The following is a 57,671-nucleotide window of genomic DNA, read 5'->3' as shown; positions in this document are numbered from 1 at the left end:
CACCAGGCGCTCAGGCTGGCGAAGGCGAGCGGGGACCGGGGGCTGGGCGCCTATGTGATAGCGCTGCTGGTCAACCAGGCGCTGTTCATGAGGGAGCACCGGCAGGCCGTCGCCTTCGCGGAGGCGGCGCTGCGGGCCGCGGGCAAGCACATCACGCCGGCCCTCGCCTCCGATCTGTACGCGATGCAGGCCAAGGCGTACGCGCACCTCGGCGACGGGACGAGCGCGCTGTCCTGCATCCGGCGTGCCGAGCAGGCCGCCGAACGCATCCGGCGCGGATACGAGCCGGACGAGACGGGCTATGTCCAGCCGGGACTCGTCAACGTCCAGGTGGCGGAGGCCCTGTTGAGCCTCGGCGAGCTGGTGGCGGCGGGGGAGCACGCCGCGGCGGCCGTGGACAACCCGGCGCACGACCGGGGCCGGGTGCACCGGCTGGCGATGCTCAGCACGATCGAACTGCGCCGGGGCAACGCCGACAAGGCGGTCGCCACCGCGGTGCAGATGGCCGAGCAGGCGCGCGGAATGGAGTCCCAGCGGCTGCGCGACAGACTCCGGGCGGTGCGCGAACACCTGGTGCGCAGCGGCTGCGCGGGCACGGCCGAGGCGGCCGAACTCATCGACGGGGCACTGCGCGTACCGCTCTAGACCTCACGGGCCCCACCCGCACGACACTGCGCCGCCGCTGTGAGTGAGCTCTCTGCGCCTGCTGCCGAGCCACGCCTGCTGCGATATTGCCACTTACTCGGCGGAAGGTGGCAGAACCGTGCAGTGGACGAAACAAAGCGAACAAACTGTATATGAAAACCGCTGGTTCAGCGTCAACCTGGCGGATGTCGAATTGCCGGACGGCCGGCACCTCGACCACTTCCTGATCCGGCTGCGGCCCGTCGCCGTGGCCACGGTGGTCAACCGGGCGGGCGAGGTCCTCCTCCTGTGGCGCCACCGTTTCATCACCGACAGCTGGGGGTGGGAACTGGCCGCGGGAGTCGTCGAGGACGGCGAGGACATCGCGTTCGCGGCGGCGAGGGAACTGGAGGAGGAGACCGGCTGGCGGCCGGGACCGCTCCAGCACCTGATGAGCGTGGAGCCCTCCAACGGGCTCACCGACGCCCGGCACCACATCTACTGGGCCGACGAGGGCGAGTACGTCGGGCCCCCCGTGGACGACTTCGAGTCCGACCGCCGGGAATGGGTTCCCCTCAAACTCGTTCCCGACATGGTCGCCCGTGGGGAGGTCCCGGCCGCCAACATGGCGGCCGCGTTACTTCTCCTGCACCACCTCAGGCTCGGACAGGACACTCTGCCCTGAGCCGCCCCCCCACCCCAGGCGTCCTAGTGTCCGACGGCCTGCCAGATCGTCACCACGAGCGCGCCCAGTGCCGTGAGGGCCGCGACGGCCGGCAGCGGCCAGCGGGTGTGTTCCAGGGCGACCATCCGGGTGCTCAGATCGTCCAGTTGTTTGTCCGTCTCCTCCGTGCGATGGCTGAGCAGAGCCAGCCCGCCCTCGACCCTCGCGTACGCGACATCGAGGCGGCGTCGTAACTCTGCGAGTTCTCCATGGACCACGGGATGCTCCGGGTCGGCGGTCACGAGTCCGCTCCTTTCCGTAGTCAGCACATCCCTTGCATGCGCATGAAGAGTCAACTCGCCTGGTGGGCGTGTGGGGAGAGTGTGCGAAGGGCATATGCGAGCCCGGCGCGCACACGGTGTGTGAATGCGGCGGGCCCGGCGCTCCGAAGAGTGCCGGGCCCGTGTTCGTCGCACTGTGTCATCAGCACCCTGGAACGGACACTGTGTCAGCTTTTGCCGTGCCGGAGGCCGGGGGACGCGACCGCCGTCAGCCGTAGGTGTAGAAGCCCGAGCCGCTCTTGCGGCCCAGCCGGCCCGCGTCCACCATGCGCTGGAGCAGCGGGGGAGCGGCGTACAGGGGCTCCTTGTACTCGGAGTACATGGAGTCGGCGATGGAGACGATCGTGTCGAGGCCGATCAGGTCTGAGAGCTTCAGCGGGCCCATGGGGTGGGCGCAGCCGTACTCCATGCCGTTGTCGATGTCCTCGCGGCTCGCGATGCCCGACTCGAACATCCGGATCGCGGAGAGCAGATACGGGACGAGGAGCGCGTTGACGACGAACCCCGAGCGGTCCTGGGCACGGATCGCGTGCTTGCCGAGCAGCTTCTCGGCGAAGGCCTGGGCGCGGGCGATCGTGCCCTCGGAGGTGGTGAGCGCCGGGATCAGCTCGACGAGCTTCTGCACCGGGGCCGGGTTGAAGAAGTGGATGCCGACGACATGGTCGGGCCGCGAGGTGGCGACGGCCAGCTTCACCAGCGGGATGGAGGAGGTGTTGGAGGCGAGGATCGCGTCCGGCCGGGTCACGACCTGGTCGAGGACCTGGAAGATCTCGGTCTTGACCTGCTCGTTCTCCACGACCGCCTCGATCACGAGGTCACGGTCGGCGAACTCCCCGAGGTCGGTGGTGAAGGACAGCCGGGCCAGCGCGGCGTCGCGCTCCTCCTCACTGAGCTTGCCGCGCTCGGCGGCCTTGGCGAGCGAGTTGTACAGCCGGGTGCGGCCGATCTCCAGGGCCTCGCCGGTGGTCTCGGCGACCTTCACGTCCAGTCCGGCGCGGGCGCACACCTCGGCGATGCCCGCTCCCATCTGGCCGCAGCCCACCACTCCGACGCGCGAGATGTCTCCCGCGGGGAAGTCCGTCACTTCGTCCCCTTCGCTGGTCTACGAAGTCGCTGGTCCACGAATTCGCTGGTCTACGAATGAGCAAGGACCCGCGTGGTTCGCCGCCTGCTCCGACCCTGCACGTTACCTTCGGCGATCGTTGATCGATCACCGGGGTGGCGCACGGCACACCGCCGCTCCACGGACCGTCCACGGAGGTACGAGTGAGGATCCATCGCAAGTCACTGCTGTCGCGGCGGGCGTTCACGGTGTCCGCGCTGTCGGCGTTCACCGCCGCGGCGGGAGCGCTGACGGCAGGGGCCGCCCCCTCCGGCCGGAGCGGCTCCCCCCGCCGCAGACGCGCGGGCGAGCTGCGGGGCGTGTGGGTGGCGACCGTCGCCAACCGGGACTGGCCCTCGCGGGCGGGGCTGAGCGCCGCCGAGCAGCGGTCCGAGCTGCTCGCGCTGCTCGACCGGGCCGTGGAGCGCCGGCTGAACACGGTCATCCTCCAGGTACGGCCGGCCGCCGACGCGCTGTGGGACTCGCCGTACGAGCCCTGGTCGCAGGTCCTCACCGGCACCCAGGGCGCCGACCCGGGCTGGGACCCGCTGGGCACGGCGGTGACCGAGGCCCACGCGCGCGGCCTGGAGCTGCACGCCTGGTTCAACCCCTACCGGGTCGCGAACCACGCCGACCCGTCGAAGCTCGTCCCCTCGCACCCCGCGCGCAGACACCCCGACTGGGTGGTGACCTACGGCGGCAGGATGTACTACAACCCCGGGCTGCCCAGGGTCCGCGCGTTCGTGCAGCGGGCGATCCTGGACGCGGTGAGGAAGTACCCGCTCGACGCGGTCCACTTCGACGACTACTTCTACCCGTACCCGGTGGCGGGCCAGACCTTCGACGACGACGCGGCCTTCGACCTGTTCGGCGGCGGGTTCGCGACCCGCGGCGACTGGCGCCGGGACAACGTCGACAAGCTGGTCCAGGAGATCGCGACGCGGATCAAGCTGGTCCGGCCGGGCACCGAGTTCGGCATCAGCCCCTTCGGCGTGTGGCGCAACGCCACGACCGACCCGCTCGGCTCCCCGACCCGGGCGATGCAGGCGTACGACGACGTGTTCGCGGACACCCGCAAGTGGGTCCGCGAGAGCTGGATCGACTACGTCGTGCCGCAGCTCTACTGGAACATCGGGTTCACCGTCGCCGACTACGCGAAGCTGGTGCCCTGGTGGGCGGGTGTCGCGCAGGGCAGCAGCACCCGGCTGTACCTGGGCGAGGCGCTGTACAAGGCCGGTGACCCGGCCCAGCCCGCCGCCTGGCAGGACCCCGCCGAACTCTCCGCGCACCTCACGCTCGCCAAGGACCACCCCGAGGTGCGCGGGCACGTGTTCTTCGCGGCCCGGGAGGTCGTGGCGGATCCGATCGGCGCGATGACGCGGGTGGTCGCCGACCACTACGGGGAGCGGGCCCGGACACCGCGCTGACGACGTCCGGGTACCGCGCCGGACGCCGGGCTAACGGGTTCCCCGGCCGTGCCGGATCTCGGTGTCGGGACCGGGGGAGCACACACCCTCGTGCCCGTCCTCGAAGCGGACGCGGTACGGGGGGTTGCCCGAGGGGCCCATGACTTCGACGATCTCGCCGACCTTGTCGTGCTGTCCGACCACCCTGCCGTGCTGGACAAGCTGGTCGCCCACGCTGGCATGCATCTGGAGGGCCTCCTCACCGGGAGCGGGAGCAACGGTCCGTGCTGTCGAGTCTACGGACCGGGGCGCCGGTGGGAAGCGGTTCGCGGGTCCGCCTGCCAGCGGCTCGCGGGTCCGCTCAGCCGCGCGCCCGTTGGGTGACGGCGATGCAGACCAGCACCGCCGCTGCCGTGAGCGGAGCGGCCACCGGCAGATGCTCGCCGAGCAGCAGCACCGACCACACCAGTGTGAGCAGCGGCTGGGCCAGCTGCAACTGGCTGGCCTTGGGAATCCCGATGGCCGCCATGCCCCGGTACCAGACGACCAGCCCGAGGAACTGCGACCCCGCCGCCACCCACAGCAGCCCCGCCACACTGCGCGCGGTCAGCTCGACCGGCTCGTACGACAGCGCCAGCGCGGTCGCGGGGACGCTGAGCGGCAGACACAGCACCAGGGCCCAGGCGATGACCTGCCAGCCGGGCATGACCCGGGCGAGCCGCCCGCCCTCGGTGTAGCCGGCCGCGCACACCAGCAGCGCGCCGAAGAGATACAGATCGGCCGAGGTCAGCGCGCCGCCGCTCTGCTGCACCGTGAACGCGACGACCGCGGCGGCACCGGCGAGCGCGGCGGTCCAGAAGGTGCGGGACGGCCGGGTGCCCATGCGCAGCGCGGACATCAGCGCGGTGGTGAGCGGGAGCAGCCCCACCACGACGGCCGCGTGCGCGGTGGTGGACGTCCGGAGCGCGAGCGTCGTCAGCAGCGGGAACCCGACCACGACCCCGCCCGCGACGACCGCGAGCCCGGCCCAGTGACGCCGCTCGGGCACGGGTACCCGCAGCACCAGCAGCGAGCCGCCGGCGATCAGCGCGGCGAGGACGGACCGCACACCGACGAGGGACCAGGGCCCGAACCCCTCCAGGCCCCAGGCGGTCGCGGGGAAGGTGAGCGAGAAGGCGACCACCCCGAGGGCGGCGAGCAGCGTGCCGGTCGCCCGGGTGGGAGGGGCCGTCGGGGCGGGTCGGTCGGTCGAGGTGAGCGGGCCGTCGACCGCTATCGCGGTGGAGGCGGTAGCGCTACTCTGTGCTCTCATGCATGAGCGTAGCAGTGTGGGTGAACTGGCGGAACGCCTGCGGCAGGAAGTCAACCGCTACTCACCGGGTGGAAAGCTCCCGTCGAGCCGGGCCCTCGTCGAGCGGTACCGGGTGAGCCCGGTGACCGTCTCGCGGGCCCTCGCCCAGCTGGCCGCCGAGGGTCTGGTCGTCACCCGGCCCGGCGCCGGGGCGTTCCGCGCCGAGCCGCGCAGGACGCCCGCTCCCGCCGGGGACACCTCCTGGCAGGAGGTCGCGCTGAGCGCCGGCGACACCGCCGATCTCGTGCCGCGCTCGGTCGACGCGAGCGGGGTCCTCGTCTCGCTCGACGTGCCGCCGCCCGGCGTCATCGAGTTCACCGGCGGCTATCTGCACCCCTCCCTCCAGCCCGAACAGCCCCTGGCCGCGGCGCTGGCCCGGGCCGCCCGCCGCCCCGGCGCCTGGGGCCGGCCGCCCATGGCGGGACTGCCGGAGCTGCGCGAGTGGTTCGCGCGGAGCATCGGCGGGGCCGTCGGCGCGGCCGAGGTGCTGATCGCGGCGGGCGGCCAGTCGGCGCTGACCATCGCCCTGCGCGCGCTGGCCCCGCCCGGGGCGCCGGTGCTGGTCGAGTCGCCCACCTACCCCGGCATGCTGGCCATCGCACGGGCCGCGGGGCTGCGTCCCGTACCGGTGCCGGTCGACGCCGACGGGGTCAAGCCGGACCTGCTCGCCGACGCCTTCCGGGCCACCGGCGCCCGGGTGTTCGTCTGCCAGCCGCTGTTCCAGAACCCCACCGGCGCGGTGCTCGCCCCCGGACGCCGAGGGGAGGTGCTGCGCATCGCCCGGGAGGCCGGCGCGTTCGTCGTCGAGGACGACTTCGTACGGCGGCTCGTGCACGAGGACGCGGGGGAGCTGCCGCGCCCGCTGGCCGCCGAGGACCCCGACGGGGTGGTGGTCCATGTCGGTTCGCTCACCAAGGCGACCTCGCCCAGCTTCCGGGTCTGCGCGCTCGCCGCCCGCGGGCCGGTGCTGGAACGGCTGCGGGCCATCCAGGTCGTCGACACCTTCTTCGTGCCCCGGCCGCTCCAGGAGGCCGCGCTGGAGCTGGTCGGCTCACCGGCCTGGCCACGCCATCTGCGGTCGCTGTCCACGGACCTGAGGACCCGGCGCGCGACCATGACGGCCGCCCTCGCCCGAGACCTGCCCGAACTCGCTCTCCCGCACATCCCGTCCGGCGGCTACCACCTCTGGCTCCGCCTCCCGCACGGCACGTCCGAAGCCGCCCTCACCGCCGCCGCCCTGCGCGCGGGCGTCGCCGTCACCCCCGGCCGCCCGTACTTCAGCGCGGAACCCCCGGCGGGCCATCTCCGCCTGAGCTTCGCGGCGGTCGCGGGCGCGGAGGAGATCGCGGAGGGGGTCCGCCGACTGCGCACGGCGTGCGACGAGGTGCTCTAGCCAGGCCGGCTCGCGGGGTGGAATTCGCTCGCCCGTGGGCGGGGTGGCCTGCGAGGATCCCGGCATGAGCGACCTTGCCGACGGATACGAGATCTCCAGCGACCCCGCCCGCCTCGATGCCGGGAAGGTGCACCGATGGCTGTCCGACGACGCGTACTGGGCGCTGGGCCGGACGCGCGAGAAGCAGGACGCGGCGATCGCCGGGTCGCTCAACTTCGGGGTGTACGGGACGGCTTCGGGGGAGCAGGTCGCCTACGCCAGGGTCGTCACCGACCGGGCCACCTTCGCGTGGCTCTGCGATGTGTACGTCGATCCGTCCGTGCGCGGCAAGGGGATCGGCACCGCGCTGGTGGCGGCGGTGCGCGAGCATCTGCGGCCGTACGGACTGCGGCGCCTGCTCCTCGCGACGCAGGACGCGCACGGGGTGTACGAGAAGGTGGGCTTCGCGCCGCTCGCGGAACCCGACCGGTGGATGGTGCACCTCTACTAGTCACCTGGTCACCTGGTCACCGGGGGCGCCTCGGCGGATCATGCCGGGGGCATGCGCGTGGGGGACTTGTCGGATCTGTCATGGACTCGGTCGTAAGGTTTGGTCAACCCTGCGTGACTCCGGGACAACATCCCTTGACCTGCCTACTTTCTCGATTCACCATCACGGCATGGCACTCCGGGTCACGTTTGTCGCCGCGGCGCGCAGCTCCTCGCTGCTCGCCGAGCGCTTCGAGGACGACCGGCCGCTGGACCAGGCCGGCTGGGAAGAGGTGCTGCGGGCCGCGCAGCAGCTGCTGCCCCTGTCGGCGGCCGAGATGCGCTACTGCTCGCCGACCCCGCGCAGCCGGGCCACCGGTGACGCGCTCGGTTACGCCCCTCTCGTGCAACTCGCGCTGCGGGACTGCGACATGGGCCGCTGGCGCGGGCTGACGCTGGGCGAGGCCATGGCGCGGGAGCCGGGCGCGGTGGACGCCTGGCTCGCGGACCCGCGCAGCACCCCGCACGGCGGTGAGTCGCTGCTCGACTTCGTCTCGCGGGTGGGCGGCTGGCTGGACACCCGGCCCGTGGAGGACGGCGGCCGGATCGTCGCCGTCGCCGAACCCGCGGTGGTACGGGCGGCGCTGGTCTACGCCCTGAAGGCGCCCCCGGCGACGTACTGGAGTTTCGACGTGCGCTCCCTGTCGATGGTCACCCTCTCCGGCCGTGGCGGGCGCTGGAACCTGCGCTTCGAGGGGGCGGCGGCCCAGTCCTCGCCGCGTGTCTAGCCGGTGATACGCGTGTAGTCGGTGACCAGTACGAGGTCCTTCGCGGGACCGCCCACCCGCCACACCGTCCGCCAGCGCCCCGCGTCCAGGACGCTGAACTCGCCGCGGTAGAGGTCCGCCGAGCAGGGGTGGTCGGTGACGTGCCGGCCGGTGCTCAGGTCGAGGTCGTGGAAGGGCCGTCCGTCGGCGAAGCGGACGTCCGCCGTGCCCGGCGCGGGCCCCGGCAGGAAGCGCAGCGTGCGCTCGGCGGGCCGCGCGACGCCCTGCCAGCGGAACGTCCCGGACTCCTCGTGCAGCAGTCCGCCACCGTCCAGCCGGCCGAAGTCCGTGGTGCCGGAGAACTCGCCCTCGGCCCCGCTCGCGAGGTCCCGCACGGTCCGCGCGACCCGCCAGCTCCCGGCCAGATAGGCCAGCGCGTCCCGAACCGGCCAGAACTCGCTCATCCGTTCCTCGCTTCCGCGCTTCCGACACTTTCGGTGGTGCGCGACCCGTTGACGCTCTCCGATGCTCCTCCCTATCTTGCCGTTCGAATTACTGATCAGTGTCTGATATTTCGAACATCGAGCCGCGGAGTATCCATGTCACGCACCCGCTGGAGATACGGGCTGATCTCCACCGCCCTCCTGATGGCGGCCGGCCTCGTCCCCGCCACCGCGCACGCCGAGGACGTCACCGACTACGCGATCACCGTCGACCCCACCGCCCGGGGCGCGAAGATCGACGACACCATGTACGGGGTCTTCTTCGAGGACATCAACCGGGCGGCCGACGGCGGGCTGTACGCCGAGCTCGTCCAGAACCGGTCCTTCGAGTACTCCACCGCCGACAACCGCTCGTACACCCCGCTGACGTCCTGGACGGTGGACGGCACCGGCCAGGTCGTCGACGACGCCGGACGGCTCAACGAACGCAACCGCAACTACCTCTCCCTGGGAGCCGGTTCGTCCGTCACCAACGCGGGCTACAACACCGGTATCAGCGTCGAGGAGGGCGAGAAGTACGACTTCTCGGTCTGGGCCCGCTCCACCTCGGGCACGACCCTGACGGTCACGCTCCAGGACGCCGACGGCGGCCTCGCCACCGCCCGCCGGGTCACCGCGGCCAGGAACGGCTGGGCCAAGTACACCGCCGCGTTCACCGCGACCCGCACGAGCGCCGACGGCCGCCTCACCGTGGGCTCCTCGGCCGCCGCCGCGCTGGACATGGTGTCCCTCTTCCCGCGCGACACCTACCGGCACGAGAAGAACGGCCTGCGCAAGGACCTCGCCGAGAAGGTCGAGGCCCTGAACCCCGGCTTCCTGCGCTTCCCCGGCGGCTGCCTGGTCAACACCGGCTCGATGGACGACTACAGCGCCGACTCCGGCTACCAGCGCCAGCGGTCCTACCAGTGGAAGGACACCGTCGGCCCGGTCGAGGAGCGGGCGGCGAACGCCAACTTCTGGGGCTACAACCAGAGTTACGGCCTCGGCTACTACGAATACTTCCGCTTCGCCGAGGACATCGGCGCGATGCCGCTGCCCGTCGTACCGGCCCTGGTGACCGGTTGCGGCCAGAACCAGGCGGTCGTCGACGACGCGCTGCTCCAGCGGCACGTCCAGGACACCCTGGACCTCATCGAGTTCGCCAACGGCCCCGTCACCTCCGAGTGGGGCAGGCTGCGGGCGCGGATGGGCCACCCCGAGCCCTTCCACCTCACCCACATCGAGGTCGGCAACGAGGAGAACCTGCCGAACGAGTTCTTCGAGCGGTTCACCCGGTTCCGCGCCGCGATCGAGGCGAAGTACCCGGGCATCACGGTGATCTCCAACTCCGGCCCCGACGACTCCGGTTCGACCTTCGACACGGCATGGCAGCTCAACCGGGACGCCGGCGTCGACATGGTCGACGAGCACTACTACAACAGCACCCAGTGGTTCCTCCAGAACAACGACCGCTACGACTCCTACGACCGGGGCGGCCCCAAGGTCTTCCTGGGCGAGTACGCCTCCTGGGGCAACGCCTTCAAGAACGGCCTCGCCGAAGCCGCGTTCATGACCGGCCTGGAACGCAACGCGGACGTCGTGAAACTCGCCTCCTACGCACCGCTGTTCGCCAACGAGGACTACGTCCAGTGGAGCCCGGACCTGGTCTGGTTCAACAACCACGCCTCCTGGAACTCGGCCAACTACGAGGTCCAGAAGCTGTTCATGACCAACGTCGGCGACCGGGTCGTCCCCTCCACCGCGACCGGCACCCCGTCCGTCACGGGCCCCATCACCGGCGCCGTGGGCCTGTCCACCTGGGCCACCACCGCCGCCTACGACGACGTCCGGGTCACGGACGCCGACGGCACCTCCCTGCTGAGCGACGACTTCTCCGGTGACGCCTCGCAGTGGACGCACACCGGCGGCGGCAGCTGGGCGGTCCAGGACGGACAGTACGTGCAGACCGACGTGGCCGCCGAGAACACCATGGTGAGCGCCGGCGACACGGGCTGGCACGACTACGACCTGAAGGTGAAGGCCACCAAGAAGTCCGGCAAGGAGGGCTTCCTCGTCGCCTTCGGCGTCAAGGACACCGGCAACTACTACTGGTGGAACCTGGGCGGCTGGAACAACACCCTCTCCGCCGTCGAACAGGCCGTGGACGGCGGCAAGTCCACGCTGGTCTCCAAGGCCGGGTCGATCGAGACGGGCCGCACCTACGACATCGACATCAAGGTGCGCGGCCGGCAGGTCACCCTGTACCTCGACGGCGAGGAGTGGGGCAGCTTCACCGACGACAAGCCCGCCGAGCCGTTCCGCCAGGTCGTCACCAGGGACCAGCGGACCGGTGACCTGATCGTCAAGGTCGTCAACGCCCAGTCCACCGCGGCCCGTACGGCCCTCGACCTGGGCGGCGCGAAGGTCGCGGCCAGGGCCCGGGTGACCACCCTGACCGCCGACCCGAACGCCGTGAACTCGGAGACGCAGACCCCGGTCGCCCCGGTGACCTCGACCTTCGACGGAGTCGCCGGCACGTTCACCTACACCTTCCCGGCGAACTCGGTGACGTTCCTGAGGATCAAGCGGAGGTAGCGGGAGGGGGCTGCTGTCCGACGGGCAGCAGCCCCCGTTCCGCGAACACCTTCTTCGCCACGGCCGTCGCGTTCAGCGCCCGTGGGAAGCCGCAGTACCCGGCCGACTGGAGCAGCGCCTCGACGATCTGCTCGGCGGTGAGCCCCACGTTCAGCGCCGTGTGGACGTGCACCTCCAGCTGGGGCTCGCAGCCGCCGAGCGCGGTCAGCATCCCCAGGGTGACCAGCTGGCGGTCACGCGGCTGGAGCTGCGGGCGGGAGTAGATCTCGCCGAACCCCCAGGCGATCATCTGGTGGCCCAGCTCCGGACTGACGTCGGAGAGCCCCTCCAGGACCCACTCCCCGACCTCGTCGTTCACCCCGCGCAACACCTCGAAGCCCTGCGCGAACCTCTCCTCACGGGTGGTGCTCTCGCTCATGTCCGCTCCCTGATGGTCGGCCGTGCGTACAGAGATCACCTTCGTGCGGCGATCACCTTTGTGCGGCGATCACCTTTGTGCGGCGCCGCCGCGACGCCGCGCCGGCCACTGAAGTAGTACAGGTGCCGGTCCGGCACGGGAACCCCACGCGCCCCGTCCGTCGGCGGTGCGCGCACATGCCGTCCGCCGGTCCACGGGTCCGCAGGTGTGGGGCACGTCCCATCCGCCGGCCGCGTCGGGGCCGTCTTTGCTGGGCAGGACCTCTCCGGTGTGACCGAGATTTTTAGTTGGCACATGGAGAGTGCTAGTTGGCAAATCTTGGACCCGTAACGCTGCGTTGCGGTCAGTACCGAAGAAGCGCCCCCATCGTCGGCCGAGTGGTGCTGCTCTGAGCGAGTGGGCGAGGCAACGTTTGCGAAGATCCCGTCGGATTCAAGTCATCTGGACCAGCTTGTCACGGCGTACGACGGGGACGCCGGGCTGCGGGATCGGTTGCGGCTCGGCGATGACTGGGTACGTCGGTGGAGTTCGACATGGCAGGTGGGCGACGGCAAGGTCTGCTGGCCGATCCGGGATATGACTCACGTACCGGTGCTGTCGTCCCGCCCGATGCGAGGGTTCACGTGGCGGGCGAAGCAGCGGCATCGTCCCGGGCTTGAGGTAATGGCCTCAACGGGCCGGAAGCACGGCTTCGAGTCGTTGGAGGAGATGCGCCTGCTGGTCGCGCTGGACTTCTTGAGGGCATCGGAGGTGCTGTCGCAGCCGTTTCGGATGGACTTCGAGCATGCGGGCGGGCAGGCCTGGCACATCCCGGACTTTCTGGCCGTGATCGGCGGCGGGATGTGGCTACTGGACGTCCGCCCGATGAAGCTGATCAAGGAAGAGGATGCGCTGAAGTTCGCGGCGGCGAGGGAGGTGGCGGCCGCCAGCGGCTGGCGGTACTCGGTGGTCGCGGGCTGGCGCCCGCATGTTTGGAGCGTCCTTGATCACCTGTCCTCGCGTCGGCGGCCCACGAGGGACCTGCTCGGCATGCGCGACCAGCTGCTCACCATTATCGGCGGGCAGCAGGGGCAGGTGATGGCGTTCTCCGACCTGGCGGACGCGACCAGCGTGCCTGCCGTTGGCCGGGCAAACATCGTCCGACTGCTCTGGCAACGCGAACTCGGCGTTGACCTGGGCAGTCCTCTGCGGGACAGCTCGCTGATCTGGGCCGTGTGATGGCAGCGAGGGGATTCTTGAAGATCGCGCCGGGCAGGCGGGTCGCTCTCAATGGCGTCGAGTGGACGGTTGAAGACGTCCACGGCCAACTCGGCCGACTCAGCCTGGTGGATGACGACGGGCGCGCGGAGACCCGCTCGTTCCGCTGGCTCATCAACCATGCTGACCTGCGACTTCTTCCGACGGTCGAAGCGTCGGGGCGCCCGTCGCCGGTCGCCCGGCAGCCGAGGACACTGGCCGATCTGACCAAGGACCAGTTGGATCGGGCGCGGCTGCGGGCTGCGCACGTGCTGGAAGCTGAGACGGGGTTCCGGGAGGGCCATCCGGCTCGGGCCCTGCCGGGTGAGCCCCGGCCGGCGTACGACCCGGACCGCACGACGTTGACCCAGCGTCGGTACGCGAAGGCGGCGGAGATGGAGGCGATGCCCCGTCCGGAGGCGGTCCGGTGCGGTCTGCAGCACCTCAGCTACCGGACGCTGGTGCGTCTGTCGGGACTGGCGGGCGACAGTCTCCTGTTGACCTGCGCGGACGGGCGCTGGACACGGCGACGCAGTGGCCGCCGCTGCATCACCGAGGAGGTCCGGGAGGCGATCTTCGCAGTCAAGGCCGAGTGCGGCGAACGCGCCCGCGTGAGTCTGGCCGCCAGGCACCGGCTGATGCACCAGTACATGCGTGAGCGGTTCCCGACGTTTCCCACCAAGAAGATCCCTTCCCGCTGGACGTTCGCGGACGTCTGGGAGGAGTGGTTCGGGCCCGGCGGAGCCCGGCCGCGTTACGGGCGGACGGCCGAGGCCGCCGCGGAGGCCAGCGTCTCCAGCCGGGTGGTGGTCCACCGGCCAGGCCAAGTTCTGGTGCTGGACTCGACCCCGATGCCGGTGAAGCTACGTGAGGCCGTGTTCGGCGACGCGATCACCGCGACGCTGACCCTCGCACTCGATCTCTACACGCACGGGCTGCCGGCCTTCCGGCTCACGCTCCAGTCCGACACCTCGGTCGACATCGCGATGCTGCTGCGGGACGTGATGCTGCCGCTCCCGATGCGGGAGGGCTGGGGCGAGGACATGGAATGGCCCTACGCCGGGGTCCCGGCCGAGGTGATCGCCGAGTTCACCGGTCACCGTGTCGCCGCTCTGCCGTTCTTCGCTCCGGAGACGGTCACCACCGACCACGGCGGCTCCTACAAGAATCACGACCTGGTGGAAGCCGAAGGGGAGATCGGTTGCCGGATCCTTCCTGCCCGCGTCCTGCGGCAGACCGACAAGTTCGCAGTTGAGCGCCAATTTCTCACCATCCAGACCATGCTCTTCGAGCACCTTCTGGGCTTCACCGGCGGTGACGTCGCGGACCGCGGGGCCGACCCTGAACGAGATGCGAGCCTCACGCTCACACAGGCCGAACACATCATCGCGACCTGGATCGTCCAGATCTGGCAGAACCGCAAACTAGGCGAATACGCCCCGAGTTGGGCTCCCGGTGAGGGCCACAGCCCCAACACGCTGTTCGCCGCGGCGATGGAACAGGGCGGCTTCGATCTGGACTTCCCCGAACCGGGCTTCTACTACAAGGTCCTGCGCAAGCACCACGTGAAGATCCATCCGCGGCGCGGGGTGAAGATCCTCGGACTTTGGTATCACCATCCGGTTCTCGACGAGCCTCGCTTCCAGCAGCCCTCTGCCCGAGGCGGCAAGCACACACGCCAGTGGGTGGTCCGCAGTGACCGAAGGGACCGGCGGCAGGTGTTCTTCCAGGACGATGCCGATCATGAGACTTGGCACGTCCTGCGCTGGCGGGGGCTGCCGCCCGAAGGCGAGGTGCCCGCCTTCTCGGACAAGACCGCTGGCGCCCTTCTGGCACACGTGAAGGCCAACAACATCAGGATCCACTCCGAGAGCGAGCTCCTGGAACATCTGCTGGGGATCCTCGGCTCGGTCACCCCGGTCGACCAGTGGCCCAGCCAGGCCAAGAAGAAGGCCGGGAAGAAGCGGCGCGTCGCCAAGGCCCGCGAGATCACCCGAGCACAGGCCGCGGCGGCCGACCGCCCCGCAGCCCCGGCTCCCGCAGACGAGCAGGTCCCGGCCGAGACGCCCGTGGCCTGGGCCGAGCACGCTCGCACGATCGACCGCGCGGTCGACGCCGACCGCCGCCGACGACGCGAGGAAGCACTAGCCGACGCCAAGCCCATCGCCCCGGCAACGCTTCACGAAGCCCTGAAGCGGCGCCCCATGTTCCGGCTTCCGCCCCCCGATGGCTCGGAAGCCGATACAGCTGTCCGAGAGGACGACACGTGACCCGAGCTCTCTCTCACGGTGATCCGCTGGAGGGCCTGCCTTCACGAGCCAGGATCGCCGAGTTGATCCTGAGCAGCCGCCCACCCCTCGACACCTACGTCGGCTGGCAGCACTACCGCACCCACTGCGGACTGCTCGTCCCCGCTCCGACGATCTCGCCGCAGCAATGGTCAATGCTCCCCGAGAGCCGCCAGTACGACTACGACCTCTACCGAGAGCTGACGAACGCGAACCTCCCACTGCAGGACACCCCCATGCACGACAAGGTCGGGAAACTGATCCGGCGCCGGTTGAGCAGCAATACGAGGAAGAAGGACGACCCGACGCGCGCCGGCGTCATGATCAGCGGCTGGGGCAACTACGGAAAGACCGCGTCTGTCTGCTCAGCCGGGGCCGTCTTCGAAGAGCAATGGCTGGCACTGCACAGCTGCCTCAACCCCGCAGCTCTTCCAGGCGCACGGGATCTTCACGCGCCGGTTGTCTACGTCTCAACCCCAGTGACAGCGACCCCGAAGAGCCTTTGCGCATCGATCCTGGGGTTCTTCCGTGCCCCAACCCGCAAGTCGGCCACACTGCCGGAACTGGTCCGGCTGGTCGCCGACTCCCTTCACGACCACGGCGTCAAAGCGCTGATCCTGGACGACATCAGCCGCCTACGGATGCACCGAGCCGACGACCAGGACGTCCTCGACCTGATGCGCGCCTTCATGAGTCTTGACGTCACCCTGATCCTGACCGGCGTCAACATCCCCGGCATCGGGCTGCTGCGGGAGGCCATGTGGAACAAGACGACCCGGCAGTGGGAGCTGCCGCCGCTCGAGTCGACTCGCATCCACGGTTTGGAGATCACCCAGACCGAGCACCGCTTCGAGCTCATCGAGATCGACCGCTTCCGCTACGTCACCCCGAAGCAGATCGGGGCCTTCGTCGACCACCTGACGGGAATCGAGCAGCACCTGCGGCTGCTGAACGCGAAGGTGGGGATGCTCACCGGCGGCACCATGCCGGAGTACCTGATGCGTCGCACCGGCGGCGTCATCGGCCTGCTGGGACGCCTCCTCGAGGACGGAGCCCACGAGGCTATAGGCGGGAAGGAACTGATCGACGAGAGCCTTCTGGACGAGATCGTGCTCCGGCGGGACGGGCCTGAACAGGCGCCGGACGAGCCCGTAATCCCGGCCGACCCAGGGAGCGCCGACAAACCGTCCCCGCAGACGGAATCGGCACGGCCCCGGAACACCACTTTCGATGACCACGGCCCTGCCGGCGCAACCGGAAGTTGAAACAAGCTATGCACCCGTTGCCCCGAAGCTTGGATCCGATCGCCGGCGAGTCTCTCGTCAGTTACCTTCAGCGCCTGGCCTACAGGATCGACGTTTCGCCGCTGCACCTAGCCCGAATAGCCGGATTGCACGGCTGGTTGAACAACTCTCCACCCGCGCGAGCTATCTCACTGGAACTCGGCAGGGAGCAGCTTTCCAACCTTGCAAGACTTACTCGAGTCACCCTCAAGGAAGCCGAAGAGCTAACTTTTTCATCCTGGAAGAGTCACTATCCGCCAATCAAGAATATTATTGCAGATAACGGATCACGGTCCGACTCATGGCTATTTGCCGGCACCCCGAGGTTCTGTCCGCGATGCCTCGACCGGGGCGCATGGAAAAAGGAATGGAGTCTTCCTGTCGTTTTCGCATGCAGTGAGCATCAGATTTTCCTCCACGCAGTCTGTCCACAGTGCGCTCGCCTGAGCGAGCGCCCTTGGCAGTTACTGCAGCGTCCGAATGATCACACACTCCACCCCGCCCAATGCAGACAAACGACACCCGACCTCGCCGACCGCAAGAGGAAGTCGACAGCTTGTGGCTATCGACTCGACAGAGCAGACATTTCAGGACTGGGAATTGATCCCGTTCTTCTCGATTTCCAAATCGCAATCACGCGTCGATTAAACCCGCAGAGTGCACCAGAGGAATCAGGCGCCTATTTTACCGATCTCCGACTTATCATGGCTTTGATCAACTCCGCCTGGCCGCATACCAGCACCCTAATTCATGCCGAGCTCGTCAAAGATGTGGATGCCTACATTCAGTCGGAAACGAAAACACGAAGCGGGCCACTCGGCAGCCCCCAACGTTATCGCATACTATCTGACCCACCACGAGATGCACGCACATGTGCTGCTCTCATGCAGGCCGCGGACGCCCTCTTGCTATCCGACGACCTCCCCGAATCCCTCCCTCGCTTCATTGACTCACCCTCCGCGGAAAGCCTGGGCTAATGTATTCGAGAAACACAGGGACTCCTGCTCCGAGAAACTGCGCGCAGCGGCTACCCCCGCCGCTCACAGATACCGAAGAGTCAGAATGAGCGGCCCGCGGGCTCCTCTACGAGACGACTATCAACCACAGCACATTCCGGCATACCTCGAGCAGAAATGGTTCGACTCGCACTTCGTCCACATCACTGGGATCCGCATCAGGGCTCTACGTCGGACTGCCGCAGTCCAACTAGTCCAGTGGGTGAACGGTGGCTCAATGGGTGATGCCGCCCAGTTCTTGGGCGTCAACCACGCCGGGGTTCAGTACGCCCCCATCACCGACCTTCGCTACTGGGCGGGTACCCGACGCAAGCTCGCAGAGTTCGAGACGGCTCTTCATGAATTGGCCGCAGAACTTCGAACATCTTCGGTTCCCCCGATTGACTACCGGCGGCGCAGGGCCGTACTCCAGGATTGGGTGCTCCCACCTGAAACCTGGAGACGCATCTCCAATGAGCTGCCACCCAACAGGGGTGGAGCCCCCATCATGGACGACCGGAAGCGTCAGGTTGCATCCGTCTTCGTCTGGACTTATGTCACACAAGGCGAGCACCTTTTCGCTCCCCGCCCGCTCGAACGCGAGCAGCCACCGGACACCCAACGGATCTGGGCACTTCGCCGAAACACAACCTGGTTCCAGATGACCAGGCGCGACGCTTATCCCCACTTTGCCGACCTACGGAAGGCCCTTGCCGAGTGCGCAGCCCAGCTGGCCCTGAGTATCGACAACGGGGAATCAATTACCTAACTTCGATCGTTCATGAGGTTCGTCAGCTTGCTGACGGACCCTTTGTCGGCGAATCTTCTGTTGTGTGCCTGCGCCGCGTTCCACCACCGCCTCTTGCGCCCCGGCTGTAGACGGTACCGAGCCTGCGTGGGCGATGCCCGCCGCGCCCAGCCAACATGGGGGTCGGGAACACCCGCGACGCGGCCGGCCTATCCCTCACTGGCCTTACGGATCAGGTCCCGCAGGGCTCGAGCACTGCTGATGGCATGGGCGTCGGCATCGGAGCCCATGGCGACGAACTCATCAAGATCAGGCCAATCGACCACGCGCTCCAACAGGCGCAGAGCGCCGACGTCGCCTTCATTGAGCGCCGCGGCGCAAGCAACGCAGACGTTCCGGATCAGGTCCACGATGGCGTGCCGAAAGAGCCGTGGAGCCGTGGCGTCCTGCTGCCAGTGAGTAACCTCTCCGATCGCCGCGTCCCACTCTGCCTGCCCGGCCAGGGCTTCGACGAGGCGGCGGCGGGTTTCCACTTCGACTGGCCCGGACACTCCCGACTCCAGCAGCCCTCGACAGTGCGCTTCCGCTTCGGCGTAACGACGGTTCTGCAAGCAGGATTCTGCCCTTTCCAGTACTGCGTAATTGTCGGCGTACGAAGTCGGCTCGATGCGCGACTCGACGTCCCTGAAGGCATCGGCGAGCATCGCGAGCCTTGTCGAGATGTCCCCCGAGAGGCTCGTTCCGTGGATCAGCAGGCGCGAATCGATGGCCAATTTCATAGCAGCCTTGGGGTAGTCGAACAGCCATGCACGCGCCTGCTGGAGTACGAACTCCAGATGGCCGACCGCGTCGTCCAGTGTGGTCTCGAGCATCGGCCGTCTGTCACGGCCGAGCTCGTGCACCTGGATGGGCATCGCCGACAGAGCAAATCGTGTCTGTACGACGAGTGCGTCGTTGTCCGAGCCGGCTCTCGCCAGGTAGTCGAGCTCCTGCAGATAGAGTTCCTCGGCCCGCACAACGTCTCCCTGACTGTAGTAGGAGCCGGCGAGATTTCCGCAGATGAGGGCTGCGCGTTCGGTCGGCAGGCCGAGGCGGTCGATGTGGGTCAGGAGCATCTCGGCGTGCGACTGCATGATCCGCACCCGTTCCAACTCGCCCAGCTGTGTGGGCCCGGTGAGCCAGCGCTCCACATGGCCGGCCAGTTGATCGATCGCTGTCGACTGTGCCGGGTGCCTGGCCAGGCGTTCACGCATCAGCTCCTGACTGACCGTGTTGATGGCCAGGGAGCGGTCGGCCCCGGGCATGGTCTCCCCGTACGAGGGCGGCAGGGGGAGATCGTTCTTGATGAGTGAGAAGCGGGCGAGCTCACGCAGAGATTCGCCGATGTTGACCGTCTCCGGGGGAACGAGTACAGGGCCGCGGTGCTCGGCGTCGAAGTCCTCGACCCTGGTGATCGCCGCGGCCAGCAGAAGGTGCGCGGGTATCTGCTGGGACGCGAGATAGCCAGCCGCGTAGAACATCTGCAGCGCAACGGCGGCGGCATCGAGGACCGTGTCCGGCTGGATCCGTGCCTCGATCTGTTCGATGCACATAGCGTGGGCGGCGGCGAGCGTACGGGGATAGCCGACGGGCACCATCTCCTCGTCCGCGTAGGAGCGGAGCTTGAGGGCCTTGAGGTAGTGGTCGACCTGGTCGAGCCCCAGCCCGCACGTATAGAGGTAACTGGCGCCGAGCTCCAAGGCCAGGGGCCAGTCGCCCAGTTCGCGTGCCAGCCGGTCCAGCGCGCCCTGCCACTGGACTTGTTCCAACTCGCCCAGGTGCAGGCGCCGGGTCAACAGCTGGACGGATTCGGGACGTTCCATGGCGGAGACCTGCACCACCTCACCCGTGCCCAGATGCGTGGCGGCGTTCAGCGTGGTGACGATGACGTCGCCCCGGCTCGCCGTGGGTACCCAAGCCTCGGTCTGCCGCATTGCGGCCACGTTATCGAGAACCAGCAGCCAGCGGCCGGGCAGCCGGCCGAGGGCTCGCTGCACCGCCTGTTGCGTTTCATCGGGCCGGGCTTCTGGGCTGGCTACGCTCGGTTCCAGGACGTCCAGTACCCGTTGGAACGAGTTATGGGTCGAGTACGTGGTCTCGCAGTCGATCCAGCCGATGAAGTCGTAGGCATCGGCCCTCTCCGCGATGTAGAGGGCAGCGGCGCTGGACTTGCCGATTCCTGACGGTCCCACGAGGGTGGCTCGGCGCGTCGGGTGCGTCCGGGTCGTGGGGAAGGCGGCGAGCAGCGGATCGAGAAGACTGGGCCGGCGCACATCGGGGATGGTCGGGATCTTCCCCGCTATGGTGCCCCAGTCGCGTGAACCGATCGACTGCGCCAAGGTCTCCGCGTCGACCAGCAGCAGCGAGCGCAGCTCGGCTACGGAGAAGGTGGCCCGCGCGCCGGTCACATCGGCGGCGCGGCCGAATACTTCGGCGATGAGGTACCCGGTGAGCAGCCCGGCAGACTCCTCTCCCAGACCTTGATGTGCACGATTGCGGATGCAACGCAGGGAGTTGCGCAGCTCTTCGAGGATCTCACTGTCATCGCGCGGGTCGAATTCGAGGCGGCAGCGGGCCAGCCGGGAAAGGCTGTCGGCGTCCAGCCGTGCCAGCTGGTCTTGGCGTTGCGGTGCGTCGTGGAAGAGTTCCATCAAGGTGTCCCGCAGGACGTGCGGCTCGAACTCCGCGGACAGGGCTTCTTCGAGCCGGTCCCCCTTGGCGCCCGGGCGGGCATTGGTCAGCAGGCAGTAACTCCCCGCCGACTGGCTGCCGTTAAGCATCTGCAGGATGATGCCCAGCGCCAGGGCACCGCTCATGGAACCGCCTGCGACCCGGCACTTGACCTGAACCGCCGTGCGCACGGTTCCGTCCGCGTCCACCACGTCAAAATCGACCTTGTCCACCGCTTGGTCGCCGGGCGGCGGGCCTTCCACCCGGACGCCGGCAACCTGCGGCTCGTCGATCGCCGCAACCAGTTGTTCCAGTGTTCGCAGATACTGGTAGAGAAACCCTCGTGCCGCGACGCGTCCCCCGTCCATGCCCACATGCTCCTTCCGGATCGGCGCGCCGGGTGCAGCCTCCCGACGACGGCATGATGATCAACAGCCAAGGCTATGGGAGAGCCCGGCAGGACCGGACACTCCTGCCGATTCTGTCCCGATCACGTTTCCGGCCAACCCGCGAATGCGGCCGTGCCACCTGGGTCGCCTGCCGAGGTCAGGTCCGGCACCTCGGTGGCGCATTGAACGAGCGGGGCAGCCAGGAGATCCACCTCACGGGGCTTCCACCCACTCGCCGGGGTCAGCGACGAGATCCGCCGATGCTTCACCCGCGGACGCCCGCACGTTCAGGCCGTCCGCACTCTGCGGAGGCTCCGGGACTGTAGCGGCATGGGGAATGGCGGCGGCACAGGCCGTACAAGCGTCTGCAAGGTGCCAAGTACGGCCGCGATCAGCCCGGATGAGCAGCAGGCGCAGCGGCCCCGAGCAGGGCCCCTGCCTCCGGTGCCATGCGCAGGCCTGCTCCAGACATTGGCAGGTGCGCAGATGCGCAGGGAGTCGGGACTCCATGAGGTGACCTGCAAGGTGCCGGCGCATCTCCACAACCCCGGCGACAGCCAAGGCCACGGGCTGCGTGCACGCACTGCACATCAGCACACGCCGTCCAGCCGGACTGCTGATCGTGACGGTCCAGGCGCGTGAAGACAGGGCCACGGACATCGGTCCCTCCAAGCCGTGATCGGTCAGTCGCCGGCCCTCATTCCGGGCGACTTCGGGCGCGCACACCGTAGTGCAGACCCCTGCCCTTCCGGGGACCCTTCCGTTTCGACACAAATAGGGCAGAGGTCTGCACTGTCAGGGCAGGGGTCTGCACCGTCGGATGGACGGGTGACGATCTTCCCGCCGCCGGAGCCCGACCCGACGGCACTGAGGCTTTCCCTCGCACAGCTGCGCGCGCAGCACGGGTGGAGCTACGACGAGCTCGCCGCCCGCAGCGGCCTGTCCCGGCGCACTCTGATCGAGATCGAACAGGGCCGCACGATCGGCACGTTGGCCACCTGGCATGCCCTCGCCCACGCCTTCACCATGCCAATGGGAGAGCTTCTCGGCCCGCTATGCACGGGACACGAACCCCCAGCGTCCGCCACCTGAGCCGAGCCGTCCAACGGCCACCCGAACGGGACAGCGCGCTCGTACATCCGTCCTGGATTCGGATTCTTGTCGCCGTCCTGTCACCTCATCGAGGGGACCGGGCGGCGGGTGCTTAGATGGCGGGCGCGTCAGTTGGCACTTTTCACTCCGGCACCTTCCCCAAGGTGCGGCCCTTTCCTGCGCCCACGTACCGCTGGCGTGGGCCTCGAGCCTGCGGAGAGATCTGTCCCATGCCCTTTTCCCCGACCGACGAACAGGCCGCCGCCCTCGAGGCGTTCCGCAGCGGCAGCCATCTCGCCATCCAGGCCGGCGCAGGTACAGGAAAAACGTCCACGCTCGTCTTTCTCGCGGAGCAGATGCCGCAGCGGCGTGGGCGCTACCTCGCCTTCAATCGCGCCATCGCTCTGGACGCCGCCACCCGTTTTCCGTCGACGGTCCAGTGCAAGACGGCCCACTCACTGGCCTACGCCGCCCTCGGACACCGCTACCGCGGCCGCCTCAACGGCCCTCGGCGGCCCGGCTGGCGGATCGGGCAGGACCTGGGCCTGCACGCCCCTGCCGATATCGGCCGGGCGGGGCTGATGCCGGCAACGCTCTCCAACGCCACCCTGCGGACGGTGACCCGCTTCTGTCAGTCGGCCGATGCAGAACTGGCCCACCATCACGTTCCACGCCTGCGGGGCCTCGACGACGAGGACCATGCTGAACTGGCCGACCTGATCCTGCCGTACGCGGCGAAGGCCTGGGCCGACCTGCAGGACCCCTTCGGCGGAATGGTCCGTTTCGAGCACGATCATTACCTGAAGATGTGGGCGCTGACCAAGCCTGTCCTGCACGGCGACTTCCTCCTCCTGGACGAGGCCCAGGACACCAACCCCGTCCTTGAGCAGATCGTCCTGGCTCAGCAGGAACGCGCACAGATCGTCATGGTCGGCGACTCCGCACAAGCCATCTGCGGCTGGCGCGGCGCACGCGACGTGATGGCAAGGTTCACCGGCCATCATCTGACGCTCACCCAGTCCTTCCGATTCGGCCCCGCGCTCGCCAGCGAGGCCAACCGCTGGCTCACCCTCAGCAACGTCCCCATCCGCCTGACCGGGACACCCGGCATCGCCACCACGGTCGGATCCCGTGCAGGCCGCCCGGATGCGGTGCTATGCCGGACCAACATCGGCGCGATGACCGAGATCCTCTCTCTCATCGCGGCCGGCACCAGAACGGCGCTGGTGGGCGGCGGCGATTCCCTTCGCACCCTGGCATGGGCCGCCCGCGACCTCATCCAGGGACGCCGCGCCCACCATCCCGAGCTCGTGCTCTTCCCCACCTGGATGGCCCTGCGCGACTACGCGGAGCACGACCCCGCCGGCAGCGACCTGCAGCCCTTCGCCAACCTCATCGACGAGCACGGCCCAGACGCCATCCTCCAAGCCGTCGACCGACTCGTTCGCGAAGACGACGCCGAGGTCACGGTTTCCACCGCCCACAAAGCCAAAGGCCGGGAATGGGCCCGGGTGCGCATCGCACCCGACTTCACGCCGCCGCCCGACACCGACGAGGTCGATTCCCAGGGTCATCCCGTTCCCCAGCCCGTCGACGAGGCAGAAGCCCGCCTGGCATACGTCGCCGTCACCCGCGCCCGCCACCACCTTGACCCCACCGGCCTCGCCTGGATCCACCAACACCCCGGCCATCCCGCCTGAACTGCCACCTACGAAGGCGTCGCGGGACGCGCCATACGCTGTCTCATGAGACAGGTCGCATTCTGGAGAACAGCGACCACCACAGGAAATTGGGCTGATGGGCGTCGCCGCGGCGTGAAGCCACCCAATGATGCTCACACACAGTGAATTCCACCATCATGATCTGCCGACTACCCCTCGCAAGATCCGCCAACAGGACACCTCCACACGCTCCTGACGGAACATCTCAGACCATGATTCGCCAACGAAGACTCTCGGTCACATAATCGAGACCGGCCAGAATTTCGCGCGGGTCCCGGGACCGAGTACCGCAGTGTCCAGATCCGTCAGCGAACATCCGTGTACCAATCTGCATTTCGTTGCAGGTAGCGATATCCGACCCATTCCTGAGCGAGTCGTTTGCCTTCCATGAGCAGTCCCACGGTCTCCGCGCGGTGTTGTGCGGGAAGCCAGCTCGCCAGTTGTGTGGCCTCCGCCGCACTGGCCGGAGCCTCCTTGGCGTTACGGGGCCGCCCCAGGTCCAATAGCACTTCGTACAACTTTTCGGTGGGCTGCACGGCGGGCAGACCGAGCTGCGATGCCGTGTGGGAGGCCTTCAGCGGGATGCGTACACCGCTGAGGTCCAGGTCGCCGAAGTAGCGGATCTCCGAGATGCGGTGCTCCGCGGTGATGGCCCGGACTGAGGCTCGGAAGGTGCCGCCCAGTCCCCACGCGACATATCCAAGGCGGTGCTGTTCGGGAAGGCACTTGACGAGGGACCACCAAGTGGTCGAGTTCTCGACAACGAGCAGGACGTCACCGGTGCCGACCCGCCAGTACCGGCCATCCGTTTCCTCCAGGGGGAAGGTTTCCGTGAGCAGCGGTGGGGGCGGCCGGAAGGTTCGGATGACCTCGTCGAGCCGGTCCGGATCGGAGAAAAGGGGCCCGGACTTCAGCTCGTCGAAGGTCTTCTCGGGCATGGGGAAGTCTGCCTCGGAACCGAAGGTGCCGAAGATCTCCAGGGCGCGCTCGCGGATCGGTACGGCGAACAGGTCCGGGTCACTCTTGCGCCACAGGTTGAGGGCTGTGTAGGCGGTCCGCTGCTTGGGAGTGGCTCGCTGCCATTCTCGGGCGAGCCAGCTCAGTTCGTGATGCCAGCGTGGCATCGGTTCTTCGGTACGGACGGGACGGTCCTCGGGCAGGAGCCAAATACTGACCGGCAGGGATACCGTCTCGGGAGTCCTGTCCTGGAAAGCCTTGATCAGACCATTCTGTTCGAGGACTTTCAGACAGCCGTCGAGCACCGCCGGCTCGAACTCTCCTTCGGGATTGCGGTTGCGGATGGTTCGGAAGGCATTCAGTACGGCGTCCAGCGGGATCTGCGTCTTGGTGTCGGCTCTGCGCTTGTTGTCCTTGGCCCACTGTCGCAGGAGCGCGAGGAGTTCACGTTCCCGTCGGCGCAGTGCGGTCGCGTCAGTCGGTGTCTCCCGCGTCATTCTCCGGCACCTTCCGCGTCGCGGGTGAAGACCCTGGCGGCGGACAGACGTCCGGTGCCGTCCGTGGGAGGGAGACGGTCGAGGTGGTTGCGGATTAGTTCGTCCACGACCAGGTACTTGCGCGCGGCCCTCAGGTCGGCGTCGTTCCGCAGCCGGATGATCAGGGGGAACTGTCCCAGCGCGTTCTCGTCGAAGAGTCCTGTGGTGTAGACGAGTTGGACTCCGAGCGCCTCCGCCACCGATCGTTGCAGGTCGAGCAGGTAGTCGGCGTTGGCCCGTCCGATGGGGTTGTCGAGGAAGAGGACGCCTGCGTGGCGGTCGCGTCTGCGGCCCTTGGTGTTGGCTCGCAGGGCCGCCATCGTGCAGTACAGGAGGATGGCGGCAGTGAGTTCCTGGCCGCCGGAGAAGATCTCCTTGACCTTGGACACCCGTACGCGCTCCGTTCGCAGGACCTTGTCGGGCTTGAGTATGTACACCCGGAATCCCTTGGGGACGGCTGTGTGCACGCCACGCAGCAGCAGGGAGAGACCGTCGCGCCGCGTCTTGCGTCCGTCGCTGGTGACGCCGGCGGCAGCCTCGTCGACCACCTGTCCCAGGTGGGCCGTGAGCAGTTCGTCGCTGAGCCTGTCGAAGTTGAACTGGATGAACTCTTGGCCGGCCCATTCGGCGAGGGAGCGCGGTAGCGCGGACAGGCGCTGTGCCGACCGTAGGACGGCCAGGGCCTTGTCGACCTCGCCCTTGAGGTGATCGATGATCACTTGCCGGTGTCTGCTGATCTGGTTCAGGTCGTCGGTGAGGCTCCGCAGCCGCGAGGTGAGGGGGATGTCCCAGCCGCGTGCCTGGGCGGTCAGTTCCTCGGGCGGGAGGATCAGGATCTGGCGACGGACGGGGATGTTCAGGGAGTCGTACTTGTCGGCGCCCGCGTGCTTCTTCAGCCCCTCGATCGCCTTGCGCAGATTCCGCTCATGTCTGGCCAGATCGTCCCGGGTTGTGTTCCTGGCATGGTCGAGTCGGCGGTGCTCGTGGCGTGCCGCAGCGGCGTCATCCGCGAACGGCTCGTCGGCGGCCTCCTCGGGAGTGAGAGCCGCGAGGGTTTCCGCCAGGATGGTGAACTCCTTGGCGGTGTCCTTCGCCGCCTCCCATGCCAGGCCGGCCGCTGTGTGCAGGGAGGTCACCGAAGCCTCCGCATCCGCGGCGGCTGACTGCTTCGACCGGGCTTCCTCGACCGCTTCCTGACATGCGGTGATGTCGCGGGGCTGCCGCTCCAGGGGCATGGGGGCAACGCTCTCCGAAACGAACACCCGGAATTCTCTCTCCCGTTCTTTCAGGGCGTTCTCCTGCTGTCCTTGGGCGAGTTGGGCCTTTCCGACCGCCTCTTCGGCCGCCTTCTGCCTACGGCCCGCGCGCCGTAGGGCTTGTGCGCGGGTGGTCGCGTCGGAGGCCTCCGGAGTCAGCAGGAGTCGGTGGGCCTGGTCACGAGGAGTATCGTCCAGGGTGGAGTACTCGTCGCTGGACTCCGTTTCCTCCGCCTCCGCCCGGATGAGACTTCGGCGCAACTCATCCGGCACATTGGCTTTCTCGTAGTTGTCGGATGCGGTCTTGTAGGTGTTACGCAGCAAAGCAATGGGCTCGTGTGGAGCATCCGCCTCGTCAGGGACACCTTGCGCGCCGGGCAGTGCCGCCCGTTCCTTGAGCGCGTCTTCCTTGATCCGGAGTTGTTCACCGGCTGTGTTCCTGTGTTCTTTCGCCAGACGGCGGTGTTCGTCCGCGGCAATCAGGGCTTGGTCAGCTGCTTCGTTCTGCTGATCTCGTCGTACTTCGGCGGCACGGGCCAGGTCTGACCATCCCGGGATCTGGGCCAGTCGTTGGGCGATGTCGTCGAGTCTGTCGCTCACCGCCCTCAGACGGTCCCGCTCGCTCGCGGCCGTGCGTTGCGCTGTCCGGTTTTGTGTCTGCCGCTTGACCAGGTCGGTGACGCCGCGCCGTCGGTCGGCTGTGAGTTTCTCCGCCGTGGCGAGATCCTCGGCGGCCACAGCAGCCCTTTCGGATAGGGCTGCGACGGCACCAGGCGGGTAGCTCTCCCGCCATGTGGCGATCCGGTGCCTGAGTTCCTCGTCCCTGCGTTTGGAGGCCACGACCTCGGCGAGGCGCTGTATCCGTTGGGAGCACCGCTCCTCAACGGCCCGGTGTTCGGTTTCGGCTGCGTCGTGGTCGTACAGCGCGGGATGGAAGGGGAGCGTGAACGCGACGCCGTCCGGTTGCCCGGCCTGTAGGGATTCGAGTGCCTCGCTGGTGCCCACGGCCACGTAAGCGATGGGCTGGGGTGTCAGCGCGGCGAGGATGTCACGGGCCTCACTCACATCACTACCGGAGTTCAGCAGGACGCCGCTGACGAGATGGGGAGCCCTGGCTATGAACTCCTCGCGCTTGCGCTGGGGGTAGTCCGCAAGATGTTCCCAGCCCGGCCAGGCGTCGATCTGCCGGTCCCTCAGGATCCGGCAGGCTTCGGTCACGACGGCCGGCGGAGGCAGCAGCCGCCCATCGGCCAGGGCCAGCCGGGCTTGCTCGTCGCGGGCGTCCTCGATCCGCAGCGCAACGTGTTCCCGTTCGGCTTCGGCGATCGCTCCGGCAAGACGCTCGACCAGGAGGTGCGCGTCCTGGTCGAGGTCGACTCGTTCGCCGTCGAGGAGCTCGGTCAGCCGTGGCTCGGATTCCAGTGCCGTCTTGGGACCTGTGGCCTGTTCCAGCCTGTCCTGGAGGCGTTCGGCAGACTGACGTGCCTTCCCCTCGTTCTCCTTCGCGTCGTCCAGGAGCCGCTGGACCTCGAGGTGTTCTTCGGCGAGCGCTTCCGCCTCCTCTGCCAGCGCCTCGACTCTTTTGCGTGCAGCTTCGAGAGCGTGCTGTGCGTCCTGGGCGGCCTGCGGCAGCGCCTCCGTGTCCGCTGCCAGTCCGTCGGCCACGGCCTGCTGGGCGTCTGCACGGACCGCCTCCATACGCTGGACGAGGCTCTGCCGCTCGGCCTCCGCTGCGGTCGAGGCCTTGAGCGACTCCTCTCGCTCGCCGCGGACTTTCGCCTCGGCCTCGTCACGTTGACGCGCCGCCTCCTCCTCATCGCGTGCCCGGGTTCCGGCTTTGCGGACAAGGGCCGAGAGCCCGGCGGCAAAAGCCCTGGCGGCCTGCTCACGCGCCTCGAAGGCAGGGCGGGCCTGTTCCTCGCCTGCGTTGACCAGCTCACGCAGCCGGGTCGCCTCGCCGGTCTTCTCCTGGTGGCGCAGTACGACGGCCGTCGCCTGCCATCCTGCTGTCAGGGCGTTGGCATCGTCCCGCTCCGTGGACGCCCGCGCGACAAGAGCCCTGGCCTCCTCCAGACGCATCGCGGCAAGGCTGAGTCGCTGCTCGGCCACGGTCGCGCTCCACCGCTTGGCCAAGCGCGCGGCGTCGTCCCGTTCCCGTGCGAGACGGGTCGCCTCCTGCTCCAGATTCCCCAGGCGGGTGTCGTCGTCCTGGACGCGACGCTTGAGCTGCCCGGCGAACTTCACCAGGCCCTCCTCGGCCTGCTGGACGTGCTTCCGTGCTTCGGCCTCCGCGCGTGACGTCTCGATTAGCGGTCCGTGGAGTTCGACTGTGTGCTCCACGAACTCCTGCTCCAGCAACAGGCTCCGCCTCCGGGCGAGCTTGTCCAGGTGCTGGGACACCAACTTGGCCAACTCGGTCAGGCTGTCCTGCTTGATCACGGCTTTGAGCAGGAAGTCGACGAAGCTCGCGTCCGAGTCGAGGTCGAACGCGCGTACCGCCTCACCCTCACCCTTGTTCATCACCCGCTGGTAGCGGAAGAGTTCGGAATCGATGCCGACCTTCGCCAGACGTTCCGTCCAGTCGGTTTGGGACTTCGGCCAGTCGAGTCCCAGACGGGGGTCCTCGTCACTGCGTTCGAGCAGTTCATTGCGGTAGGAGTCGAAGGACAAATAGCGGCGTCCGCCGTCGGTGATCGGCAGAGTGTCCAGGGCCAGCGTCTCGGTGGGGTAGAAGTAGTACCACCCCTCCTGGAGGTTGTCGGCGGCCTTGGAGACTGTCTGGTTCTTCCACGCCATCGCCTTGCCGGTGACAAGGGACCGGCCGTTCACCGCGTGCGTCCATTCGAGAGCGACGTGTGAGACGTCCTGGGCCAGCACGTAGTTGTCGAGGAGGCGGGGGTCGTCGGCCCCCTTCACGAGGCCCCGCCCCGGGAGCAGCACCGAGAACACCAGCTTGAGAAGCACGGACTTGCCGCCGCCGTTCTCGAGGAAGAGCACGCTGGCGGGCGACGGACGCAGTGTTTGCGTCACGGAATCGAACAGATCCGCCTGCTCCTGGGCGACCGGACGGCCGGCACCGCTGAGGTCCAGAGTCACATCCTGGAACCGTGCGCCCGCGGGGCCGACCGAGCAGAGGCGGATCCGGGAGAGCTCGTAGTTCATCGAGTTTTCCATGCCCGAGCCCGTCAGTACAGCGTGCCGGAATCGGAGACCCGCACGATGCCTGCGGCAGCCGGTCCTGCGGGGGCACCTAGGCGCAGCAACCCGTCGTACGCCTGGACGCCTGCCAGTTCGCGGACCTGGAGTTGGTAACGGCTGGTCGTGCGGTAGACCTTGACCGAGCGCTCGTCGTCCTCGGTCTCGGTCAACATGCCCTGGTCGACCAGGTAGCGAAGGGCCTTGCCCACGATGGCCTCGGTGGACGGCGGGGCGACGCGGCCGTCGCTGGTCGAGCCGGCCTCGGGTCTGCGCAAGTACACGCGCCAGGCACGCTCCAGTTCGAGGGCGTCCGTCATGGGGTCGCTGTTCTCCTCCGATCCGGCCACACGCTCGGATAGTTCCTGGCATGCGTGACGTACCAATTGGTCCACCGTCGGAACCGTGGCCTGGCCGACATAGCCGTCGTCGGCGAGGTCCTCGGGCCGCGGGAAACAGCAGGCGGCGATGGCCAGGTGGGCGATGCCGTGCAGCACCCGCTCTGCCTCTCGCTGATGGGCCTGGCGCGCCTGCCGTGCGTAGTGATCGAGTTTGGTCTCGAACACCGAGCCCGGCAGAGCCCCGAAGACGGCACCGGCACGCTGGGTGATTCCGATGACCCGCAGCCCGAGGCCTGCCGCGCTCCTTCTCACGAGTTGCTCGAACGCCGGTTCCTCGTCATAGCGGCGGACGAGGGCCGCGTAGTCGGCGTCCCGGTGCGGACGCAGCCTGGGGCGAAGGCCGTATCCGACGAGCCGTGCCGCCTCCTCCGCGTCGTGCTCGCTGTAGGTGCCGAGGACCCCGCTCATCGGTTGTCGCCTCCGGTGTTCTTCGTGGTCGGTTCCGGGCCGTCGGCCGTGGCCGGGTCCACGAGCCGTGCCGTGGTGAGGAGCAGGTCGTCTCCCTCGAAGCCCTGGCTGTCCAGGCCGGCGTCGGCATGCACGGCCACCAAGACCCGGGGATCTCCGCGGCGCAGGGCTGTTCCGGTTTGCGGACCGTACGCGTGCAACGCCAGGAGTGCTACGAGTTCGGGAAGCTCGGGGTCGAGGGCTGCCGCTTCGTCTAGAAGACCGGACAGCGTGCGTACTTCGTCCGGCAGGTCGAGGAGCGCGTTGGCCTGTTCCCACTGGCGGTTAGTGAAGCGCTTCTGCTCTTCCAACGTCTCCAGGTCGGGTTCGAGGACTTCTCCCGCGAACCGCGTGCGCTCCATTGCCGGGCGCAGCAGCAGGGGAACGAGGGTGGCCAGGTCCGGAAGATCGCGGACGACCGGGCCCGAGGAATCCGTGAAGTATCCGTCGGCTAATCCGGAGACATCAGTGACCGGCAGGTCGAGAGCAGGCGTGAGGAGGTGGCCGTACAGGTCGAGGGTCTGGCGCTGGGGAGTGTCGGCGAACTGCTGGCGATCCTGCTGCTCCCGGAACAGGTCCCGGGCTCCCATGAGGTGGGTGTGGAGCTTGATGTGGCGTCGTACGCAGTCCTCGACGATTTCGACGAGTTCCGCCGCCCGACTCTTGCGCACGGGCTCCTCCGCCTCGTCGCGTGCCTCGGCCATGTACTTCGCGATCGCCCGCTCGGCCTTGACCCGTTCCTCGACGTGGGCGAGCGCGTCGTCGAGCAGTTTCGGGACCTTCTCCTGCCAGTCCACCGCCTGCACGTTGCGCTTGGTGGCGTCCAGCTGGACCCGGATCATCTCCCCGTACTGGATCGTACGGATACGCGCCTGCTCGGCGATCTGCTTGGCGTCTGCCAGCTGGCCCCGCCTGATCAGGTTGTCGAGTTTCACCTCGGCGGCGACCTGGGCGGACTCGACGTCGGTGTCCAGGGCGCCGACCAGGACGTTCAGAGCCTCGTGCGAGGCACGCAGGTACAGCTTGCCCGTGGCGTCCCTGCGCTCCTCGATGAGCTTGAAGTCGAACGTGTGCACACGGTAGACGCCGTCGGCGTCCACCGCCCCGTACGGGCGGCGGAACGCGCGATCCACGTCCCCGACATTGATCAGACTCTCCAGTACCCAGGCCGTGACCCGCGCGTGCTCCTTGGCTGGGCGCTGCGACGCCTGCAGCGCGACGAACCGCTGGACTCGGTCCACGATGTGCTGGTGACTGGCGCCCGTGTCGAAGTCCATGGTGATCGCGACCTGGTCGATGGTGTACAGAGCGATCTCCGCCATCAGATAGGTCTTCGCCTCGGCCCACTCGATCATGCCCTTACGGGCGTCGAGCTCGTGCAACGGGGCGGTACATGCCAACGCCTTCGCTCTGCGGCTGAGTCCTTCGTCAACCGTGACAGCAGGCTCCCAGGTCTCGTCTCGCACAGTTGACACACTAGCCATGTACGACTACTCCGAACTCGGGTTTTCTCAGCCTGGTCAAGGCCCACGATCCCCTCCTGCCGGTGTCGTCCTAGACCGCCCAGGCCTGCACGGCCAAGCAGCAGGACCTGGCCCGAGTCCGCGCCGAACGCGACGACCTGCGCGCTCAACTGCAACTCATGGCCCGGACCGTCCAAGTCCTGGAGATCTAGAACCACCGGCTCAAGGAGACCAACAGGAACCTGAGAGGCCAGTTGGTCGGCCATACGGCAGTCCCCGACCTCACCCGACGACGTCGAACCTGACCCCGCACAACGAGGAGCGGTGGGATCGTGCGGGTGCCACCGCTCCTCTGCCCATATCTGGCAACCTTGCAGGTCGCTGAACCACCTGGGAGGGGATCCGCTGTGACCGAAGTGCTGCCCGGCTCCGCGACCGTCGACGACGACGATGCCGACCGCGAAGCTGTCGAACAAGAGCGCGCCAAACTGCGGGAGTTCGTCGAAGGGCTGAGCGCGGGCGACATCAAGTCGGGCGGCTGGTTCACGAAACTCTGCGCCCAAGCGCTGCGGTCGTACGCCGAGAAAGCCACCTGGGAGTACTTCCAGCAGAAGTACAGAGGTGTGCCCGCGGACGGTATCGTCGGGCAGCAAATCAAGCTGGCGGCAAAGAACGCGATGATTGAAGGCGGGATCACCTCCAGCCTCTACAACGGGACGATCGCCGCGACCATCGGGTCGTTGGGTGGCGCCAGCCCCGCCACTGTTCCGGCCGGTGTCGTCACCTTCATGGTTGACTTGACGTACCTCACCCAACTGCAAATGCGTCTGGCCTATGACATTGCGGTGATCTACCGGATTCCCCTGGACGTGGACGATCCCGAAGACATGATGAAAATCGTCCGGGTTGCAATCGGCGTAAAGTCCGGCGAGGTCGCGCGCACCAGCATGAAGTTCGTCCCCGACCTGGTCCGTCAAGTCCTCAAGAAGTACTACTCCGGCCCGGTCCTTGCTACCGCGAAAAGCCTTCCGTTTGTCGGGAAACACTTGCTGCAACGCAACATCATCAAATTCGGCATCCCCGGCGTCGGGATCCCCCTGACCGTCCTCGTGAACCGCTACACGACCTTGGCTGCGGGACGCTATGCCAAATCCGTGTTTCGCGCCGAGGCGGAGGTGATCGAGCTCGCCGACACTTTGATCCGACGTACGCGGCACCCACGGCTGATGCTGTGGGTCGCGTGGCTCGTCATCAACGCGGACGGCAAGCTCGCTGACGCCGAGAGCCTGCTATTCCAGCAGTTGACGCGGCTTGCCCGGGAACGGCATCAGGTCGATGACGAGCAACTCGCCAGCGTAGTCAACATCGACCCGGACGAGGTATGGCACCGCATCGACGCCGAGCCTGGGGATCTCAGTGACGTTGTCTGCGCCGCCGAAAGGGTCGCCGCCGTCGACGGGGATCTCAACACGCACGAGAGGGCAATCATCGCTGAGCTACGGAATCGCTGCCAGCAACGCTAGACGCGCGGTGCACCGACCCCGCGAACGCAGAACCGGTGCACACCGCGATGCCGGCCGTTGCGGGCGCCAACCGCGGCCAGGGCCTCACGCAGCCACAGGGCCGGGGTCGCAGCCGAGCCTCTTGTCCCGGTGAACGCCTTGTCTCGTTCGGCGTGCGTCGCTGTCGGTACGGGCAACTACCCTGGTGTGGTGCAGGGAGACGGAACGCGCCGTGCAGCCCCGGCTGCCGGGTCGCCGGGTGTTCGCGAGGCTACTGACGTCCTCAACGGCGAGCAGCTTCGGCGCATCACCTCGACGCATCGGGGCTTTACCTACCAGCATCTATACGCAGCCGGGTGCCTGCTGCGTCTGCGGGAGGCCCAAGCGCAACTGCTGCGAGTTGAACGCGACGAGGATGTCGAGATCGTGTTCGACGACCGGCACCTGTACATACAGGTCAAGACTCGCGAGGGCAACCTGACGTGGGGTGACGTGCGAGGCGCGGCTGAGCAGTTCGACGGCATCCGTGCCGAACACACCGCAGGTCGACGTGCTGGCACTCCTTGGCTGATCGTCGTTACTAACGCGGCCCTGGGCCCAGACCTACTCGCCAGGACACAGCAAGCTCCCTGGCCTGCAGACGTCGCGCTCGTTGGACCGGAAAGGCCACACCCGGCGGAGAGGTGGCTGCCCGTGCCGGGCCGCGACCTGGCGGACCTGCTCGACTGGTGCACCACGCAGGCCGAGCGGCTCCCTTTCGGGTCGCTGAGCGGCGCGACCTTGGTGTGGAAGCTCGCCGCCCGCGTGCAATACGCGTGCACCGGAGCCCACGGCCAGGAGTTCGCCGCGACCAAACTGCCGCAGTTGTACGAGCAGTTCGTCGAGGAGCTGCAGGCCTTCCCGCAGCTACCCGGTGTCTACCGGCCGCACGACGGGGAGCCGGACCTCACGAGTGAGGAGCCGGTGCGGCTGGTGGTCGGGTTCTCCGGGGCTGGCAAGACGACATGGGCGGCGCACGCCGCCACGCACTGCCCGCATCCGGTCACCTACTTCGACGTCGCGGGCATCCCGTCGGCCTCCGTGGCGGGCGCCCTGGCTCAGGAGTTGGCTGCCCGGCATCTGTCCCAGCCGGAGGCCGAAACCCTGCCGGCCGCCTATGGCATCGCCGTTCTGCGCGCCGTGCATGCCCGGCTGGCCCAGGCGGGGACCATGATCGCCGTGGTCGTCGACAACGTCCACCAGCTCACCCCCGACGAGGTGCGGATGCTGGTTGGGGCCCTGCCGACGGCCCGGCTGATTCTGCTCGGCCACCCCAGACCGGAGCAGATCCCGCTCGCCGCCCATCTCGGCATCACCGCCGAGACGCTGGCGGGCTGGAGTATCGACACCGTCGCCGCGGTCTTCGCCGCCGAAGACTGCGTTGTGGACTATGGCACTGTGCAGCGCGTCCTCGCCCTCACCGCAGGCCTGCCGCTGTACGTGCTCAACTCCGCCTATCTGACGTCCACCGCGTACGCCGGGGACGGAACTGCCTTCTGCGACGCCCTACAGGCCCAGACCCACACCACCGGCACCGCCCAGGAACGGATTCTGGAAGAAGCCTTCGACCTCCTGGAACTGCGTGCACGCACCGTCGCGGCGCTCCTAGCGATCGCGGAAGTCCCCCTAGCCGTCGCAGAGCTCCAGCAGCTCGCGGAGGTGGCCGGCCTGCGGCCCGCTCACGCAGCGAGGGCTGTACGTGACCTGGCCGCCCGCAGGTTCACGCAGGACTTCGCTGACGGCCGGGTCACCCTGCACGACGTGGTCCGCCCCGTGGCCTCTTCCGCCGCGGACGATCTGCCCATTGGCGTCACCCATAGGGTCCGCGACGCCCTCCTGCAGATGCTGGAAGGGCAGCGTGGGCTCCCTCAGCTCGGCCGCTGGATGCGCCTGCTGACCGAGACAGGCAGGGTTGAAGAACTGCTCGACCTCGCCTCGGAGGAGGGGTTCTACGAGAGCGGCTATCCCCGCGAGATCCGCGCCGCGGTCGCGGATGCCGCCGAGAACTTGGCCCGGGACACTGTCATCCGCTTCGAAGCCCATAACACGCTGGTCACCTGGGCTTACTATGACGGCGACTGGCAGGCATGCGCCCGCCACGTGAGCGCCATGGAACGACTTGCCGTGAACGGCGACAGCGGCATCGGCCCGCGGGAGAGAGCTTTGCTGGCCGCCCGCCAGTTCATCGTCTACGGCCATGACAAGGACGTACGTCGCCTGACGGAGGCTTTCACCACCGGCCTCCGGCAAGTGGAGAGCGAATCCGCAGAGGAACGGGCCCTGCGCTACAGCTTTGCCCAAGCTCTTTACCACGCCGACGAGTTCGACCGTGCCGACGTGGTGGCACAACAAGTGGCCGAGGCGTACCGCGCGTATCTGGGACTCAATCTCGACGACCTCGACGGGCCGATCGCCGCCCTGCAGGAACGGCTCCACGCCAGCGACTCACCCGACGACTACAAGCGGCTCGCCGACTGCTTCTCCCTGTCAGTCAAGTCCCGCCGCCGCCAAGGCATAGCTAGCGGCCCCGAGACCGTCGTGGCCATCCCCGCATGGAAGCTGTACTCGATCACCGGTGCTTGGCGCCAGGCAGTCGACTCCGGCCAGGAAGTCGTTGACATCCTGGTCAACGCTGGCAGGATGCAGCAGGCCCTGAACATCCTCGAACGTCAACTCCTGCCTACGGCAGAAACGTACAATCTGTCAGAACTGATCTTTGGCCTGCGTTCGCACCGGGCGGTCACTCTCGCTTACACCAGCGACATCCCAGCAGCTCTCGCAGAGATCGACAGCCTTTCCGGCTACGAGCCCACCCCGGAGCAAGCCGCCGACTTCTGCCGTCAGAAGGCGATCATCGAAGCGCTCGCTGCCCGGCAACGACCGCCCGCGCGTTGACGTCCCGGTTCCGGCTATGCCGGGCGCTAGCCGGAGTTCATGTCCCCCTAACCCGATCCGCACGATCATGCTCAGAAAGCAGATTGCGTACGTCTGAAAGAGACCCAGGATGTTCAATCGCCTGCCGGGTGAGTCGACGGACATCCATCCTGGGGGCATGACGCAGTTCGCCGCCTCCCCGGCACCACAGAGCACGCAGAGGATCACGACGCTCACGCGACGCGGCATCTTCGACTACCTGTGCGGTGAGGGCAGCCCCTGGTGGGGAAAGCTCGACGAGATCGACTTCCTGGAATCCCTGTACGACCTCGACAGGCTGGCGTCGACGGACTCCCGGTTCACGACGGCACGTGAAGACATCATCCAGCACCGGATCAACAACCCACTCGACTGGTCTGACGACTGGGTCTTCGAATACCCCCAGTTCCAACTCCTCGACGGCCCTGACGAGGTCCTTCTCGCCTTCCTGGCGCGGTCCGTGCACCCCGAGGTGCACCCCGACGTTGACCACCCATCCCCACGGGTCGCGAAGCTGAATCGCCTCCTCGGTCCGGACGGCTGGACCCTCCGCCCCTTCAAGTTCATATCGGGGCGGCCGGTATACGCGTCAGCCCTCGCACCGGCCACAGGTCCGCTAGTCTCACTGCCGCTCGATGACGACGACACCGGCAAACTCGACCTCGTCCTCGGACAGGTCTACAGCCTCCTCGACCGTGACGGCGAGGAAGTCGCCCGAGACCTGCTTCGCCCGGCTGTACTAACGCTGCGCCGCGACGGCGGCTTCTTCCACCCCATTCCCGGTGACGGATGGACGGACGCCACGTACGAGGCAGTCCTCACCGTGCCCTCCGTGCTCCGGCCTGCATTTACGGAGGCGGTCACCAACGCGGTCTGGCAACGACTGGAAGCCGTACTCACCCGTCTCCAGCGCGAGGACGTCCAGACCCTGGTGCTCGAAGGCGACATGGGGCCGCTGCCAACCGTCTCACCAGACTGGAGGTACCAGACAGCCGAGCCCGCTCTCCCTGTCCTACGGCGTCTCCGCATCGGCCTGCTGTCCACAGAGTTCGACGTCACGGCGCAGGACTTCTCAGATCTCGAGATTCGCGGTCAAGGGCTCCCCTACTTCTACGACACACGCAGAGGCCGCCTAATCACGGATTTCCTCCTCGACGACCGGCCACAGGTGGCCACGCTGTGCCATGTCACCCTCATCAACAAGGACGGCCTCCTTTCGCCCAGGATCAAACTGTGGAAAAAGGACAAGACCAAGACTGCGAAGACAGCAGCCATGGAAGCGATACCTGGCACCGAGGCCCCTCAGATCGTCAAGGCACTCGTCGACACCAGCGATGTCCACGAAAGCTTTTGGAAGGTAATCCGCTTCCTCCAGAGCTGCGTCGGACTAGACATCCCTGAGAGCAGCAGCCTGCGGCTGGTCGTCGGCGACGAAGCCGAGTTGGCTCGGCTCCTGGCCGACCAAGACCGCACGACGCTCCTCGAAGCCGTCAGGACGGCCGTCGGCGGCGCACTCACGGAGAAGGACATCCGGCTGATCAGCAACCGCAAGGCGCAACTCGATCGATTCCGCCAACTCCTGACCGATCCGGAGTACTTCGACCGGGAGCGCCAACAGACTGCAGGGCCAGAGGCAGTCTGGCAGGGCCTCTTCGAAGAGAATCCCTGGATCTTTGGGTATGGGCTCAACCTCGTGGCCTGCGAACCTCTGAACGACGGGAAGCTGGAGCGCATCACGACCGGTGCAAACATCTTCACCGGGGTGGGAAAGCGCAGTGACGCCGTCATGCGCTCCAAGGGCTTCATCAGCAGCCTGCTGCTCTGCGAAATCAAGACCCATATGACGCCTCTGCTGGCCAGCACGCCGTACCGGCCTCCGGACGTTTACCAGGTCTCAAAGGACGTCGTCGGCGCAGTGGCGCAGGTACAGAAGACCGCTCACAAGGCCCTACGCCTGGTCACCGGAGAGCTGCACAAGCTCTACGAGGACGACGGCGCCCCGACCGACATCGAGATCTCTACCGTCCGCCCCCGACAAGTGCTGGTGATCGGTAGCCTCAGCGAGTTCACCGATCGCGGCTCGGTGAACCCGGAGAAGATCACCTCCTTCGAGCAGTACAGGCGATCCATCCAGGACGTCGAAGTCATCACATTCGACGAGCTCTACCAACGGGCCTGCTTCATCGTGGAGGACCGCTGAGGCACAGCTGACGGCATCCAAGCGGAAACGCCAAGGCGGTTACTGAGGTTTTCGTGCTGTTGTCGGTGGTGGCAGGTAGTGATCCCTGCGGTATGCCGGTGGCATGCGGTACGCGCAGAGTGGGGGCCTGACCGCTGAGCGGCGGGCGTTTCGTGAACAGGTGCGTCTGGAGGCCGAGGTCCGGTTCGAGGCGGGTGAGAAGACATCGGCGATCGCCCGGGATCTGCGGGTCAGCGAGCGGTCGGTGGAGCGCTGGCGGCGGGCCTGGCGCGAGGGCGGCGTCCAGGCTTTGCGTTCGGCGTCACGCGCCGCTGAACCCCTCAGCGCCGCAGCGGCCCCTCGGCCCACCCTGCGGCGAAGCTGCTGGCCCCGTCCAGCGGGGCTTCCTCGACGCAGTCGGGGAGCCCAGTGGGATCGAACTCACCTGCCCGGAAGGCCCATCAGGCACTCCCGGGCTGGTGGCGGTTCCGGATCAGGTGGGGTAGCCGGTGCGGCTGCGCTGCTGCATGCCCTGGAAGGCCGAGGCGGAACTGTCGAGGCGTTTCAGCGCGGTGGTGGCGAACGCCTGCACCAAGGCGTCGGGGTGGGACTTCAGCTTCTCCGCAGCCTCCCGGCGGGGGCGGATCACCGCGTCCAAGTCGGTGAAGACGACGTTCACCGCGGCCAACCCGTGCAGGATCAGCTCCTGGCTTTCAGGGGTCAGCCCAGCAATCAGGAGCTCTGGGACAACCTGTCCCCAGGTACTGCTCGACCAGGCCAGGTGAACCGCCTTCGCCGCTCGGCGGCGTGCGCTCGGCGGTCCGCCAGCCCACTCGACTAGTGCTCGCGACCAGGCTTCGGTGTCCTTGCCGATCGCAGTGAGCGTCTCGCACAGCGCGTCTTCGACGGAGTCGTCGGGGGCGGTGGCCGGTGCTGCCGACCAGCGCTGCTCGAACGCGGCGGTGATCTCGTCACGCACCGCAATGTCGAGCCTCTCGAGGTGCTCCGTCCAGGAAGCTGGCAGGCGGCGACCTACGAGGACATGTCCTGCCAGGACCTGGGCGAACCTTTCGGGCGACCGGCGAGCGATCTGGATCACTCCGTGGCTGAAGAGGCCGAGGCTGTCGTTGTTCATGAGGCCGGTGGTGTCAGTGGTGAGCCCCCGCTCCAGCACGGCCACGCAAGCGTTCACCGCTTCGGGGTCCACCGGGGCGTTGGAGTGGAGCACCATCCCAATCGCCTCCAGGACCTCGGGAACTGCCTGAGCCGGCCCCTCGATGCCCATCAGGGCCAGGCACCCAAGGCGGTTCTCGGCTGATCTCGTGCAGTGCCACGCATGCCGGGCGACCTGTGTGCAGATGGCGGCTGGCTCAGCGGCCTCGGTTCCGGTTGCGGCGTCCGCGAGAGCGCGGAGGAGCTTCTCTTCCTGTTCGGGGTGGTCGTCCGCCATCGCGAGTGCGAGCCCCGCAAGCCTGGGGTCACCCGTATGTTCCGAAACCCACTGCCAGACCCGCTCCGGGTGCCGGGTCGCCAGGCCGGCCAACAGCGCAGCATCCGCTGGCAGTGGCCCGCTGGCGATGCGGTCCAGGACGGGATCAGCGTCAGTCGCGTTCTCGCCTACCGCTGCGGCGAAGGCCGGGAGCACCTCGCGCGCCGTACCGAAGAAGGAGGGATCGGCAGCTTCCAGCAGGCCGATGGCCTGCGCGGTGGTCAGCTGACCGGCCAACGTGATGGCGGTGGACTTCTGGGTTGCGACGTCCTCGGCCCAGGTGGCGGTGAAGGTGTTGGGCGGCTGAACGACGAGGAGATGCGAGAGCCCCGGGTCGCCGAGTGCCGCTACCGCGACGGGCTCGCCGTTGACTGCAGCTCCTGCAAGGTCAGTCCGGCGGGTGCCTGTTCCGAGCGCGGCCTCGACCGCCCGGCGCCGAACGGACAGCGGAAGGTCCGTCCACCGCGCGGCGATCTTCTCGGCAAACCTCGAGGCAGCCTCGACCAATACCTTCTCGGCGTGCGCGGGCAGCTTCTGGTGGTGGTCGCCGGGCAGGCCGCGGCCCGCGGCCTGGCGCAGTTGCTCGGGTACGGCGACCAGCGCGTTGAGGAGGTTCAGGTGCTCAGGCTGGTGCAGGACCGGTTCGGCGAGCAGCGGTTCGAGTAGGTCGAGGGCCTGGTCGAGCTGGTGCCGGGTCTCTGGAAGGTCAGGAAGCGCTGCGGTGCTGATGTTGAGAGTGTTTGCCTGCTCGGGCGTTCCGCGCTGCACGAGCTCGACAGTGACAGTCAGATAGGGCTGCAGGGCCGCGAGGAGGACACGGGCGACGGACTCGGGGCCCCGCTTGGCCGCGTCCGCGGGGTCAAGGCCCAGTGGTGGTTCGTCGGTGCGGTCGCGGACCCAGCGCGAGATCGCGCCGAGCAGGGCACCTCGGCGGTCCATCAGTGCTTGTCCGTTGTGCCAGTTTCTTGGACCTGTCCATGCATGGAACGTGCGCAGCAGGGTGTCGGGCTGGTGGCCGCCGAAGACGGGCCGGGCGGCATCCATCAGCCAAGCGATGTCCAGCACGGATGCCACGGCCGCCGGGGTGGTCCCAGGGTTGGTGCGCCCTGCCAATCGGGCGAACTCCTCACACAAGCGGTCCAGTTCGAACCGGTAGTAGGCGACGGCGTCTGTGTCGCCCCAGAGCTGCTCGGAGGCTGGCACCGGCCATCGCCGGGCCAGCCGTTCGGTGAGCTGCGCGAGAAGAGTCGAATCAGCGGGGGCGGCCTGAGAGGCGAGGCGAACGACGCTGGCCCAGTGGCCCAGGTGGGCGTCTTCGGGGAGCAGGCCGAGGACGAAGGTGGTGATCGCCGAGGCAGCAGCCTGGTTGCCGCTGTCGCGGGCTGCGGCGGCCAGCACGCCGATTTGCGGGTCGAGCCGCCGCGTCGCGGCTTCAAGAACGTCCGCGTGCTCCTGCGGGGTGAGCCCTGGGGTGAGACCCGAGTGGGTGGCCAGGTGGCGCAGGGCTGCGTTGGTGTCCAGCCGGACCATGGCCCCCGGAGTGAGGGCGTCGGCCAGGACAACGGCAGCAGCAAGATCGGGGCGGAAGGTGTAGGGCGGTGTGTCCACCAGCCCGGCGTCGGCAAGGTTGTCAAGGATCCGGTCGAGCCGGTCGGGCTCAGATGGCAAACCGGAGACCGCGCCGTGGAGAACGGCGATGTCCTGACCTCCGTGGTGCCCTGCCAGGTCGCCGGCCTTGGTCAGCAGAGCGAGGCCGACCGCGCCCGTCCGGTGCAGGTCAGGGTCGTCCAGCGCCCGGAGCCTGTCGGCGACCAGTTCCCGTAGGAGGTCGGAGGCGTCGCTCCAGTCGAACTTGCCATTGGACAGGGCCACCTGGCAGGCGGTGTGGGCGAGCAAGGGATTGCCGCCGGCCAGAGTGATGACGGCCTGTCGGAACTCCTTCCGCTGAATCCCGTGGTCCGTGATGATGGTGTCGATCTCCGGGCGGTCCAGCTGGCGAAGCACGACCGGGGCGCCGACGTGGTTCTCGGCTCCGGCGGCGTAGAGCGTCCGGTCGCGCTGGCCCGGGCGAACAGTGAGGACCAGTCGGACCCGGTCGAACCGCTGGTCGGCGAGCATCGCGGCCACCGCGGACAGGCTTTGGCTGCGATGGGCGTCGTCGATCACGAGGATCAGCGGAGCGTCCAACCCCACCTCTGTGAACGAGTCAAGCGTGAAGGGAGCCCCAGAAGGGACGACCAGGGTTGTGGCGACGGACCGGGCCGTCTCGATCGCGATCCTGGTCTTCCCACAGCCGCCAGGGCCCTCCACCACGACGACCCGGTCCTCAGAAGACTCCGGGGCGATCTGGGTGCGGAGCTGATTCTCGATTTCGGCAGTGCCGCGGAGCTCAGCGGCCATCCCCGGCACCGTGCGGGAGAGCCGATCCAGGTACACCTCCGCAGTGGCCAGGGCCCTGGGCCGGCGCGGGCGGACCCCCAGCTCGGTCTCGGCCACCCAGCGCAGGTCGTCCGCCTCCAGCTCGACGACGAGCTCGCCGAGGTCGACGATCTCCAGGTCCACCCCGAAGTCGCTCTTCGCCCGCTCCCTCTGCTTCTTCTTCGAGATGTCGTTCGTCGAACGGTTCGTCACGAAGATGGCCGGCGCGGTACGCCCGTGCTGCTTGTGCTTCTCCAGCTCGATGTCGAGCTTCTTGATCCACGTACGCTGCATGCTCACCCACAGCGCGACGTCGATCTCGTCCTCGAACAACGGGCGATCGTAGCCGTCGAGGCCGGTGTCACCGGTGGCGCTGGTGAGGCGGAGATTGGGGTAGCGCTTCCGGAGCACTCGCAGGGCCACCCGTTCCAGGGCCCGATCGTCCGTGAGCTGTTCCAGCGCCATTTTTGCGGTTTCGTACAGCACCCCTCGCCCCTCCGCCTCACTGAGACCTGCGCGGGACCATTCTCCTCCACCTCGCTGCCGGACCGGTTGCTGAGGTTTTAAGGGTGGCGTCGGTGGGGTGAGTGACAGGCCGGTGCCTGCCAGGCATCCATCGATGAGGGCGGGACGGAGTTGGATGCGCCGCAGTCCGCGTCGGAGGGTGCGGGTGAGGTGGTCCGGGTCGGCGAAGGCGGTGTTCGCGGTCGGGCCGCGGCGTAAGAGCGACCAAAGGCCTTCAACCGGGTTGAGGTCCGGTGCATGGGAGGGTAGTTGGAAGACGGTGAGCCAGTCGTGTTCGGCCGCGTACTGCTTCATGCCGACGGCCAGGTGCGTATTGAGGTTGCCCCAGACCAGGACGATCGGGCCGCCGAGCTGGATGTGCGCTCGAACGGCGAGGTTGCGGTAGTCGGTCCAGGCGAAGCTCTTGCGGGCTCCCGGGAGCGGCAGGTGGAAGCGGGGGCGATAGATCATCCTGCTCTACTCGCCGGGCTTGTAGCAGCACAGGGCGGGCACCGATATCCGACGGCGGGAGCGTCCCCGGACCCGGACCACGGGCGTCTGCCCACGCCGGCCCCAGGTGCGGGCGCGCGGCGGCGTCATCGCGAACCCGGCCTCGTCCTTGAAGACGAGCCAGGCCCCGAGCGCCGCCGCGGAGGTGGGTGCTTTTACCCGCGGCCACACCTCCTGCTTCCACATCTCCACGGCGTGCTTGTCCCGCTCCAATGCCCGGCGGGCCGGGGCCTGCCAGGACCAGCCGTGCCGTTTCAGTAGCCGCCACACCGTCGCGATGGACAGCCGCATCCGGAACTGGCGTCCGATCACCGCCTGGACCCGGGCCAGCGTCCACCGCTGATCCTCGAATCCGTGGGCGGTCGGCCCCTTGCCCAGCTCATGCTCGAGCGCCGCTAACTGCTCCGCTGACAGCTTCGGCACGCTCGCCGGACCCGCCGAACGCAAAGCCTGGACGCCGCCCTCGCGCCAGGCCCGCCGCCAGCGCTCCACCGACCGCTCGCTGACCCGCAGATCCCGGGCGATCGCCGATGTCTTCTCACCCGCCTCGAACCGGACCTCGGCCTCCAGACGCACCTGTTCACGAAACGCCCGCCGCTCAGCGGTCAGGCCCCCACTCTGCGCGTACCGCATGCCACCGGCATACCGCAGGGATCACTACCTGCCACCACCGACAACAGAACGAAAACCTCAGTAGTCGCGGGCCAAGCGGCAACACGCGCAAACCGCTCACAGAAGCGATGTGGTCACCGGTGCGGGGACTGGGGTCGCACCCCGAGCCACCAGGAGGCCCTGCCTTCAGCGCGTACGGCCGGAAGATCAGCTAACCAGGACATTCGCCTCACCGATGTCATCGCCGGTAGAACTGCTACCTGTCACGGAGAGTGAACGGTCCCAATCATGATCCGCCAACTATCCCTCTCATGATTCGCCAACAAGAAGTCTCCACTCGCTCCCGACCTGCGCCTCTCAGAACCATGATTCGCCAACTAAAGTTCTCGGTCACATCCGGCGTGCCGGTCACCCGGATACTGGATTGCATAAACGTGCAGCGATACGTATAGTCATGCCATCTAGAAGGAGGGTGACATGGCGGTACGTGCGGCGGTGGCCGGAGCGAGCGGATACGCGGGCGGTGAGGTCCTGCGCCTGCTCCTCGCGCACCCCGAGGTCGAGATCGGTGCCCTGACCGGCAACTCCAACGCCGGGCAGAAGCTGGGCGCGCTCCAGCCGCATCTGCTGCCGCTGGCCGGGCGCGTCCTTCAGGAGACCACGGCCGAGGTCCTCGCGGGCCACGACGTCGTCTTCCTCGCCCTGCCCCACGGCCAGTCCGCCGCCGTCGCCGAGCAGCTCGGCCCGGACGTCCTCGTCGTCGACATGGGCGCCGACTTCCGGCTCAGGGACGCCGCCGACTGGGAGAAGTTCTACGGCTCCCCGCACGCGGGAACCTGGCCCTACGGCCTCCCCGAACTGCCGGGTGCCCGCGCCGCGCTGGAGGGGTCCAAGCGCATCGCGGTGCCCGGTTGCTACCCCACCGCCGTCTCCCTCGCCCTCTACCCCGCCTACGCGGCCCAGATCGCCGGACACGAGGCCGTCGTCGTCGCCGCCTCCGGTACCTCCGGCGCGGGCAAGGCGCCCAAGGCGCACCTGCTGGGCAGCGAGGTCATGGGCTCCATGTCGCCGTACGGCGTCGGCGGCGGCCACCGGCACACCCCCGAGATGATCCAGAACCTCAGCGGGGTCGCGGGCCAGGCCGTCACCGTCTCCTTCACCCCCACCCTCGCGCCGATGCCCCGCGGCATCCTCGCCACGTGCAGCGTCAAGGCCGAGCCCGGCGTCACCGCCGAGTCCGTCCGCGCCGCCTACGAGAAGGCCTACGCCGAGGAGCCCTTCGTCCACCTGCTCCCCGAGGGACAGTGGCCCGCCACGGCGTCCGTCCACGGTTCCAACGCCGTTCAGGTGCAGGTCGCGTACGACGAGGCCGCGGGCCGCATCATCGCGATCAGCGCCATCGACAACCTCACCAAGGGCACCGCGGGCGGTGCCGTACAGAGCATGAACATCGCCCTCGGACTCGACGAGTCCACCGGCCTTTCCACGATCGGAGTCGCACCGTGAGCGTCACGGCAGCCAAGGGATTCCGGGCAGCGGGCATCGCCGCCGGGATCAAGGAGAACGGCAACCCCGACCTGGCCCTCGTGGTCAACGACGGGCCCCGCCGCGCCGCCGCCGGTGTCTTCACCTCCAACCGCGTGAAGGCCGCCCCGGTCCAGTGGACCGAACAGGTCCTCCAGGACGGGCGGTTGACGGCGGTCGTCCTCAACTCCGGCGGCGCCAACGCCTGTACGGGCCCCAAGGGGTTCCAGGACACCCACGCCACCGCCGAGAAGGTCGCCGACGTCCTCGGCGTCGGCGCCATCGAGGTCGCCGTCGCCTCCACCGGCCTCATCGGCGTCCTGCTGCCGATGGACAAGCTCCTTCCGGGCGTCGACACGGCCGCCGCCCAGCTCTCCGAGCACGGCGGCGAGAAGGCCGCCATCGCCATCAAGACCACCGACTCCGTCCACAAGACGTCCGTCGTCACCCGGGACGGCTGGACCGTCGGCGGCATGGCCAAGGGCGCGGGCATGCTCGCCCCCGGCCTCGCCACCATGCTCGTCGTCCTCACTACCGACGCCGACGTCGACAGCGAGGGCCTGGACCGGGCGCTGCGGGCCGCGACCCGCACCACCTTCGACCGCGTCGACTCCGACGGCTGCATGTCCACCAACGACACCGTCCTCCTGCTCGCCTCCGGCGCCGCCGAAGTCACCCCGGACCAGGCTGAGTTCGCCGAGGCCGTGCGCGCCGTCTGCGACGACCTCGGGCAGCAGCTCATCCGGGACGCCGAGGGCGCCAGCAAGGACATCAAGGTCGAGGTGGTCAACGCGCACACCGAGGAGGACGCCGTCGAGGTCGGGCGCTCCATCGCCCGCAACAACCTCCTCAAGTGCGCGATCCACGGCGAGGACCCCAACTGGGGCCGCGTCCTGTCCGCCATCGGCACCACCCGGGCCGCCTTCGAGCCGGACGAGCTCAACGTCGCCATCAACGGCGTGTGGGTCTGCAAGAACGGCGGCGTCGGCGAGGACCGCGACACCGTCGACATGCGCTACCGCGAGGTGCACATCGTCGCCGACCTCGCCGCCGGGTCCGCGACCGCCACGATCTGGACCAACGACCTCACCGCGGACTACGTCCACGAGAACAGCGCCTACTCCTCATGAGCAGCCCCACGCGGAAGCACACCGCACTCCCCAAGGCCCAGATCCTCATCGAGGCCCTGCCCTGGCTGGTCAAGCACAACGGCCGGACCGTCGTCATCAAGTTCGGCGGCAACGCCATGATCGACGAGGACCTGAAGGCCGCGTTCGCCCAGGACGTCGTCTTCCTGCACCACGCCGGGCTCAAGCCCGTCGTCGTGCACGGCGGCGGCCCCCAGATCAGCGCCGCCCTCGACAAGCACGGCATCGTCAGCGAGTTCAAGGCCGGCCTGCGGGTCACCACCGAGGACGCCATGGACGTCGTACGGATGGTGCTGGCCGGGCAGGTGCAGCGCGAGCTGGTCAACCTCCTCAACGAACACGGGCCGCTCGCCGTCGGGTTGACCGGCGAGGACGCGCACACCATCACCGCCACCAAGCACCAGCCCGAGATCGACGGCGAGTTGGTCGACATCGGCAGGGTGGGCGAGATCACCGCGATCGACACGGGCGCGATCGAGGCACTCCTCGCCGACGGCCGCATCCCGGTCGTCTCCTCGATCGCCCGGAGCCAGGACGACGGACATGTCTACAACGTCAATGCTGATACGGCGGCTGCGGCACTCGCGGCTGCGCTGGGAGCGGAGACGCTCATGGTCCTCACGGACGTCGAGGGCCTCTACGAGGACTGGCCCCACTCCGACGAGGTGATCAGCCGCCTCACCGCTTCCCAACTGGAGAAGCTCCTGCCGGACCTGAGCGCCGGCATGGTCCCCAAGATGGAGGGCTGCCTGCACGCCGTGCGCAACGGCGTCACCACGGCCCGCGTCATCGACGGGCGGGTCCAGCACTCGATCCTGCTGGAGATCTTCACGGACGAAGGCATCGGCACGATGGTCGTGCCCGACGCGCAGGAGGGGAACGCCGGATGAGCGGCAACGAAGAGCTGACCCAGCGGTGGCAGGGCTCGCTCATGAACAACTACGGCACCCCGCGCCTGCCCCTCGTCCGAGGCGAGGGCCTCAAGGTCTGGGACTCCGCCGGCCGGCAGTACCTCGACTTCGTCGGCGGCATCGCCACCAACGCCCTCGGCCACGCCCACCCGGCGATCGTCGAGGCCGTGAGCACCCAGATCGCGTCCCTCGGCCACATCTCCAACTTCTTCATGGCCGAACCGACCGTCACCCTCGCCGAACGGCTGCTGCGCCTCTTCGGCCGCGACGGCCGCGTGTTCTTCTGCAACTCCGGCGCCGAGGCCAACGAGGCCGCCTTCAAGATCGGCCGGCTCACCGGGCGCGGCCACATGGTCGCCACCCACGGCGGCTTCCACGGCCGCACCATGGGCGCCCTCGCCCTCACCGGCCAGCCCGCCAAGCAGGACCCCTTCCTGCCGCTGCCCGGCGACGTCACCCACGTCCCCTACGGCGACCCGCAGGCGCTCGCCGCCGCCGTCACCGAGGACACCGCCCTCGTCGTCATCGAGCCGATCCAGGGCGAGAACGGCGTCGTCGTCCCGCCCGTCGGCTACCTCAAGGCCGCCCGGGCCATCACCGCCGCCAAGGGCGCCCTGCTCGTCCTCGACGAGGTGCAGACCGGCATCGGCCGGACAGGCAACTGGTTCGAGTACCAGGCCCACGAAGGCGTCCTGCCCGACGTGGTCACCCTCGCCAAGCAGCTCGGCGGCGGGCTCCCGCTCGGCGCGACCGTCGCCTTCGGGCGCGCCGCGGAGCTGCTCCGGCCGGGACACCACGGCACGACGTTCGGCGGCAACCCCGTCGCCTGCGCCGCCGGACTCGCCGTCCTCGACACCATCGAGGCCGAGGGACTGCTGGAGAACGTCAAGCGGCAGAGCGCCGCGCTGAGCGAGGGCGTCGAGGCGCTCGGACACCCACTGGTCTCCCACGTCAGGGGCTCCGGACTGCTCCTGGGTATCGTGCTCACCGAGCCGCTCGCGCCCCAGGCGCAGCAGGCGGCTCAGGACGCCGGTTTCCTGGTGAACGCGCCCGCCCCCGATGTCGTACGACTGATGCCGCCGCTGAACCTCGGCGACGGCGAGGTGGAGGCGTTGCTCCAGGCGCTGCCCGGCGTCCTGGACGTGGCCCGCGGGGACGGATGAGCCGGAGAGATGAGACGTCGATGAGCCAGGCGCAGGAGCACGAGCAGAACGGCGGGCCCGCCGTGCCGCAGACCCGCACCGCGCGGCACCGCCGGATCGTGGACATCCTCAACCGGCAGCCGGTGCGGTCGCAGAGCCAGCTCGCGAAGCTGCTCGCCGACGACGGGCTGAGCGTCACCCAGGCGACGCTCTCCCGGGACCTCGACGAGCTGAACGCGGTGAAGATCCGCAACACCGACGGCGATCTCATCTACGCGGTGCCCAGCGAGGGCGGGTTCCGTACGCCGCGCGCGCCGCTCGGTGAGTCGGCGAAGGAGGAGCGGATGCGGCGGCTCTCGCAGGAGCTGCTGATCTCCGCGGAGGCGTCCGCGAACCTGGTCGTCCTGCGGACGCCGCCGGGGGCCGCCCAGTTCCTGGCCTCGTCCATCGACCAGGCCGAACTGCACGACATCCTCGGGACGATCGCGGGCGACGACACGCTGCTGCTGATCAGCCGGGACCCGGTGGGCGGGCAGGCGCTGGCGGAGCACTTGCTGCGACTGGCGCAGAACCATCACTGAGCGCTGCGCTGCGCTGTGCTGTGCTTTGGGGGACGCGGCTCTGTGTTTCGGCTGACCGCCGGTGGGGGTTGTTCGCGCAGTTCCTCGCGCCCCTGGGGTGAGGGGGGCCACGGCTCGTTTTTCGGCTGTCGGGCGGTGGGGGTCGTTCGCGCCGTTCCCCGCGCCCCTGGGGTGGGTGGGGCCTTCGCTTGTGTTTCGGCTGCGGGGCGGTGAGGGCTGGTCGCGCCGTTTCCCGCGCCCCTTGACTGCCCCGCTGCGCGGGTCAGCCCAGGCGGGAGGCCAGGCCTCCTGTGCATCTGACCTCGTCGCCCGCCGTGATCAGCAGGGCTTCGACGTCCGGGAGCGACTCCAGCCAGTTCAGGCCCTCGCGGGAGCCCATCGCGAAGGCTGCCGTGGCCCAGCAGTCCGCCCAGGTGACCGTCGGGGCGACGACCGTCACGGCGACCAGGTCGGTCACCGCGGAGCGGCCGGTGCGCGGATCGACGATGTGGGCGCCGCGCTCGGCCGTCCCGGAGGTCGCGACGGCCAGTTCGTCCGCGCCGGCCGCCGAGACGACCGCCGCCAGACCCCCCGGACGCAGCGGATCGGCGACCCCCACCCGCCAGGGACGCTGCTGCCCCGGCGTACCGAGCAACTGCACGTCACCGCCGCCGTTGAGGTTCACGCCGGTCGCGCCGGCCGCCAGCAGCCGCCGGGCCGCGCGTTCCACCGCCCAGCCCTTGACGATGCCGGTCGGGTCGAGGCGGCCCTCGTAGCGCATGCTGAACCAGCCGTCGCTGACCCGCTCCGCCTCGGCGCCCAGTTCGAGGACCTCGGCGACCTCGGGGGAGCACTCCTCGACGGTCAGCTCACCGCGGGCGAGCCGGGAGAGCTGGCTGTCCTCGCGGTAGGTGCTGAACACCGCGTCGACGCGGTGCAGTCCCGTGACCGCCTCGGCCAGCGCCGCCTGGACGGTGTCGGGATCCCCGCCGCGGACGTCGAAGGAGAAGACGGTCCCCATGACCTCCTCCGCATGACGCACCGCGGCGGGAGCTTGTGTCGGCTCGGTCACGGTGTCAGCCACCGGCCTGGTCCAACGCCGACTGGAGGGACTTCTTGTAGCCCGTGCTGGTGTAGGTCGCGCCGGACACCGAGTCGATCTCCGCGCTGCCCGCCGCCACCGCCGCCGCGTTGAGCTTCGGCACCGCCAGCTCGGTCTTCTGGGTGCTCTGGCCGCCGCTCGGCGCCTTCACGGCCTCGGCCTTGGTGATCTTGCCGTTGCTGACCGTGATCCGGACCTGGACGTCGCCGTACTCGGTCTCCACGACCTCGCCGGTGAGTGTCTTCGAGGCGGCCTCGGCGCTGCCGCCCGCGCTCTCGGAGGGCTGCGCGGCGCCCGCCGCCGCGTTGGCCTTGTCGATGGCCGACTGGAGGGACTTCTTGTAGCCGGCGCTGGTGTAGGTGGCGCCGGACACCGAGTCGACGTCGGCGGTCTGCTGGGCGACGACGGCCGCGTTGAGCTTGGGGACGGCGAGTTCGGTCTTCTGGGTGCTCTGGCCGCCGCTGGGCGCCTTGACCGCCTCGGCCTTGGTGATCTTGTTGCCGCTGACGGTGATCCGGACCTGCACGTCCCCGTACTGCGTCTTCACCGTGTCACCGGAGAAGGAGGCCTGCGTGGCGCCCTCGGACGGCTGCTGCGCCGCCGCCGCGTTGGCCTTGTCGATGGCCGACTGGAGGGACTGCTTGTAGCCCGTGCTGGTGTAGGTGGCGCCGGACACCGAGTCGATGTCCGCGCTCTGCTGGGCGACGACGGCCGCGTTGAGCTTGGGGACGGCGAGTTCGGTCTTCTGGGTGCTCTGGCCGCCGCTGGGCGCCTTGACCGTCTCCGCCTTGGTGATCCTGTTGCCGCTGACCGTGATGCGGACCTGGACCGCGCCGTACTGGGTCTGCGCGGCGTCGCCGGTGACCGTGGAGGTCCCGGCCGCCTGGGCGCCGCCCTGGGCCGAGGCCGCGGGCGGGGTGCCCGCCGCCTCCGCCGTCGGATCGCTCGACGGCTTCAGCGACAGCAGCAGCACGATCCCGGAGACCGTGGCGGCGCCGGCCAGGACGACACGCCGGATCGGGTGACTCTTCCTCATGGGTTCTGATGCTCCTGAAGTCCTAGAAGTCGTGAGCGGTGACTGGGGAGTTGCGCCGTGCCTGGGAGGCGACCGTCCGGTCGCTCACATCTCGAACGACTCGTGATGGATACGACGGGCCGGCACACCGGCGCCGCGCAGCGCCTCGTACACGCCCTGGGCGAAGCCGGGCGGCCCGCACATGAAGACGTCGTGCTCCTCGATGTCCGGCAGCTTCTGCTGCAACCGCTCTGCCGAGATGTCGGGCCGCTCGCCGTCCGGGCTGTTCACCGCGTACATCAGCCGCGCGCCCCGCTCGTCGGCGATCGCCGCCAACTCGTCCCACAGCGCCAGGTCCTGGGTGCTGTTGGCCCGGTACAGCAGCGTGATGTCACCGGACGCCCCCGGCAGCGTCTCGAACAGCGCCCGCATCGGGGTGATGCCGACCCCGCCCGCGACCAGCAGCACCTTGCCCTGGCTGCGCCGCTGCGCGGTCAGCGCGCCGTACGGGCCCTCGGCCCACACCTTGGTGCCGGGCCGCAGCTCGCGCAGCCGCATCGTGTGGTCGCCGATCGCCTTCACCGTGATCCGCAGCATGTCGGGGCGGGGCGCCGCCGACAGCGAGTACGGGTGCGAGCTGAACGTCATCCCGGGCGCCAGGAACCGCCACCGGAAGAACTGCCCGGCCTGTGCGCCCATCCGGTGCAGCTTGCGCCCGCCGATCAGCACCGACACGATGCCCGGCGTCTCCTCGATCACGGCCTCGACGTACATGCGGTGCCGCAGGTTGAGCCGGATCGGGGTGAGGATGCGGTACCAGAGCACCAGCGCGGTGACGACGCCGTACAGGCCGTACCAGAAGGTCTGCGCGAGGGGCTCGACGGCGAACTCGTTGCCCGTGCTGATCTGGTGCCAGAACGTCAGGAACACCGCGGCGTACATCAGCAGATGGATGTGGTACCAGGTGTCGTACGGGATCCGGCGCCGCACCCCGCCGATCGACAGGAACGCGATGACCAGCAGCAGACCGGCGCCGATCGCGGCCTTGCCCATGTCCGGCAGCGTGCCCAGCATGTCGATGAACTGCTGCACCACATAGCCGAGCGACTTGCCCGCCTGGAGCGCGTACGCCCAGGTGATCAGGAAGATGTGCGCGATGACCAGGCTCACCGTGTACCGGCCGCTCATCGCGTGCCAGCGCGCCACCCGGTCCGAACCGACCCGCCGCTCCAGCGCGGGCACCCGGGCCATCTGGAGCACCACGAGCGCCATCAGATAGCCGGCGAGCAGTCCGGTGATCCGCCCGGCGGCGAGGATCTTGGCGGTGTTGTCCGCGAGGGACGGTGTGTTGTCCCACCACAGCCACAGCACCGCCGCCGCCCCCGCCCACAGGGCGACGACCAGCGGGACGGCCGGGGAGCGGCGCGGACGGATACGGCGCATCGTCTGGCGGCGGGCGGCGCGCCCGCCTGCGAGCGTGGTGGTCACGGTTCCTCCGGGGACGGAACAAAGGGGTTGGCGTGGTCCCTTGGCCCTGAAGTACGTGCCGTGACGCCCGTGTGTTCAGCCGTGTCTTACGGCTCAGTAACGCGTGATCGCCGTTCGCCCGCCGGTCGTGCCGATGGCGATGTGCGGAGCACGTCCGGAATCGGCCCACTTCAGGATCTTCCGCATCGCCTCGACGGGCACGGAGACGCAACCCGCCGTCGCCCCGCTGCCGTTGACGTGCAGGAAGATCCCGGCGCCCCGGCCGCGCACCGGCCTGTCGTAGTTGAAGCCGATGACCATGGCGTGCGCGTACTGCGTCGGGTAGTCGGCCAGCCGCTCGGACTCGGCGGCCCGGCAGTCGGCGGGACGGGGCTCGGTCCAGCGGTTGTAGGCCCGCGAGCCGTTGTCCTGACACCACCAGGAACCGCCGCGCACGGCACGGTACTTGTAGTCCGTGCCGGCGGGGGCCGCCTTGACGCCGAACGCGTAGGGCAGGTGGTAGAGCCCGGTGGGCGTGGTGTTGGTGCCCTGCTTGCGGACGGTGCCCTCGACGAGCCCCTTCGCCCCGAACCGGGCCTTGGCCGAACCGGCCTTCACCCACCGCCCGTCGCGCAGGTCCCACCAGGTGACCGTGCCGGTCGTGGAGGTCGTCCGCGCGGCCACGGCGGTGACGAGCTGGGTGCCGCGCCCGGTGTCGGCCATCCGGGCGGGCAGCGGGAGTTGACCGGCGGAGGCGGCCGGTGCGGCGCCGAGCGTGAGAAGGGACGCGGACACGAGAGCCGTCACGGCGGCGGGGGAGCCCATGGCTTCAGACGGTAGAGGGCGGCAGCGGCAACGGCAGCCCGGGTAGGCCATCCAGGCTCGTCGCGATGTGCTCCTTCTTCTCGAAGTAGGCGCTCAGCGACGCGTCGTCCTCCCGCGCGAACCGCCTGCCGTGCAGGTCGCGGTCCTCGTCGTAGGTCATGAAGGGCACCGCGTAGCCGCAGGAGTCCCGGACGGTCCTGGCCGTCACGACGATGATCGCCCGCAGGCCGTGCAGGCTCGGGTCGATGTCGGGGAAGCGGGCGAGGAGTTCTCCGAACCGGGGGTCGTCGCGCAGGACGGCCTCGCCGTGTCCGTGGACGCGGACGATGTTGGGCGGTCCCTGGAACGCGCACCACATGAGGGTGATCCGGCCGTTCTCCCGCAGATGCGCGATCGTCTCCGCGGTGGACCCCGCGAAGTCCAGGTACGCCACGGTGAGTTCGTCCAGGACCACGAAGGACCCCCGCAGGCCCTTGGGGGAGAGGTTCACCGTTCCGTCGCCCGTGAGGGGCGCGGTCGCGGTGAAGAAAAGGGGCTGCTCCTCGATGAAGGTGCGCAGCCGGCCGTCTATGCGCTCATAGGTCTTTCCCATGTCTAACGATTATGGGCGCGACTCTTTCGCCTGTCGAAGGAATTCCGCCCTCCGTTCGTGTCTCTTCCGGTACATGGCTGTGGCCGCCCCGGCCGGCGCAGAACTCGGGGCGGCCACAGTGCCTGTCACGTCACTTGTTCAACGTGCAGGCAGCCAGGGAGTCGAGGCCCTGGGGCTTCTCGGCGGTACGGCCGATGGAGATGGCGATACGGTCGATCGTGGAGACGCGCTTGTCCTCCAGCGGGCCGAGGATGGCGTTCTGGACGAAGTTGGCGCCGCCCTGGCCGACGGTGTCGATGAGCCGCTGGTTGGCCTCGTCGATCTGGGTCTGGAGGAGAGTGAGGTTGCGGTCGACCTCGGCCTGCGCGGTCGCCGGGATCGCGGGCAGCTGCGAGGCGACGTCCGGGCAGCTGATCGTGCCGACGCCGGTCGCGTCGCCGCCCGCGTCCTCACCGGTGTCCCCGGCGGCGTCCGTGGCCGTCGCGCTCGGCGTGGCCTCGGCCTCCCCGCCCGCCTCCTCGCCCGCGCCGGCGTCGCCGCCCGCGTCCTCGCCGGTGCCGGCGGCGCCGTCCGCGTTCAGGGTGCAGGGCGCGAGCGCCTCCAGTCCCTGGGGTCGGTCGGCGGTGCGGCCGATGGCGGTGGCGATGCGGTTGACGACGGCGATCCGCTTGTCCTCCAGCGGGCCGAGGATGGCGTTCTGGACGAAGTTGGCGCCGCCCTGGCCGACGGTGTCGATGAGCCGCTGGTTGGCCTCGTCGATCTGGGTCTGGAGGAGAGTGAGGTTGCGGTCGACCTCGGCCTGCGCGGTCGCCGGGATCGCGGGCAGCTGCGAGGCCACGTCCGGGCAGGTGATCGTGCCGGGTCCTGCGAGGGTCCGCGCGTTCGTACCGTTGCTCTTGGACGTCTCCCCGGCGAGCGCGGTACCGGCGACGATGGCCCCGGTCAGCGCCAGCGCGGCAGCGCCGCCGACGAACGCGACGCGGCGCTTGTTGTACTTCGGAAGGGCCCTGGACATACGGATGCCTCACTCGGGTCAGGGGTGTCGTTCGTGACAGGTGCGATGTACGAACGCGGCGCCTGCGTTCGGCGAGAGGTACGCGCAAGCGGTTTCCCTTGTTCAATGAACCTTCAAAAAATCCGTCAGATTGACGAATCATGCAGAGCTCTGCATAATCATGCAGAACGACTCGTGCACGACCCCGAACGCGGCGATGAGGAGCAACGCAAGTGAGCAGCAACAGCGGTGACGTCCGGCTCTGGGGCGGTCGTTTCGCCGACGGTCCCGCCGAGGCCCTGGCCAAGCTGTCCGCGTCCGTCCACTTCGACTGGCGCCTCGCGCCGTACGACATCGCCGGTTCGCGTGCCCACGCCCGCGTGCTGCACAAGGCGGGCCTGCTCACCGAGGACGAGCTCCAGCGCATGCTCGCGGGCCTGGACCGGCTGGAGGCGGACGTCGCCGACGGCTCCTTCACCGGCACCATCGCCGACGAGGACGTCCACACCGCCCTGGAGCGGGGCCTGCTGGAGCGCCTCGGCGCGGACCTCGGCGGCAAGCTGCGCGCCGGCCGCTCGCGCAACGACCAGGTGGCGACCCTCTTCCGGATGTACCTGCGGGACCACGCCCGGATCATCGGCGGCCTCGTCGCCGACCTCCAGGACGCGCTGGTCGGCCTGGCCGAGGCCCACCCCGACGTGGCGATGCCCGGCCGCACCCACCTCCAGCACGCCCAGCCCGTGCTCTTCGCCCACCACGTCCTCGCCCACGTCCAGTCCCTGTCCCGGGACGCCGAGCGGCTGCGCCAGTGGGACGAGCGGACGGCCGTGTCGCCGTATGGCTCCGGCGCCCTGGCCGGCTCCTCCCTGGGCCTGGACCCGGAGGCGGTCGCCGCGGACCTCGGCTTCGAGCGCGGCAGCGTCGGCAACTCCATCGACGGCACGGCCTCCCGTGACTTCGTCGCCGAGTTCGCCTTCATCACCGCGATGATCGGGGTGAACCTCTCCCGGATCGCCGAGGAGGTCATCATCTGGAACACGAAGGAGTTCTCCTTCGTGACCCTGCACGACGCGTTCTCCACGGGCTCGTCGATCATGCCGCAGAAGAAGAACCCGGACATCGCCGAACTCGCCCGGGGCAAGTCCGGCCGCCTGATCGGCAACCTCACCGGCCTCATGGCCACCCTGAAGGCGCTGCCCCTCGCCTACAACCGTGACCTCCAGGAGGACAAGGAGCCGGTCTTCGACTCCTGCGACCAGCTGGAGGTCCTCCTCCCCGCCTTCACCGGCATGATGGCCACGCTCACCGTCCACCGCGAGCGCATGGAGGAACTGGCCCCGGCCGGCTTCTCCCTCGCCACCGACATCGCCGAGTGGCTGGTCAAGCAGGGCGTCCCCTTCCGGGTCGCCCACGAGGTCGCCGGCGAGTGCGTCAAGGCCGCCGAGGCGGAGGGCAAGGAGCTGGACGAACTCACGGACGACCAGTTCGCGAAGATCTCCGCCCACCTCACCCCCGAGGTCCGCACGGTCCTCAACGTCCCCGGCGCCCTCGCCTCCCGCGACGGCCGCGGCGGCACGGCCCCGAGCGCGGTCGCGACCCAGCTCACCGAGGTGAAGGCGGACCTGGCCACCCAGCACGCCTGGTCGACGGCAAAGAACAAGTAACCCCGACCGCCCCTGGCGAGACACGCAAATCCACTTCGCCGGGGGCGGGACCGGCTTGCCTGGGCGCGCGGGCTGCTTTGCCTGCCGGGGGTCAGGCTCCAGGCAACCGGCTTTTCAGGGGCGCGGGGAACGGCGCGACCAGCCCCGTACGACCCGCACCCGCAGAGTCGCCGACGCCCATCCCCCCAGGGGCGCGGGGAACTGCGCGAAAGCCGCCCACCGCCCCGCACCCGA

At 68.6% G+C, this 57,671-nt stretch carries 40 protein-coding genes and 2 pseudogenes (1 of these 42 only partly in view); 23 read left to right on the top strand and 19 right to left on the bottom strand.

From position 1 onward, the window contains the following. Both ACIPSE_RS35700 and ACIPSE_RS35695 read left to right on the top strand, forming a co-directional pair. Positions 1-645, top strand: the end of a protein-coding gene (locus ACIPSE_RS35700) for a transcriptional regulator (RefSeq protein ID WP_401671125.1). Its footprint begins 696 nt before the window's first position; 645 of the gene's 1,341 nt are visible here — the last part of the coding sequence; its start codon lies beyond the left edge, outside the window; its stop codon occupies positions 643-645. 118 nt (positions 646-763) lie between these two features. Beyond that, a complete protein-coding gene (locus ACIPSE_RS35695) occupies positions 764-1,309 on the top strand; it encodes an NUDIX hydrolase (protein ID WP_401671123.1) in 546 nt (181 codons plus the stop codon). 23 nt (positions 1,310-1,332) lie between these two features. Here ACIPSE_RS35695 and ACIPSE_RS35690 read toward each other — a convergent pair whose 3' ends face one another. Together ACIPSE_RS35690 and ACIPSE_RS35685 are read right to left on the bottom strand one after the other, a co-directional pair. Then, positions 1,333-1,590, bottom strand: a complete 258-nt coding sequence (locus tag ACIPSE_RS35690; protein ID WP_401671120.1) for a hypothetical protein — start codon at positions 1,588-1,590, stop codon at positions 1,333-1,335. Between the two features lie 247 nt (positions 1,591-1,837). Next, positions 1,838-2,713, bottom strand: coding sequence for a 3-hydroxybutyryl-CoA dehydrogenase (locus tag ACIPSE_RS35685; RefSeq protein ID WP_401671117.1), 876 nt, complete (start codon positions 2,711-2,713; stop codon positions 1,838-1,840). Between the two features lie 188 nt (positions 2,714-2,901). Here ACIPSE_RS35685 and ACIPSE_RS35680 point away from each other — a divergent pair, with 188 nt between their 5' ends. Next, positions 2,902-4,158 carry a glycoside hydrolase family 10 protein gene (locus tag ACIPSE_RS35680; protein ID WP_401671315.1) on the top strand — a complete coding sequence of 419 codons (1,257 nt, stop codon included), beginning with the start codon at positions 2,902-2,904 and terminating at the stop codon, positions 4,156-4,158. Positions 4,159-4,188: 30 nt separating this feature from the next. Here ACIPSE_RS35680 and ACIPSE_RS35675 read toward each other — a convergent pair whose 3' ends face one another. Next, the gene (locus tag ACIPSE_RS35675) at positions 4,189-4,383 is read right to left on the bottom strand and encodes a DUF1918 domain-containing protein (protein WP_401671114.1); all 195 of its coding nucleotides are present in this window, start codon (positions 4,381-4,383) and stop codon (positions 4,189-4,191) included. 115 nt (positions 4,384-4,498) lie between these two features. Then, complete coding sequence (locus ACIPSE_RS35670) at positions 4,499-5,449, bottom strand: DMT family transporter (RefSeq protein ID WP_401671112.1); 951 nt, start codon at positions 5,447-5,449, stop codon at positions 4,499-4,501. Between ACIPSE_RS35670 and ACIPSE_RS35665 the strand changes: the two genes are divergently transcribed. The 3 genes from ACIPSE_RS35665 to ACIPSE_RS35655 all read left to right on the top strand — a co-directional run bounded on the left by ACIPSE_RS35665 (position 5,448) and on the right by ACIPSE_RS35655 (position 8,137). Next, positions 5,448-6,881 (top strand): PLP-dependent aminotransferase family protein, encoded by a 1,434-nt coding sequence (locus ACIPSE_RS35665; RefSeq protein WP_401671110.1) that lies wholly within the window; start codon positions 5,448-5,450, stop codon positions 6,879-6,881. The two genes, ACIPSE_RS35670 and ACIPSE_RS35665, sit on opposite strands and share 2 nt — an antisense overlap. 64 nt (positions 6,882-6,945) lie before the next feature. Continuing rightward, positions 6,946-7,371, top strand: coding sequence for a GNAT family N-acetyltransferase (locus ACIPSE_RS35660; RefSeq protein WP_401671107.1), 426 nt, complete (start codon positions 6,946-6,948; stop codon positions 7,369-7,371). A gap of 169 nt (positions 7,372-7,540) precedes the next feature. Next, positions 7,541-8,137 carry a histidine phosphatase family protein gene (locus tag ACIPSE_RS35655; protein ID WP_401671102.1) on the top strand — a complete coding sequence of 199 codons (597 nt, stop codon included), beginning with the start codon at positions 7,541-7,543 and terminating at the stop codon, positions 8,135-8,137. Here the strand turns inward: ACIPSE_RS35655 and ACIPSE_RS35650 are convergent. After that, complete coding sequence (locus tag ACIPSE_RS35650; protein WP_401671099.1) at positions 8,134-8,580, bottom strand: DUF6314 family protein; 447 nt, start codon at positions 8,578-8,580, stop codon at positions 8,134-8,136. The genes ACIPSE_RS35655 and ACIPSE_RS35650 overlap by 4 nt on opposite strands. Before the next feature lie 135 nt (positions 8,581-8,715). Here ACIPSE_RS35650 and ACIPSE_RS35645 point away from each other — a divergent pair, with 135 nt between their 5' ends. Then, positions 8,716-11,193, top strand: coding sequence for an alpha-L-arabinofuranosidase C-terminal domain-containing protein (locus ACIPSE_RS35645; RefSeq protein WP_401671096.1), 2,478 nt, complete (start codon positions 8,716-8,718; stop codon positions 11,191-11,193). Here the strand turns inward: ACIPSE_RS35645 and ACIPSE_RS35640 are convergent. Beyond that, positions 11,180-11,611: a carboxymuconolactone decarboxylase family protein gene (locus tag ACIPSE_RS35640; RefSeq protein WP_401671094.1), complete on the bottom strand. Its 432-nt coding sequence runs from the start codon at positions 11,609-11,611 to the stop codon at positions 11,180-11,182. The two genes, ACIPSE_RS35645 and ACIPSE_RS35640, sit on opposite strands and share 14 nt — an antisense overlap. Positions 11,612-12,007: 396 nt before the next feature. Between ACIPSE_RS35640 and ACIPSE_RS35635 the strand changes: the two genes are divergently transcribed. Genes ACIPSE_RS35635 through ACIPSE_RS35620 form a run of 4 tightly spaced genes read left to right on the top strand, consistent with a single transcriptional unit; the run spans position 12,008 to position 17,395 of the window. Further along, positions 12,008-12,829, top strand: coding sequence for a TnsA-like heteromeric transposase endonuclease subunit (locus ACIPSE_RS35635; RefSeq protein ID WP_401671091.1), 822 nt, complete (start codon positions 12,008-12,010; stop codon positions 12,827-12,829). Further along, complete coding sequence (locus ACIPSE_RS35630; protein WP_401671312.1) at positions 12,829-15,117, top strand: transposase; 2,289 nt, start codon at positions 12,829-12,831, stop codon at positions 15,115-15,117. The genes ACIPSE_RS35635 and ACIPSE_RS35630 overlap by 1 nt, the downstream gene beginning before the upstream one ends. Next, positions 15,114-16,400 (top strand): TniB family NTP-binding protein, encoded by a 1,287-nt coding sequence (locus tag ACIPSE_RS35625; protein WP_362722834.1) that lies wholly within the window; start codon positions 15,114-15,116, stop codon positions 16,398-16,400. Before ACIPSE_RS35630 ends, ACIPSE_RS35625 begins: the two co-directional genes overlap by 4 nt. An 8-nt stretch (positions 16,401-16,408) precedes the next feature. After that, positions 16,409-17,395 (top strand): TniQ family protein, encoded by a 987-nt coding sequence (locus ACIPSE_RS35620; RefSeq protein WP_401671088.1) that lies wholly within the window; start codon positions 16,409-16,411, stop codon positions 17,393-17,395. 975 nt (positions 17,396-18,370) lie between these two features. Here ACIPSE_RS35620 and ACIPSE_RS35615 read toward each other — a convergent pair. Next, positions 18,371-21,238 (bottom strand): NB-ARC domain-containing protein, encoded by a 2,868-nt coding sequence (locus tag ACIPSE_RS35615; protein WP_401671085.1) that lies wholly within the window; start codon positions 21,236-21,238, stop codon positions 18,371-18,373. 849 nt (positions 21,239-22,087) lie between these two features. Here ACIPSE_RS35615 and ACIPSE_RS35610 point away from each other — a divergent pair. Next, complete coding sequence (locus ACIPSE_RS35610; RefSeq protein ID WP_401671082.1) at positions 22,088-22,351, top strand: helix-turn-helix transcriptional regulator; 264 nt, start codon at positions 22,088-22,090, stop codon at positions 22,349-22,351. A gap of 230 nt (positions 22,352-22,581) precedes the next feature. Continuing rightward, a complete protein-coding gene (locus ACIPSE_RS35605; RefSeq protein ID WP_401671080.1) occupies positions 22,582-24,051 on the top strand; it encodes a UvrD-helicase domain-containing protein in 1,470 nt (489 codons plus the stop codon). Between the two features lie 326 nt (positions 24,052-24,377). Here the strand turns inward: ACIPSE_RS35605 and ACIPSE_RS35600 are convergent, their stop codons facing one another. Genes ACIPSE_RS35600 through ACIPSE_RS35585 form a run of 4 tightly spaced genes read right to left on the bottom strand, consistent with a single transcriptional unit; the run spans position 24,378 to position 32,246 of the window. After that, the gene (locus ACIPSE_RS35600; RefSeq protein ID WP_401671078.1) at positions 24,378-25,526 is read right to left on the bottom strand and encodes a Wadjet anti-phage system protein JetD domain-containing protein; all 1,149 of its coding nucleotides are present in this window, start codon (positions 25,524-25,526) and stop codon (positions 24,378-24,380) included. Further along, positions 25,523-29,983, bottom strand: a complete 4,461-nt coding sequence (locus ACIPSE_RS35595; RefSeq protein ID WP_401671075.1) for a hypothetical protein — start codon at positions 29,981-29,983, stop codon at positions 25,523-25,525. The genes ACIPSE_RS35600 and ACIPSE_RS35595 overlap by 4 nt, the downstream gene beginning before the upstream one ends. Positions 29,984-30,006: 23 nt before the next feature. Next, on the bottom strand, positions 30,007-30,825 hold the full coding sequence (locus ACIPSE_RS35590) for a hypothetical protein (protein WP_362722814.1): 819 nt from the start codon (positions 30,823-30,825) through the stop codon (positions 30,007-30,009). Further along, on the bottom strand, positions 30,822-32,246 hold the full coding sequence (locus ACIPSE_RS35585; RefSeq protein ID WP_401671072.1) for a hypothetical protein: 1,425 nt from the start codon (positions 32,244-32,246) through the stop codon (positions 30,822-30,824). The genes ACIPSE_RS35590 and ACIPSE_RS35585 overlap by 4 nt, the downstream gene beginning before the upstream one ends. Before the next feature lie 488 nt (positions 32,247-32,734). Here ACIPSE_RS35585 and ACIPSE_RS35580 point away from each other — a divergent pair, with 488 nt between their 5' ends. From ACIPSE_RS35580 to ACIPSE_RS35565, 4 genes are all read left to right on the top strand, one after another. Beyond that, on the top strand, positions 32,735-33,850 hold the full coding sequence (locus tag ACIPSE_RS35580) for a hypothetical protein (RefSeq protein ID WP_401671070.1): 1,116 nt from the start codon (positions 32,735-32,737) through the stop codon (positions 33,848-33,850). 189 nt (positions 33,851-34,039) lie between these two features. After that, a complete protein-coding gene (locus tag ACIPSE_RS35575; RefSeq protein WP_401671067.1) occupies positions 34,040-36,763 on the top strand; it encodes a dsDNA nuclease domain-containing protein in 2,724 nt (907 codons plus the stop codon). A 157-nt stretch (positions 36,764-36,920) separates the two neighbouring features. Continuing rightward, entirely contained in the window at positions 36,921-38,981 is a 2,061-nt protein-coding gene (locus tag ACIPSE_RS35570; RefSeq protein ID WP_401671065.1) for a Shedu anti-phage system protein SduA domain-containing protein, read from the top strand. Positions 38,982-39,084: 103 nt separating this feature from the next. Continuing rightward, positions 39,085-39,801 (top strand): helix-turn-helix domain-containing protein, encoded by a 717-nt coding sequence (locus ACIPSE_RS35565; protein ID WP_401671310.1) that lies wholly within the window; start codon positions 39,085-39,087, stop codon positions 39,799-39,801. A 3,642-nt stretch (positions 39,802-43,443) separates the two neighbouring features. Here ACIPSE_RS35565 and ACIPSE_RS35560 read toward each other — a convergent pair. After that, positions 43,444-44,373 (bottom strand): annotated as a pseudogene (locus tag ACIPSE_RS35560) (IS630 family transposase); the annotation flags it as partial. Beyond that, positions 44,371-44,514 (bottom strand): annotated as a pseudogene (locus tag ACIPSE_RS35555) (transposase); the annotation flags it as partial. The pseudogenes ACIPSE_RS35555 and ACIPSE_RS35560, both read right to left, overlap by 3 nt. A gap of 456 nt (positions 44,515-44,970) precedes the next feature. On the opposite strand from ACIPSE_RS35555, the gene argC reads away from it, so the two are divergent. The 5 genes from argC to ACIPSE_RS35530 are packed head-to-tail and all read left to right on the top strand — an operon-like array spanning position 44,971 to position 49,799. Beyond that, positions 44,971-45,999 (top strand): N-acetyl-gamma-glutamyl-phosphate reductase, encoded by a 1,029-nt coding sequence (gene argC / locus ACIPSE_RS35550; protein WP_401671062.1) that lies wholly within the window; start codon positions 44,971-44,973, stop codon positions 45,997-45,999. Further along, the gene (gene argJ, locus ACIPSE_RS35545; RefSeq protein WP_401671059.1) at positions 45,996-47,147 is read left to right on the top strand and encodes a bifunctional glutamate N-acetyltransferase/amino-acid acetyltransferase ArgJ; all 1,152 of its coding nucleotides are present in this window, start codon (positions 45,996-45,998) and stop codon (positions 47,145-47,147) included. The genes argC and argJ overlap by 4 nt, the downstream gene beginning before the upstream one ends. Continuing rightward, positions 47,144-48,055 carry an acetylglutamate kinase gene (argB, locus tag ACIPSE_RS35540; RefSeq protein ID WP_401671057.1) on the top strand — a complete coding sequence of 304 codons (912 nt, stop codon included), beginning with the start codon at positions 47,144-47,146 and terminating at the stop codon, positions 48,053-48,055. Before argJ ends, argB begins: the two co-directional genes overlap by 4 nt. Continuing rightward, positions 48,052-49,239 carry an acetylornithine transaminase gene (locus ACIPSE_RS35535; protein ID WP_401671054.1) on the top strand — a complete coding sequence of 396 codons (1,188 nt, stop codon included), beginning with the start codon at positions 48,052-48,054 and terminating at the stop codon, positions 49,237-49,239. Before argB ends, ACIPSE_RS35535 begins: the two co-directional genes overlap by 4 nt. Before the next feature lie 20 nt (positions 49,240-49,259). Beyond that, positions 49,260-49,799 (top strand): arginine repressor, encoded by a 540-nt coding sequence (locus ACIPSE_RS35530; protein WP_401671051.1) that lies wholly within the window; start codon positions 49,260-49,262, stop codon positions 49,797-49,799. Between the two features lie 262 nt (positions 49,800-50,061). Here the strand turns inward: ACIPSE_RS35530 and ACIPSE_RS35525 are convergent, their stop codons facing one another. The 6 genes from ACIPSE_RS35525 to ACIPSE_RS35500 form a co-directional block, all read right to left on the bottom strand. Continuing rightward, positions 50,062-50,799 (bottom strand): FAD:protein FMN transferase, encoded by a 738-nt coding sequence (locus tag ACIPSE_RS35525; protein WP_401671049.1) that lies wholly within the window; start codon positions 50,797-50,799, stop codon positions 50,062-50,064. A gap of 55 nt (positions 50,800-50,854) precedes the next feature. Next, positions 50,855-51,916, bottom strand: a complete 1,062-nt coding sequence (locus tag ACIPSE_RS35520; protein WP_401671047.1) for an FMN-binding protein — start codon at positions 51,914-51,916, stop codon at positions 50,855-50,857. Positions 51,917-52,000: 84 nt separating this feature from the next. Beyond that, positions 52,001-53,383: a ferric reductase-like transmembrane domain-containing protein gene (locus tag ACIPSE_RS35515; RefSeq protein ID WP_401671044.1), complete on the bottom strand. Its 1,383-nt coding sequence runs from the start codon at positions 53,381-53,383 to the stop codon at positions 52,001-52,003. 93 nt (positions 53,384-53,476) lie between these two features. Then, the gene (locus ACIPSE_RS35510; protein WP_401671042.1) at positions 53,477-54,187 is read right to left on the bottom strand and encodes a L,D-transpeptidase; all 711 of its coding nucleotides are present in this window, start codon (positions 54,185-54,187) and stop codon (positions 53,477-53,479) included. Positions 54,188-54,191: 4 nt separating this feature from the next. After that, entirely contained in the window at positions 54,192-54,779 is a 588-nt protein-coding gene (locus ACIPSE_RS35505; protein WP_401671040.1) for a pyridoxamine 5'-phosphate oxidase family protein, read from the bottom strand. Positions 54,780-54,909: 130 nt separating this feature from the next. Further along, a complete protein-coding gene (locus tag ACIPSE_RS35500; protein ID WP_401671038.1) occupies positions 54,910-55,794 on the bottom strand; it encodes a hypothetical protein in 885 nt (294 codons plus the stop codon). A 212-nt stretch (positions 55,795-56,006) separates the two neighbouring features. On the opposite strand from ACIPSE_RS35500, the gene argH reads away from it, so the two are divergent. Further along, entirely contained in the window at positions 56,007-57,437 is a 1,431-nt protein-coding gene (gene argH, locus ACIPSE_RS35495; protein WP_401671035.1) for an argininosuccinate lyase, read from the top strand. Positions 57,438-57,671: the final 234 nt, after the last annotated feature.

It is taken from the genome of Streptomyces sp. NPDC090106 (assembly GCF_044747265.1).
Classification (GTDB): domain Bacteria; phylum Actinomycetota; class Actinomycetes; order Streptomycetales; family Streptomycetaceae; genus Streptomyces.
The sequence above is the reverse complement of the archived record's forward strand: the minus strand, read 5'-3'. Positions and strand labels throughout refer to the sequence as shown.

Excerpts from the sequence above, each read along its gene's own strand:
- ACIPSE_RS35675 (WP_401671114.1), bottom strand. The coding sequence starts at position 4,383 with ATGCATGCCAGCGTGGGCGACCAGCTTGTCCAGCACGGCAGGGTGGTC.
- ACIPSE_RS35665 (WP_401671110.1), top strand. The coding sequence starts at position 5,448 with ATGCATGAGCGTAGCAGTGTGGGTGAACTGGCGGAACGCCTGCGGCAG.
- ACIPSE_RS35670 (WP_401671112.1), bottom strand. The coding sequence starts at position 5,449 with ATGAGAGCACAGAGTAGCGCTACCGCCTCCACCGCGATAGCGGTCGAC.
- ACIPSE_RS35660 (WP_401671107.1), top strand. The coding sequence starts at position 6,946 with ATGAGCGACCTTGCCGACGGATACGAGATCTCCAGCGACCCCGCCCGC.
- ACIPSE_RS35655 (WP_401671102.1), top strand. The coding sequence starts at position 7,541 with ATGGCACTCCGGGTCACGTTTGTCGCCGCGGCGCGCAGCTCCTCGCTG.
- ACIPSE_RS35650 (WP_401671099.1), bottom strand. The coding sequence starts at position 8,580 with ATGAGCGAGTTCTGGCCGGTTCGGGACGCGCTGGCCTATCTGGCCGGG.
- ACIPSE_RS35645 (WP_401671096.1), top strand. The coding sequence starts at position 8,716 with ATGTCACGCACCCGCTGGAGATACGGGCTGATCTCCACCGCCCTCCTG.
- ACIPSE_RS35640 (WP_401671094.1), bottom strand. The coding sequence starts at position 11,611 with ATGAGCGAGAGCACCACCCGTGAGGAGAGGTTCGCGCAGGGCTTCGAG.
- ACIPSE_RS35630 (WP_401671312.1), top strand. The coding sequence starts at position 12,829 with ATGGCAGCGAGGGGATTCTTGAAGATCGCGCCGGGCAGGCGGGTCGCT.
- ACIPSE_RS35620 (WP_401671088.1), top strand. The coding sequence starts at position 16,409 with ATGCACCCGTTGCCCCGAAGCTTGGATCCGATCGCCGGCGAGTCTCTC.
- ACIPSE_RS35615 (WP_401671085.1), bottom strand. The coding sequence starts at position 21,238 with ATGGACGGGGGACGCGTCGCGGCACGAGGGTTTCTCTACCAGTATCTG.
- ACIPSE_RS35605 (WP_401671080.1), top strand. The coding sequence starts at position 22,582 with ATGCCCTTTTCCCCGACCGACGAACAGGCCGCCGCCCTCGAGGCGTTC.
- ACIPSE_RS35600 (WP_401671078.1), bottom strand. The coding sequence starts at position 25,526 with ATGACGCGGGAGACACCGACTGACGCGACCGCACTGCGCCGACGGGAA.
- ACIPSE_RS35595 (WP_401671075.1), bottom strand. The coding sequence starts at position 29,983 with ATGAACTACGAGCTCTCCCGGATCCGCCTCTGCTCGGTCGGCCCCGCG.
- ACIPSE_RS35590 (WP_362722814.1), bottom strand. The coding sequence starts at position 30,825 with ATGAGCGGGGTCCTCGGCACCTACAGCGAGCACGACGCGGAGGAGGCG.
- ACIPSE_RS35570 (WP_401671065.1), top strand. The coding sequence starts at position 36,921 with ATGACGCAGTTCGCCGCCTCCCCGGCACCACAGAGCACGCAGAGGATC.
- ACIPSE_RS35565 (WP_401671310.1), top strand. The coding sequence starts at position 39,085 with ATGCGGTACGCGCAGAGTGGGGGCCTGACCGCTGAGCGGCGGGCGTTT.
- argC (WP_401671062.1), top strand. The coding sequence starts at position 44,971 with ATGGCGGTACGTGCGGCGGTGGCCGGAGCGAGCGGATACGCGGGCGGT.
- argB (WP_401671057.1), top strand. The coding sequence starts at position 47,144 with ATGAGCAGCCCCACGCGGAAGCACACCGCACTCCCCAAGGCCCAGATC.
- ACIPSE_RS35535 (WP_401671054.1), top strand. The coding sequence starts at position 48,052 with ATGAGCGGCAACGAAGAGCTGACCCAGCGGTGGCAGGGCTCGCTCATG.
- ACIPSE_RS35530 (WP_401671051.1), top strand. The coding sequence starts at position 49,260 with ATGAGCCAGGCGCAGGAGCACGAGCAGAACGGCGGGCCCGCCGTGCCG.
- ACIPSE_RS35525 (WP_401671049.1), bottom strand. The coding sequence starts at position 50,799 with ATGGGGACCGTCTTCTCCTTCGACGTCCGCGGCGGGGATCCCGACACC.
- ACIPSE_RS35520 (WP_401671047.1), bottom strand. The coding sequence starts at position 51,916 with ATGAGGAAGAGTCACCCGATCCGGCGTGTCGTCCTGGCCGGCGCCGCC.
- ACIPSE_RS35510 (WP_401671042.1), bottom strand. The coding sequence starts at position 54,187 with ATGGGCTCCCCCGCCGCCGTGACGGCTCTCGTGTCCGCGTCCCTTCTC.
- ACIPSE_RS35505 (WP_401671040.1), bottom strand. The coding sequence starts at position 54,779 with ATGGGAAAGACCTATGAGCGCATAGACGGCCGGCTGCGCACCTTCATC.
- ACIPSE_RS35500 (WP_401671038.1), bottom strand. The coding sequence starts at position 55,794 with ATGTCCAGGGCCCTTCCGAAGTACAACAAGCGCCGCGTCGCGTTCGTC.